This is a genomic window from Paenibacillus sp. LRG-1, assembly GCF_057220305.1.
The window spans coordinates 2,521,177-2,577,500 of the sequence record NZ_CM170126.1; the positions used below are offsets into that span (position 1 = coordinate 2,521,177).

The 56,324-nt window shown below is 46.2% G+C and carries 55 protein-coding genes and 1 pseudogene (1 of these 56 running past the window's edge); 43 read left to right on the forward strand and 13 right to left on the reverse strand.

The features are described 5' to 3' along the window. From ACUUJN_RS11515 to ACUUJN_RS11535, 5 genes are all read left to right on the forward strand, one after another. Window positions 1–1,160, forward strand: the 3' portion of a protein-coding gene (locus ACUUJN_RS11515) for an MFS transporter (RefSeq protein ID WP_028542356.1). It extends 223 nt beyond the left edge of the window; only the last 1,160 of its 1,383 coding nucleotides appear in the window; the start codon falls outside the window, past its left edge; its stop codon occupies window positions 1,158–1,160. An 80-nt stretch (window positions 1,161–1,240) separates the two neighbouring features. Beyond that, entirely contained in the window at window positions 1,241–1,810 is a 570-nt protein-coding gene (locus ACUUJN_RS11520; protein ID WP_053325330.1) for a hypothetical protein, read from the forward strand. Window positions 1,811–1,878: 68 nt separating this feature from the next. After that, the gene (gene rpmG, locus ACUUJN_RS11525; RefSeq protein WP_007430271.1) at window positions 1,879–2,028 is read left to right on the forward strand and encodes a 50S ribosomal protein L33; all 150 of its coding nucleotides are present in this window, start codon (window positions 1,879–1,881) and stop codon (window positions 2,026–2,028) included. Between the two features lie 95 nt (window positions 2,029–2,123). Beyond that, a complete protein-coding gene (locus tag ACUUJN_RS11530; RefSeq protein ID WP_484669651.1) occupies window positions 2,124–2,594 on the forward strand; it encodes a hypothetical protein in 471 nt (156 codons plus the stop codon). Window positions 2,595–2,611: 17 nt separating this feature from the next. Continuing rightward, a complete protein-coding gene (locus tag ACUUJN_RS11535) occupies window positions 2,612–2,857 on the forward strand; it encodes a type B 50S ribosomal protein L31 (RefSeq protein WP_013310118.1) in 246 nt (81 codons plus the stop codon). Window positions 2,858–2,968: 111 nt separating this feature from the next. On the opposite strand, the gene ACUUJN_RS11540 is transcribed toward ACUUJN_RS11535, so the two are convergent. From ACUUJN_RS11540 to ACUUJN_RS11550, 3 genes are read right to left on the reverse strand one after another with little or no spacing between them, the layout of a single operon-like run. After that, a complete protein-coding gene (locus ACUUJN_RS11540; RefSeq protein WP_069079660.1) occupies window positions 2,969–4,072 on the reverse strand; it encodes a CobW family GTP-binding protein in 1,104 nt (367 codons plus the stop codon). Between the two features lie 18 nt (window positions 4,073–4,090). Further along, window positions 4,091–5,068, reverse strand: a complete 978-nt coding sequence (locus ACUUJN_RS11545) for a TIGR03943 family putative permease subunit (RefSeq protein ID WP_071558808.1) — start codon at window positions 5,066–5,068, stop codon at window positions 4,091–4,093. 8 nt (window positions 5,069–5,076) lie between these two features. Beyond that, window positions 5,077–6,078, reverse strand: coding sequence for a permease (locus tag ACUUJN_RS11550; protein ID WP_068940793.1), 1,002 nt, complete (start codon window positions 6,076–6,078; stop codon window positions 5,077–5,079). A 234-nt stretch (window positions 6,079–6,312) separates the two neighbouring features. Here ACUUJN_RS11550 and ACUUJN_RS11555 point away from each other — a divergent pair, with 234 nt between their 5' ends. The 15 genes from ACUUJN_RS11555 (at window position 6,313) to ACUUJN_RS11625 (ending at window position 18,588) form a co-directional block, all read left to right on the forward strand. Further along, on the forward strand, window positions 6,313–7,392 hold the full coding sequence (locus ACUUJN_RS11555) for a CobW family GTP-binding protein (protein WP_053325334.1): 1,080 nt from the start codon (window positions 6,313–6,315) through the stop codon (window positions 7,390–7,392). After that, window positions 7,389–8,498, forward strand: coding sequence for a FecCD family ABC transporter permease (locus ACUUJN_RS11560; RefSeq protein ID WP_053325335.1), 1,110 nt, complete (start codon window positions 7,389–7,391; stop codon window positions 8,496–8,498). The genes ACUUJN_RS11555 and ACUUJN_RS11560 overlap by 4 nt, the downstream gene beginning before the upstream one ends. Beyond that, complete coding sequence (locus ACUUJN_RS11565; protein WP_069079663.1) at window positions 8,495–9,283, forward strand: ABC transporter ATP-binding protein; 789 nt, start codon at window positions 8,495–8,497, stop codon at window positions 9,281–9,283. Before ACUUJN_RS11560 ends, ACUUJN_RS11565 begins: the two co-directional genes overlap by 4 nt. 64 nt (window positions 9,284–9,347) lie before the next feature. Beyond that, complete coding sequence (locus tag ACUUJN_RS11570; protein ID WP_076160280.1) at window positions 9,348–10,370, forward strand: ABC transporter substrate-binding protein; 1,023 nt, start codon at window positions 9,348–9,350, stop codon at window positions 10,368–10,370. A 217-nt stretch (window positions 10,371–10,587) separates the two neighbouring features. Further along, complete coding sequence (locus tag ACUUJN_RS11575; RefSeq protein WP_025724201.1) at window positions 10,588–11,295, forward strand: metal ABC transporter ATP-binding protein; 708 nt, start codon at window positions 10,588–10,590, stop codon at window positions 11,293–11,295. Then, on the forward strand, window positions 11,241–12,089 hold the full coding sequence (locus ACUUJN_RS11580; RefSeq protein WP_028542348.1) for a metal ABC transporter permease: 849 nt from the start codon (window positions 11,241–11,243) through the stop codon (window positions 12,087–12,089). The genes ACUUJN_RS11575 and ACUUJN_RS11580 overlap by 55 nt, the downstream gene beginning before the upstream one ends. 52 nt (window positions 12,090–12,141) lie before the next feature. After that, window positions 12,142–13,128, forward strand: a complete 987-nt coding sequence (locus ACUUJN_RS11585) for a metal ABC transporter substrate-binding protein (protein ID WP_068940797.1) — start codon at window positions 12,142–12,144, stop codon at window positions 13,126–13,128. Between the two features lie 333 nt (window positions 13,129–13,461). Then, window positions 13,462–13,824 (forward strand): response regulator, encoded by a 363-nt coding sequence (locus tag ACUUJN_RS11590; RefSeq protein WP_023988407.1) that lies wholly within the window; start codon window positions 13,462–13,464, stop codon window positions 13,822–13,824. Window positions 13,825–13,909: 85 nt separating this feature from the next. Next, window positions 13,910–14,398: a hypothetical protein gene (locus ACUUJN_RS11595; RefSeq protein WP_023988408.1), complete on the forward strand. Its 489-nt coding sequence runs from the start codon at window positions 13,910–13,912 to the stop codon at window positions 14,396–14,398. A 66-nt stretch (window positions 14,399–14,464) separates the two neighbouring features. Next, window positions 14,465–14,848, forward strand: coding sequence for a VOC family protein (locus tag ACUUJN_RS11600; protein WP_023988409.1), 384 nt, complete (start codon window positions 14,465–14,467; stop codon window positions 14,846–14,848). 154 nt (window positions 14,849–15,002) lie between these two features. Next, on the forward strand, window positions 15,003–15,197 hold the full coding sequence (locus tag ACUUJN_RS11605; protein ID WP_028542346.1) for a hypothetical protein: 195 nt from the start codon (window positions 15,003–15,005) through the stop codon (window positions 15,195–15,197). Window positions 15,198–15,209: 12 nt separating this feature from the next. Continuing rightward, window positions 15,210–15,545 carry a YolD-like family protein gene (locus ACUUJN_RS11610; protein WP_028542345.1) on the forward strand — a complete coding sequence of 112 codons (336 nt, stop codon included), beginning with the start codon at window positions 15,210–15,212 and terminating at the stop codon, window positions 15,543–15,545. A gap of 121 nt (window positions 15,546–15,666) precedes the next feature. After that, the gene (locus tag ACUUJN_RS11615) at window positions 15,667–16,011 is read left to right on the forward strand and encodes a cupin domain-containing protein (RefSeq protein WP_028542344.1); all 345 of its coding nucleotides are present in this window, start codon (window positions 15,667–15,669) and stop codon (window positions 16,009–16,011) included. Window positions 16,012–16,080: 69 nt separating this feature from the next. Next, window positions 16,081–16,659 (forward strand): TetR/AcrR family transcriptional regulator, encoded by a 579-nt coding sequence (locus ACUUJN_RS11620; RefSeq protein ID WP_023988411.1) that lies wholly within the window; start codon window positions 16,081–16,083, stop codon window positions 16,657–16,659. A 60-nt stretch (window positions 16,660–16,719) separates the two neighbouring features. Further along, a complete protein-coding gene (locus ACUUJN_RS11625; RefSeq protein WP_264453841.1) occupies window positions 16,720–18,588 on the forward strand; it encodes an alpha/beta fold hydrolase in 1,869 nt (622 codons plus the stop codon). Window positions 18,589–18,637: 49 nt separating this feature from the next. Here ACUUJN_RS11625 and ACUUJN_RS11630 read toward each other — a convergent pair. The 4 genes and pseudogenes from ACUUJN_RS11630 to ACUUJN_RS11645 all read right to left on the reverse strand — a co-directional run bounded on the left by ACUUJN_RS11630 (window position 18,638) and on the right by ACUUJN_RS11645 (window position 22,790). Next, window positions 18,638–19,507 (reverse strand): annotated as a pseudogene (locus ACUUJN_RS11630) (aminoglycoside 6-adenylyltransferase). Window positions 19,508–20,405: 898 nt separating this feature from the next. Continuing rightward, window positions 20,406–21,239 (reverse strand): class I SAM-dependent methyltransferase, encoded by an 834-nt coding sequence (locus ACUUJN_RS11635; RefSeq protein ID WP_484669652.1) that lies wholly within the window; start codon window positions 21,237–21,239, stop codon window positions 20,406–20,408. Window positions 21,240–21,394: 155 nt separating this feature from the next. Further along, complete coding sequence (gene hslO / locus ACUUJN_RS11640; protein WP_076294841.1) at window positions 21,395–22,276, reverse strand: Hsp33 family molecular chaperone HslO; 882 nt, start codon at window positions 22,274–22,276, stop codon at window positions 21,395–21,397. Window positions 22,277–22,307: 31 nt separating this feature from the next. Next, entirely contained in the window at window positions 22,308–22,790 is a 483-nt protein-coding gene (locus ACUUJN_RS11645; RefSeq protein WP_028542341.1) for an Rrf2 family transcriptional regulator, read from the reverse strand. A 239-nt stretch (window positions 22,791–23,029) separates the two neighbouring features. Here ACUUJN_RS11645 and ACUUJN_RS11650 point away from each other — a divergent pair, with 239 nt between their 5' ends. The 8 genes from ACUUJN_RS11650 to ACUUJN_RS11685 all read left to right on the forward strand — a co-directional run bounded on the left by ACUUJN_RS11650 (window position 23,030) and on the right by ACUUJN_RS11685 (window position 33,524). Beyond that, window positions 23,030–24,043, forward strand: a complete 1,014-nt coding sequence (locus ACUUJN_RS11650; RefSeq protein ID WP_484669653.1) for an LLM class flavin-dependent oxidoreductase — start codon at window positions 23,030–23,032, stop codon at window positions 24,041–24,043. A 263-nt stretch (window positions 24,044–24,306) separates the two neighbouring features. Next, a complete protein-coding gene (locus ACUUJN_RS11655; protein ID WP_484669654.1) occupies window positions 24,307–26,376 on the forward strand; it encodes a bifunctional aldolase/short-chain dehydrogenase in 2,070 nt (689 codons plus the stop codon). 414 nt (window positions 26,377–26,790) lie between these two features. Continuing rightward, the gene (rhaI, locus tag ACUUJN_RS11660; protein WP_484669655.1) at window positions 26,791–28,011 is read left to right on the forward strand and encodes an L-rhamnose isomerase; all 1,221 of its coding nucleotides are present in this window, start codon (window positions 26,791–26,793) and stop codon (window positions 28,009–28,011) included. Next, window positions 28,008–29,483, forward strand: coding sequence for a rhamnulokinase (gene rhaB / locus ACUUJN_RS11665; RefSeq protein WP_484669656.1), 1,476 nt, complete (start codon window positions 28,008–28,010; stop codon window positions 29,481–29,483). The genes rhaI and rhaB overlap by 4 nt, the downstream gene beginning before the upstream one ends. Before the next feature lie 20 nt (window positions 29,484–29,503). Next, window positions 29,504–30,262 carry a DeoR/GlpR family DNA-binding transcription regulator gene (locus ACUUJN_RS11670; RefSeq protein ID WP_023988422.1) on the forward strand — a complete coding sequence of 253 codons (759 nt, stop codon included), beginning with the start codon at window positions 29,504–29,506 and terminating at the stop codon, window positions 30,260–30,262. Window positions 30,263–30,530: 268 nt separating this feature from the next. Continuing rightward, window positions 30,531–31,259, forward strand: a complete 729-nt coding sequence (locus ACUUJN_RS11675) for a (Fe-S)-binding protein (protein WP_484669657.1) — start codon at window positions 30,531–30,533, stop codon at window positions 31,257–31,259. Then, entirely contained in the window at window positions 31,256–32,776 is a 1,521-nt protein-coding gene (locus ACUUJN_RS11680; protein WP_484669658.1) for a LutB/LldF family L-lactate oxidation iron-sulfur protein, read from the forward strand. Before ACUUJN_RS11675 ends, ACUUJN_RS11680 begins: the two co-directional genes overlap by 4 nt. Continuing rightward, window positions 32,769–33,524, forward strand: a complete 756-nt coding sequence (locus tag ACUUJN_RS11685; protein ID WP_484669748.1) for a LutC/YkgG family protein — start codon at window positions 32,769–32,771, stop codon at window positions 33,522–33,524. The genes ACUUJN_RS11680 and ACUUJN_RS11685 overlap by 8 nt, the downstream gene beginning before the upstream one ends. A 12-nt stretch (window positions 33,525–33,536) precedes the next feature. Here the strand turns inward: ACUUJN_RS11685 and ACUUJN_RS11690 are convergent, their stop codons facing one another. After that, entirely contained in the window at window positions 33,537–34,514 is a 978-nt protein-coding gene (locus ACUUJN_RS11690; protein ID WP_028542335.1) for a LacI family DNA-binding transcriptional regulator, read from the reverse strand. Window positions 34,515–34,668: 154 nt separating this feature from the next. Here ACUUJN_RS11690 and ACUUJN_RS11695 point away from each other — a divergent pair, with 154 nt between their 5' ends. The 5 genes from ACUUJN_RS11695 (at window position 34,669) to ACUUJN_RS11715 (ending at window position 41,568) form a co-directional block, all read left to right on the forward strand. Continuing rightward, window positions 34,669–36,132 carry a glycoside hydrolase family 1 protein gene (locus tag ACUUJN_RS11695; RefSeq protein ID WP_068940817.1) on the forward strand — a complete coding sequence of 488 codons (1,464 nt, stop codon included), beginning with the start codon at window positions 34,669–34,671 and terminating at the stop codon, window positions 36,130–36,132. Between the two features lie 17 nt (window positions 36,133–36,149). Next, complete coding sequence (locus ACUUJN_RS11700) at window positions 36,150–37,004, forward strand: DMT family transporter (protein ID WP_484669659.1); 855 nt, start codon at window positions 36,150–36,152, stop codon at window positions 37,002–37,004. A 258-nt stretch (window positions 37,005–37,262) separates the two neighbouring features. Next, on the forward strand, window positions 37,263–38,105 hold the full coding sequence (gene licT, locus ACUUJN_RS11705; RefSeq protein ID WP_023988429.1) for a BglG family transcription antiterminator LicT: 843 nt from the start codon (window positions 37,263–37,265) through the stop codon (window positions 38,103–38,105). 117 nt (window positions 38,106–38,222) lie between these two features. Further along, a complete protein-coding gene (locus ACUUJN_RS11710) occupies window positions 38,223–40,112 on the forward strand; it encodes a beta-glucoside-specific PTS transporter subunit IIABC (protein WP_418027752.1) in 1,890 nt (629 codons plus the stop codon). Window positions 40,113–40,131: 19 nt separating this feature from the next. Further along, entirely contained in the window at window positions 40,132–41,568 is a 1,437-nt protein-coding gene (locus ACUUJN_RS11715; protein ID WP_076294834.1) for a glycoside hydrolase family 1 protein, read from the forward strand. A 65-nt stretch (window positions 41,569–41,633) separates the two neighbouring features. Here the strand turns inward: ACUUJN_RS11715 and ACUUJN_RS11720 are convergent, their stop codons facing one another. From ACUUJN_RS11720 to ACUUJN_RS11735, 4 genes are all read right to left on the reverse strand, one after another. Next, window positions 41,634–42,740, reverse strand: a complete 1,107-nt coding sequence (locus ACUUJN_RS11720; RefSeq protein WP_028542331.1) for a sensor histidine kinase — start codon at window positions 42,738–42,740, stop codon at window positions 41,634–41,636. Between the two features lie 15 nt (window positions 42,741–42,755). After that, window positions 42,756–43,457 (reverse strand): response regulator transcription factor, encoded by a 702-nt coding sequence (locus ACUUJN_RS11725; RefSeq protein WP_484669660.1) that lies wholly within the window; start codon window positions 43,455–43,457, stop codon window positions 42,756–42,758. A gap of 110 nt (window positions 43,458–43,567) precedes the next feature. Further along, a complete protein-coding gene (locus ACUUJN_RS11730) occupies window positions 43,568–44,758 on the reverse strand; it encodes an acyltransferase (protein WP_484669661.1) in 1,191 nt (396 codons plus the stop codon). A gap of 319 nt (window positions 44,759–45,077) precedes the next feature. After that, window positions 45,078–45,503 (reverse strand): CHRD domain-containing protein, encoded by a 426-nt coding sequence (locus ACUUJN_RS11735; RefSeq protein ID WP_023988435.1) that lies wholly within the window; start codon window positions 45,501–45,503, stop codon window positions 45,078–45,080. Between the two features lie 168 nt (window positions 45,504–45,671). Between ACUUJN_RS11735 and ACUUJN_RS11740 the strand changes: the two genes are divergently transcribed. From ACUUJN_RS11740 to ACUUJN_RS11750, 3 genes are all read left to right on the forward strand, one after another. Continuing rightward, window positions 45,672–46,094 carry a hypothetical protein gene (locus ACUUJN_RS11740; protein WP_023988436.1) on the forward strand — a complete coding sequence of 141 codons (423 nt, stop codon included), beginning with the start codon at window positions 45,672–45,674 and terminating at the stop codon, window positions 46,092–46,094. A 232-nt stretch (window positions 46,095–46,326) separates the two neighbouring features. Beyond that, window positions 46,327–47,487, forward strand: coding sequence for a rhamnogalacturonan acetylesterase (locus ACUUJN_RS11745; protein ID WP_209942030.1), 1,161 nt, complete (start codon window positions 46,327–46,329; stop codon window positions 47,485–47,487). A 115-nt stretch (window positions 47,488–47,602) separates the two neighbouring features. Next, entirely contained in the window at window positions 47,603–47,926 is a 324-nt protein-coding gene (locus tag ACUUJN_RS11750; protein ID WP_023988438.1) for an MGMT family protein, read from the forward strand. 156 nt (window positions 47,927–48,082) lie between these two features. Here ACUUJN_RS11750 and ACUUJN_RS11755 read toward each other — a convergent pair whose 3' ends face one another. After that, window positions 48,083–48,271: a hypothetical protein gene (locus tag ACUUJN_RS11755; RefSeq protein WP_013370989.1), complete on the reverse strand. Its 189-nt coding sequence runs from the start codon at window positions 48,269–48,271 to the stop codon at window positions 48,083–48,085. Window positions 48,272–48,590: 319 nt separating this feature from the next. Between ACUUJN_RS11755 and ACUUJN_RS11760 the strand changes: the two genes are divergently transcribed. The 7 genes from ACUUJN_RS11760 to glpX all read left to right on the forward strand — a co-directional run bounded on the left by ACUUJN_RS11760 (window position 48,591) and on the right by glpX (window position 55,957). Beyond that, the gene (locus ACUUJN_RS11760; protein WP_484669662.1) at window positions 48,591–49,754 is read left to right on the forward strand and encodes a TolC family protein; all 1,164 of its coding nucleotides are present in this window, start codon (window positions 48,591–48,593) and stop codon (window positions 49,752–49,754) included. Between the two features lie 13 nt (window positions 49,755–49,767). Next, on the forward strand, window positions 49,768–51,228 hold the full coding sequence (locus ACUUJN_RS11765) for an efflux RND transporter periplasmic adaptor subunit (protein WP_053325356.1): 1,461 nt from the start codon (window positions 49,768–49,770) through the stop codon (window positions 51,226–51,228). Window positions 51,229–51,234: 6 nt separating this feature from the next. Continuing rightward, entirely contained in the window at window positions 51,235–51,954 is a 720-nt protein-coding gene (locus ACUUJN_RS11770; RefSeq protein ID WP_023988440.1) for an ABC transporter ATP-binding protein, read from the forward strand. After that, complete coding sequence (locus tag ACUUJN_RS11775) at window positions 51,951–53,162, forward strand: ABC transporter permease (RefSeq protein WP_023988441.1); 1,212 nt, start codon at window positions 51,951–51,953, stop codon at window positions 53,160–53,162. Before ACUUJN_RS11770 ends, ACUUJN_RS11775 begins: the two co-directional genes overlap by 4 nt. 237 nt (window positions 53,163–53,399) lie before the next feature. Next, complete coding sequence (locus tag ACUUJN_RS11780) at window positions 53,400–54,014, forward strand: helix-turn-helix transcriptional regulator (protein ID WP_223822107.1); 615 nt, start codon at window positions 53,400–53,402, stop codon at window positions 54,012–54,014. 13 nt (window positions 54,015–54,027) lie between these two features. Beyond that, a complete protein-coding gene (locus ACUUJN_RS11785) occupies window positions 54,028–54,831 on the forward strand; it encodes a pyruvate, water dikinase regulatory protein (RefSeq protein WP_025723337.1) in 804 nt (267 codons plus the stop codon). A gap of 148 nt (window positions 54,832–54,979) precedes the next feature. Beyond that, window positions 54,980–55,957 (forward strand): class II fructose-bisphosphatase, encoded by a 978-nt coding sequence (glpX, locus tag ACUUJN_RS11790; protein WP_013310165.1) that lies wholly within the window; start codon window positions 54,980–54,982, stop codon window positions 55,955–55,957. Window positions 55,958–56,324 lie beyond the last annotated feature (367 nt).

A 56,324-nucleotide genomic window follows, 5' to 3' on the forward strand; every position in this document is an offset into this window, starting at 1 on the left:
GTCTTAAGGATTTGCTGACGTTTGGGATTATCTTTTTTGCACTGGGTTCGCTTATTGGACTGTTGGCCAATCAATTTTGGATGCTCATTGTAGCTCGTTTGCTTCAGGCTGCAGGGGCTGCAGTTATTCCGGCAACTGCTATGATCGTCCCAGTCCGTTATTTCTCGGCTGAAAAAAGAGGACGTGCTTTGGGCGTCACAGCAATCGGCTTGGCGTTAGGTACTGCACTGGCTCCGATTATTTCCGGTTTGATCACAGGCTTTGCAAGCTGGCGTTTTTTGTTCGTCATTTCCATGCTACCACTGATCGCATTGCCGTTTTTCCGCAAATATTTGGACGATCAGCGTGGAGAGGATCAGAAGTTCGATTTTCTTGGTGGATTATTGCTGGGTGGAACAGTAGCCTTCTTGTTACTTTCGATTTCGCAAACCAATATGATGTTTTTTCTGCTCGGTATGGTGTTATTTGCACTGTTTATATGGCGCATTAACACTGCGCATGATCCATTCATCCAGCCGAAGCTGTTCCGTAACAAGCAATATTCATACGGGCTCCTTATCGCTTTTTTAGGGACGGGGATTAGCTTTGGATTGCCGTACTTGGCACCGCAGTTTCTGAACAGTCTCAATCAGCTTACGCCGGCAATAATTGGACTGGTTATGTTTCCGGCTGCTATTGCTTCGGCTCTATTGGGTAAAAGAGGGGGGCGTTTGGCGGATAGTAAAGGAAATTCGTTTCTCGTCTATACAGCTGTATCGCTTTTGTTCATCTGTTTTATCAGCTTGTCTACGTTTGTGGGTGCATCTCCGTATCTGATTTTATTTTTGCTTATTTTCGGAAACGTAGGTCAGACCTTCATGCAAATTGCCATGTCCAACACGATTTCTCGTACCTTGTCGAAAGACCAGATTGGTGTTGGAATGGGGCTGCTATCTCTGCTGAATTTCATTGCCGGAGCGATCACGACAAGTATTTTGGGCAAAACGCTGGATAGTTCGTCGTCCTTTCATTTGAATCCTGTCGTATCTAATGTGCAGGTGTTCAATTTTAGCAATATTTTTACGGTGCTTGCACTGATTGCGCTTGTGACGATGGGACTTTATGCGTTGCAATTCCGAAGGGGTTCACGCCGTAATACGCCTGCTGTTGAACAAGGATAAACATTTGATGCAAACTCATGCCAAAACAAGGGTATAATATAGAAGGAAAAGTTCATCTATGGAAGGACGGAGTGTCCAGCATGACAAGAAACCTTCAATATGTGCCCTATGGTTATGAGCCTCCGATCGAGACGCATAAAGGGACCATGGTTTACTATGATACGTTCGAGCAGATTACAGCCAGAGAGCTGGAGCTTTTTGCCGAAACGGGGGCTGCATTATCTTTTACAAAGCTGGTGCTGTATCCGCTACATGAAGAAACCGTCAGAAGAATGTGGAAGCAGCCGGTACGTTCGTATTACAAGCGGGTGGACGAGCTGGGAGAGTGGCAGCGGGAGCAGGCTTTGAGTGCTGTTGTGATTGAGAGTTGGGAAGGTAAGCGTAAAAAGTATACGCCGATTGAAGCAGCCATCCGTTTTTTGGCGGAAAAGTATACGACCCCACTTTTTTTGTACATGAGTCCTGAAACTGCAAATTTGTGCGCTTCCTATGCATCGTTTGGAGAATGGATTAGAAATGTCAGATTGCTGCTTTCGAGCGAACCCCAGGAACTTCATCCGAAGCTTGCACAGTACCGTAATCGCTGGAACACGGTAGAAGAAGCGACAAACCGTGACTCTAAGGTTGACAAAGCGGAGCATGAATTATAGAATAGAACTAATCGTAAAAATTACTATTGTAATTGTATACCATGTATTCCAATTAAGGAGGAAGAGAAATGCGCGTAATTGTTACCTTGGCATGCACCGAATCCGGTGATCGCAACTATACAACAACCAAGAACAAAAGAAATCATCCGGAGCGTCTTGAAATGAAAAAATACTCTCCGCGTCTGAAAAAGTACACGATCCATCGTGAAACTAGATAATTTGAGGCTTGCTATATAGCAACCTGAATGATCCTGCATCCTGAACGGAGCCTGTAATTCTAATGAATATAGGGCTTCATGAAAGGAGCTGCGGCATGATCTCTCCAGTTAACGATGAAGAAATCGTGTTAAGTTTGCAAAAGCCTGCGTTATGGAACCGGCGAAAACTTGAATTAGTCCAGTGGACAGAGAGTCCAAAGTTAAAGCTTGCACCTAAGAAAACGGCTTTTTATCAAGGCTGTATGATAGATGCCGAGCTACATGGCACGCTTTGCCTTTTGAATCGAAAGCACGTGGCTACCGAGTTCTCCTGTGCTGGTGTCAGCATTTGGGACGAGCCGGAGGACCATTCACTATATGCTTATATAACGATGAAGGCTGACGAAAGATCCGGAGCGTTCGTGCAATGGGCGATGCGATATATGCGGCATCGTTTGCTTGTCGTTTACGAGCTTGAGCGCAACCGTTATAATCTGTCGTCTTTTTTTCTGGGACATAACCGTTCCTTTTGCCAACTGATGGAGTATTGCGCCAGTACGTTTGAGTTTGAAACTAAAACTATATGAAAGATTAGGTGAAACTAATGAAAAAAGATATTCATCCAACATTGAACAAAGTTATCTTTTTGGACCCTAGCTGTGGATTTACTTTCCTGAGTGCTTCCACTAAATATTCGCAAGAAACGATGGAATGGGAAGATGGCAACACATACCCAGTTATCCGTGTAGATACTAGCTCCGCTTCCCACCCGTTCTTCACTGGTAAACAAAGAAACGTGGATATCGGTGGCCGTGTGGATCGCTTTAACAAAAAATATAACCTTAAGTAAGAACAGTCGAGCGTTATGTTTATGGATTATGCTAATAATCCGTGAACATCGCTTTTTAAAAAACCTCCTGCAGATGCAGGAGGTTTTTTTGTCTTAATCTAGACCTGTCATTTATAGCGAAATGAAGCACTGTTCCCATTGGTCGGTAATGGATGCTTTGTCGAGCTGCTCCCCAATTAGCGTGACATATCCCTGACTCACGGGAAGTGCAGTAGGCTGCCACTCCAAGTGATTTCCTGAAAATTGCAAAAGCATTGTACCTTCCTGAGGAAGTACGCAATAACCTTTCGCTCGAAGCAGTGAGGAACCTAACCCGGTTAGAAAGTTTTCTAATCGTTGTTTTTCGAGTGGCTGAGGAGAATATTGATGCAGCGTTATGCTCTCCAGACGGGAGAACGAATGAGGCTGCTTAGGATCGTGGTTATGACTGTGTGTCGAAATAACTTTGAAAGCCGTACTTCTGGAGACACTACTGGTGCTTCCGATACTTTTGACGGGAATGGGGACGAACGGTGCATCTGCATCAGTGAGCTGGACCTGTGCAGGTGCTGGTTGAGGTGTCTGTGCAGGTTTCGCGGCAACGGATGCGGAGGCCAGAACAGGCTCTAGTAGTGGTTCAAGGTCAACCCGGCTATATTCAGTAGTTTGCAGCTTGGCCGTATCGTTGAGCTTGCGGATGCTCTTGACGACCTTCGTCACTTCACGGCTGCTTGCTGCATCCGTCTTGTTCACCACAATGAAGTCTGCGGTGCGCAGCTGTCCGTGCAGGGTGCGAACCAGTTCTTTATCAGCCGTAAAGCGGCTGTTGTATTCATGGAACAGCTCAGCATCCACAACACTGATGCTGTGAACCAGATAAAGCCGATCTGCCAGTAGAGGGGAGCGAAGCTCCTCCAGTACTTGTTCGGGGTTGGCTACCCCGGTGGTTTCCATGAAGATCAGATCTGGCTCCTGGCTGAGCAGGGTATGCAGAGCCCCTGCCAGCTCATTTCTTTTGCTGCAACAAATGCAGCCTTCTAGCAATCCTTCTACTGTTACGTCAGGCATTTCCTCTGAAATTATAGCGCTGTCTACATCATATTCGCCCATTTCGTTCATTAAAACAGCAGCACGAAGGGGGATTTGACGAGTATGGGCTAATAGGCGCAAAAGCAGTGTTGTTTTGCCGCTTCCAAGAAAACCACTGATTAAAATAACAGGAACTTTATTCATCATTTTTCCTCCTTGGTGGGTTTAGTGTGCTGTGTTCAAGCGATCAAAGGTAGCTACCGAGTCTGCTTGGGTATAGACATAAGGGGATTCTGGCTGCTCGACAGCGGTTATTTTTTCGGATCGAATTTCAAGTACGGGAGCGTTGCCCTTTTGTGTGGCATGCAGTGTTCCTTCAATGGTCACCCAGGTATCCTTGTCAAAGGACGGGGCCTTCTGGGATTGGACGATGATCCCGAATGGCATGGCATCGGCAGTACAGCACATGACGAGGAATCTTCCTACTGCAAATAGGCCTTTACCCGGCAGGTTGTCGTCTTTATAGACAAAGCCAGTCACCTGTACTTTTTTTCCTTCAAAAGCTTGTTTATATAACTCAATGGCTCCAATAGTTTCGGAAAAAATCTCAGGCTTGATCTGTATGATAGGTTGCTGATACAGGCGTTTCGCCAGCTCGGCGAATTCTACATTGTACTTGTCAGGCGGAACGAACAGCTTATCCAGCGTTTCCTGACTCCATTTTCCCTCTGGAGGGGACGAAGTTGGGACGGAAGATGCAGTTGATAAAAGGGAGGCGGTGGATGCTTTCGTGGTCTGTGTATCTGTTTTTCGTCGGATATCCGGGTTGGGATACGTGAAGGACATGCCTTTTTTGGCGGCCATATCACTACCAAGTGCCTGATTGGGCAGCAGAGAACCGAACAGGAGCGGGATGAGCAGCATTCCATATACGAGTGTTTTTTTGAACCAGCTTTGCGGCAACGGATGCTCACAATCACATACATCCTCACCGTCCCGCTCCCCGATGATTCCGTGCCATGCCATCGCCAATGCGATGAACAAGAGTGGTACAGGACAGAGTAGGAGCAGCTTTTGCATATGGGGAGCCAAGTAGTAATGAAGTGCATTCGTGCGGCTTAATGAGACGATGTACACAGCCAATCCGATCAGGAGCAAGGAGCGCATGCCGTATTGCCAGCGAATGCTAAAGGTTGAATTCACGTTTGTATTCACCTCCCTAATAACCATTCAGCAGCTATAGAACCCACTAGGACGAGTGAAACAATGAGCAAGCCCAGGATGGCGACAAATTTGGTGCGGAAGGTGCTTAGCAGCATGAGCGTGCCTTTGAAGTCTAGCATCGGACCGAGTACAAGAAAGGCTGCCAGCGGACCCAGTGTAAAGGTATGTGAAAAAGCAGTGGCTACAAAGGCATCGGAGGTGGAACACAGCGACAGTATGTAGGCAAAACCCATCATAAAGGCGTACGATCCAACCGTTCCATTGCTTAACGAAAGCAGTTCATCGCGTGGGATGAAGGTTTGAATGCAGGCTGTTAATAGTGCGCCGATAATGAGATATTTACTCATGTCCAAAAACTCGTCACCAGCATGTACAAAAAAGCCCCGCCATGTGCGACTATGCCGATGAGTCTGATTGTTCTGCTTTTGCTGGTTAAAAGAGAGCAACGACCGTTTGAGCGGATGCACTCGTACAAAGGCATACACGATCAGCCCGATGATCGCGGAGACGGCAAAAGCCAAACCCATTCGAACGGCAGTGACCTCGGGATGGGAAGGGAAAGCCATCATCGTCGCAGCCAGTACCACGGGATTGATAATGGGCCCGCTTAAAATAAAAGTGATACCCATATAGGCAGGCATTCCCTTGAGCATTAATTGCCGAACGACAGGGATCATGCCGCATTCACAGATGGGAAATAGCATACCTAGTAAGGAGGCCAGCAGGACACCCGGTACAGGATGCGCAGGCGCTATTTTGCGAATCCATGTCTCCGGTACAAGCCACTGCAAAAGGGATGAGACGAGCACACCGATAAGGAGAAACGGAACAGCTTCCAGAAAAATGCCCATAAATACCGTTTTTAACGGTTGCAGCTGCCCCATATCTAACAAACGAAGCCACTGGGGAGATAGCGTGACAAGCACAGGGATGAGAAAGGCAAACGGAATTATAAAAGGCAGCATCTTCAACAGCGTACTGTTTTTCATTCCACGTCTCCTTGAGAATAAGGGTTCTTATCTACATCCTATGTCTGTAGAGGGACAATCATGCCCGCTGGATTGTGCTTGTCTCACCTCCTATATTGACAATTCAAAGAGTGGTCATATATATTTATGTTTGTTATTAGTAATTATTACGATTAAATTTCGATAAATGATTGCAAGAAGGAAACTTTTACGGTACGATCCATATTAAATGTTGCAAAGACAAGGAGGGGTTATATGATACCGATTGTTGTTTTATCCGGTTTTTTGGGTAGCGGTAAAACCACTCTTCTTCAGCATGCGCTGGCTTACTACAAGGAGAAGGGCCTCAAGCCAGCCATTTTGATGAATGAGTTGGGTGATGTTAATCTGGACGGCAGTTTGGTGAATGGCCAAGCACCCATGAAGGAAATGCTCAGCGGTTGTATATGCTGTACCATTCGCGGGGATTTGGGCGTCGAGCTCATGAATCTTGCTGATGAATATAAGCCGGACGTGATTATTGTAGAATGTACCGGAGTGGCTAACCCGATGGAGATTGTAGATGCAGTGACAGACGCCTCCATCTATTCCTCTATGATTTTACAATCCGTTATCACGGTCATAGACGCGCATCAATTTCTGGACTTTGCCTCGGGGAACGAGAGAAGCAAGTCGCTTCGTTTGATGCAGGATCAGCTTCGGTGCGCTTCCAAACTGATTATTAACAAGACCGATTTATTGGCTGCGGGCGAGTTGCAGAAAGTACAGGCCCTCGTAAAAGAGTTAAATCCATATGCTCTGACTGTGAGCACGCAACGAAGTGACGTGGACGCGGGTATTTTTTTCTCCACTCAAGGAGAGGAGCGTATGGACGTTTTGCGGCATAAGGAATCCGCAGTTGATATTGAGAGTGAACATCCTCATTCGGAAAATCATCTGCACACGTATGATCATGATGACCATACAGACCATCAGTCTCATGATCACCTTGATCACGCCCATGACCACGAACATGGGGAGCATTATCATTCCTACGACCATGTAGTTGTTCACACGCATTTCTTTGGACAACCTGTGCCACGATCCGAGTTTGAACAGTTGTTCCGCAGTTTGCCAGCTGAAATTTACCGGGCCAAAGGAATTGTGCGGTTTCTGGAATCAGAGGGCCAGATGATGTTTCAATTTGCCTATCGGGAGCTGGAAATCATTCCGATCCGCCCGCAAAAGCCAGTGAACGATGTAGCGGTTGTCATGGGTGAGAATTTCTCTGCTTCCGAGATCGAGGGACAATTGAGAAAGCTGGAAGCGGCCGAAAAGCCATTGAGTAGTTCATGACTTCGAGAACGAGCAACCTTAATCCATCACAACATAATTCTCGCGCACACCTAGCGGGCAAGCCTACTTGGGGATTTACAACAATTCTGCTGCTGACTGCTGGGCTGTTGCTTTCGGTCACACTCGCGGTTATGCTGGGTCCTGTAGCTGTCGCACCGGGGACGATATGGCGAATTGCACTGTCCCATCTTCCCTGGCTGGACCAGTGGATACCCGTGACATGGACCAAGCCTGAGCAATATATCGTTTGGGAAATCCGCTTTCCACGCGTGCTGCTAGGTGTTGTCGTAGGAGCAGGACTTGCTGTTACAGGGGCGACTATACAGGCATTAATCCGTAATTCGTTAGCAGATCCCTATATTTTAGGAGTCTCGTCTGGGGCTTCGGTAACAGCCACGTTGGTGATTGTGTTCGGAGCTTTCGGATTTTTAGGACGACTTGCGCTGCCTTTATCTGCTTTTATAGGTTCGTTAACTGCAATGCTTATGGTGTTCGCGTTATCCCGTGTGGCTGGGAGCATATCGACGACCCGCTTATTGCTGGCAGGGGTGGCGGTGTCTATGATGCTGTCGGCAGTGACTAGCTTTATCGTTACGATGGCCCCGAATGAAAAAGGCATTCGTGACGCGATGTATTGGATGATGGGAAGTCTGGCAGGTGCTCAATGGGATACGCTTTTTATTCCAAGCCTCATTGTAGCCGTTGGAACGGCTGTGCTCCTGACCCGATACCGTTCGCTGAATGCTTTGCTAACGGGTGAAGAGACCGCAGTAACGCTCGGTGTGAACGTACAGGCGTTCCGCGTATTACTGGTTGTTATGGCGTCTCTTTTAACCGGGGCAGTCGTATCAGTTAGTGGCTCGATTGGCTTTGTCGGGCTTATGATTCCGCACATCGTTAGGCTGGTCGTAGGATCAGATCATCGGCGCGTGCTGCCTGTCAGTCTATTGGCGGGAGCTATTTTTGTTGTGTGGGCTGATGTGTGTGCCCGGCTCCTGCTGGCTCCCCAGGAGCTGCCGATTGGTATTGTGACGGCTGTGTGCGGAGGACCCTTTTTTGTGTGGCTGCTGCGTCGTAGTTCCTACTCGTTTGGAGGCGAAAAATGAATATAGAAGTCGAATGCGTGACCTTCAGTATTCACGACAAACGGCTGATCGACGGCATCTGTCTCCAGGTAAAAGCAGGGGAGCTGGTCGGATTGATCGGTCCAAATGGCAGCGGGAAATCGACGTTGCTCAAAAATATGTATCGTGTGCTAAAGCCTGACAGTGGTTTGGTTACGTTGGATGGCCAGGATATGCTGCGGATGAAGTATAAAGAGACGGCCCGACAAATGGCAGTGGTGAGTCAGGATGCGCCGCAAACGTTTGATTTTTCAGTACGGGACATCGTGCTGATGGGGCGCCATCCGCATAAGAAACTGCTGGAAGCAGATACTGTCGTCGATCATGAACTGGTCGAGCAGGCGCTGGAGCGGGTAGGCATGGATGCTCAGGCAGATCAGGGCTTTGCCACCTTGTCCGGCGGCGAAAAGCAACGGGTATTGATCGCCAGAGCTTTGGCCGGGCAGGCGAGATTTCTTGTTTTGGATGAGCCGACGAATCATCTGGATATCAGGTATCAGTTGCAAATTTTGGATTTGGTCAAAACACTTCGGATAACTACGCTAGCTGCACTACATGATTTGAATTTGGCGGCATTTTATTGTGATCGAATGTATGTATTAAAAGAAGGCAAAGTGGTAGCCTCTGGCATAACGGAGGATGTGCTTCAGCCAGACCTGCTGTGGAGTGTATTCGGTGTGGAGACAGAAATCTGCATTCATCCAAAAACCGGGAAGCCGAATATTACCTTTTTACCGGATTCTCTCAGGAGAGGAGGCTATCCATAACGTCAACAGAAAAGGTGATACGATGAGGTAAGATATACTACAAATAAAAGAGGAGACGGTACATATGAAAAAATATAGCAAGCCCGCGTTACCGCTGGTTATGCTCGCTTTGGCGATGATGCTGTTGTTATCAGCCTGCGCAGCAGGAAACACAGCTCAAACAAGCGATCCATTGGCAAACGGGCAGCAACCTGCCGCATTGCAATCGGCAACCAATAAGACGTTGGTAGAGCTTGAGAACATGGGCGTTAAAATGGTATTTCCCGAGGCGCCCAAACGCGCGGTTACATTGAACCAGCATGCAACTGAGGTTATGCTGGCCCTTGGACTGGAATCCTCTATGGTAGGAACTGCGTATTTGGATGATCAGATTTTGCCAAAATATAAGGCTCAATATGACAAAATCCCGGTACTGGCCGGACAATATCCGTCCAAAGAGGTGTTTATGGCCGCTGCACCGGATTTTGCCTATGCGGGCTGGAAGAGTGCCTTTAATGATAAAAATCTGGGTTCCCGTGAGGAGCTAGCCAAACAAGGGGTGCTGACCTATGTACAGGAGTCCTCAAATAAACCGGGTCCCACGTTAGAAGATGTGTATCAGGATATACTAAATATTGGGCGTATTTTCAGGGTTGAGGAGCGTGCAGAAAAGCTGGTAAATGACATTCGTGAACAAGTGCAGTCCATTCAGACTCAAATTGGTATTGTTGAACAGCCACCCAAGGTGTTTGTCTATGACAGCGGAGAAGACAAGCCCTTTACGGCTGCCAACAATTACCTAACGTCTTTGATTGAAAGTGTGAAGGCGAAAAATATTTTTGATGATATCGACAAAAGTTTTACCGAGGTAAGCTGGGAAGAGGTTGTGAACCGTAATCCTGACGTCATTGTCATTCTCGACTATGGAGATACTTCACTGGCGGATAAAGAGAAGCTGCTCCTGAGCAAGCCTGCGCTGGCTGGTGTGGAAGCGATCAAAAACAAACGGTTTATAGTACTGCCATTATCCGCAGCGGCTGAAGGCGTGCGCGCTCCGATCGCGTTGAAAACCTTGGCGGCAGGCTTATACCCGGACAAGGTGAAGTAAACAAACAAAAGAGTTTCCAAAACATTGACGAACCTTGCCTAAACTGTTAAACTTGCTAATGCGTAAAGGTTACGTTTATCAAACGCTTATTTTTTTATTACCAAATCGTAATAATTACGGTAGATGGTTTAATGATCATAAACGACCTGGAGAATCTGCGCAAATGATGATCGCTCAGATGGCTCCAGGCTTTTTAAAGGAAAAGGAGATTTGCGTCATGTTATTGGCCTCATTGGAACAGGTCACATTTGGCTACGGAGACGTTCCTAACTTGGTGGATGCCAATGTTGAAATTTTTTCGGGAGAATTTGTAGCTATTACCGGACCGAATGGTGCTTCCAAATCAACCATGCTCAAACTGTTGCTCGGCTTGCTTCAGCCTTGGAAGGGCAAGGTGTTCATGTCTAACCGTACAGGTGAAGGCAAAAAGCTCGTTGTCGGATTTGTATCCCAACAAATTGCTGCTTTCAATGGCGGATTTCCAAGTACGATTTTGGAATTTGTCCGTTCAGGAAGATATACTCATGGCTCTTGGTTACGCCGTATGCGGTCTGAGGATCATGATCTGACTGAGCAGGCGCTGCGTCAAGTAGGCATGTGGGATTTGCGTCACCGTAAAATCGGAGAATTGTCGGGTGGACAGAAGCAGCGTATTTGTGTGGCAAGAGCACTCGCTCAGGAATCGGATTTGCTCATTTTGGATGAGCCTACGACCGGAATGGATCAGGAAAGCCGCCATCATTTCTACGATCTGATGAATCAGCAGGTTAAGGAATATGGAAGAACTGTGGTCATGGTGACCCATGGACTATCGGAAGTGCAACATTATCTGGATCGAATTATTGAGCTTGAGAGGAAGGAAGATGGCGGATGGAAATGCTGCACTACGACTTCATGCAGCGGGCATTTTGTGCCGGTGGGGTAATTGCACTGCTGGCCTCGGTGCTTGGAGTATACCTGATGCTACGGCGTCAGGCTCTCATGGCGGACATGCTATCGCATGTATCGCTGGCAGGGGTGGCAGCGGGTGCCTATTTAGGCATTAACCCAACGATAACTGGATTTATTGTTGCCGTAATCGGCGCGATTATCGTTGAATACGTCCGCAGGTCTTATAAAACATATAGTGAGATATCTGTGGCTATTATTATGGTAGGTGGCCTCTCGACGGCCGTTATTTTAATGAATCTGAATCAGAGCATCAACAAAGGGTTTTCCGCTTATTTGTTCGGTTCGGTAGTAGCGGTCAATCAGACAGAGCTGATGTTGATGATTGTAGTGGCTGTGATCGGAGGTATTTTCTTTTTTGTATTCCGGCGTCCATTGTATCAGATTACCTTTGATGAAGAAACGGCGAAGACTAATGGTCTTCCTGTCAAGTCCATCTCATTTGCATTTAGTATTTTAACAGGGATGATTGTAGCTGCTGCAATGCCGATTGTCGGTGTGCTGCTTGTCTCCTCACTCATCGTGCTCCCTGCGGCGCTGGCGATTCGAATCGCACCGAGCTTCGCGGCAGCCATCTGGATATCTATGATCACTGCATTGATCGGCGTATTTATGGGTTTAACGGCGTCGTATGAACTTAGTACACCCCCAGGGGGGACAATTGCCATGGTGCTGTTATTATTCCTGATCGTAGGAGCTGGTATTCAAAAGCTGGTCCGTAAGCTGGGCAAGCAGCAGGCTTCCCGACGGAAGAATGCGACAGGCCAGTGAGTGTAATTACAGTGAGAGTGACTAAAAACTAACGCATAAAGGAGTAATGAATATGAATACATGGTTCAAAAAAACATTTGTATTGTCTGCGGGACTAGCACTTATTTTGTCTGGCTGCGGAGCCAAATCTGATAATACAGCTACAAATGCTTCCCAAACCGAGCCGAATGCGGCACAAACAGCAGACAAGCTGAATGTGGTCACCACTTTTTATCCAATGTATGAATTTACCAAGCAAGTTGCTGGAGACCATGCTAACGTAACCGCGTTGATTCCTGCCGGTGCTGAGCCGCATGACTGGGAACCGAGCGCCAAAGATATGGCACAGGTTAAGGATGCTGACGTATTTGTTTATAACGGTATCGTCGAAGGTTGGGCAGAACAGGCTTTGAGCAGCGCGTCCAACGATAAGCGTGTTGTAGTTGAAGCGAGCAAAGGATTGAACCTGATGGAAGGCACGGCTGAGGAAGAAGGAGAAGAAGCACACGCAGAGGAAGGCCATGATCATGATCATGTGCTGGACCCTCATGTATGGCTTAATCCAGTCTTGGCCCAAAAAGAAGTGGAGTCCATTGAAGCAGGGCTTGTGGCAGCCGATCCGGCAAACAAAGCTGATTATGAGAAAAACGCTGATGCTTATATCGCCAAGCTGAAGGAGCTGGATAACGAGTTCAAAACAGGTCTGAAAGATGTAAAACGTAAAGACTTTATTACGCAGCATGCTGCTTTTGGTTATTTGGCTAAGCAATATGGTCTGACCCAAGTACCCATTGCCGGATTATCTCCGGAACAAGAGCCTACACCAGACAAGCTGGCGGGTATTATCAAATTTGCTAAAGAAAATAATGTTAAAACGATTTTCTTTGAAACTCTTGTTGATCCGAAGGTCGCTGAGACCGTAGCTACTGAAATCGGTTCAAAAACCGATGTACTGAATCCGCTCGAAGGATTGACGGATGAAGACAAACAGAAGAACCTGGATTACCTTGGTGTGATGAAAAACAATCTGGAGGCTTTGAAAAAAGCTCTGAATGAATAAGGAATTCTTAAACGAATAAGTTTAAAAACTGACGTCGGAATGATACCGGCGTCAGTTTTTTTATAACTATCTAAGAAGATTGTACTTTCTGGGCTAGTGCTCTAGATACAGTAGATATATAGTCCTTTGTAATTTGCTTTTCAGAAATGATTTACGTCATTGTGAAACGTTTTTTTGAAAACTAATTCTGTAGTAGCTAGTTTCAAATTTCTTTTATAATTCATTGGTAGCGTTTTTATTTTTACAGATTCTTTCTATTAATATTACTAGTTTATTCACCGATATTGAAGTTTGGGCGTGCATATCATTTGACAACGGATTGGAGAGGTTAATTTGGCAACAGTTATAGTAGTGGATGACTCTTTATTTATGCGTTCTGTGCTTAAGGATATTCTTTTGGATTTAGGTCACGCTGTTATTGCGGAAGCAGAAAATGGGTATGATGCTGTTTTGAAATACGCACACTTTCGTCCCGATTTAATCACCATGGATATTAATATGCCTAAGATGGACGGACTTGAGGCTGTTAAAAAGATTGTAGAGCTTGATCCCCAAGCCAACATTTTGATGTGTTCTGCTTTGGGGCAGCAGGAAGCGATTATAAAAGCATTTCAGGCAGGTGCAAAAGACTTTATTGTTAAACCATTTGAGATGGAAAGGGTCGTGAATGCAGTCACAAAAATGCTGGGGAGTTAAGGAATCAAGATTTTTAATACATAAATATTGAACATGTTAAAGCGAGAATTCCATGCTTATTTTCACGAATATGGAGATGAATAGGATGAGCAATCGAGTGTTGTCTCAAAAAGTATTTATAGACGAACTGATCGCTACGATCAAGAATGGAGGGCTTGTCCCTGTAAATTATGAACACCTCGTCAGCGAACAAAGGGAAAGAATGGATGCTCTTAACAATGAACTTACCCTTCGTATTGAGGGATTAGAGACCGATTTGATCTCTGCTTCGACACATTCCATTCCTTTTGCCAATGGCGAAATTATGTTTCTTGCTCGCTATATTGTACTCATTGGGGATCATACCGAGGGATACTTTGTGTTCTATCGAGCAGAAGACTGTGAAAGTCCAGAGGAATATCAGTTTTTAACAAGCTCTTATCAACTTCCACATTTATTACTTGAATTATCTCTTTCTTTAAAAGAACATGGTACTAATGAGCCGCTTGATATTCTGACTTATTGGAATGGCCCTGTCTATCCGCTGAAAGATTTGAATAAAGAAGATATTAAGCTATCCACCTATGAATTTTAAAGTGAGGAGATGGGATTAGGGCCATCGAGGTTTGGTAATTACTTATACAAAGGAGTTGAAAAATCAATGATTAGTAAAGTCGGTCAAATTATGTTGTATGTAAATAACCAGGATGAGGCACTGGATTTTTGGACAAAAAAAGTAGGATTTAAAGTAATTTCTGAAGAAAATAATGGTCAAGGAATGAGATGGATTGAAATTGCTCCTGCAAAGGGTGCAGAAACAAGCATTATTCTCCACAATAAGGAATTCGTTGCTAAAATGTCACCTGAATTAAATCTCGGTACACCTTCTTTAATGTTTTTTTCGGAAAATCTTGATCAATTATATGACGACTTATCAAATAAAAATGTCAAAGTTGGAGAAATTGTAACTATGCCTTTCGGAAGAGTGTTTAACTTTGCAGATAATGAAGAAAATTACTTTGCTGTAAGGGAACGAACTAAATAATAAATTTTTGTAGAAGTTAAATTTTTAAGTTCAGATTACATTGTTACGAAATCCCTTGAGAGAGTCAAATCCCTCAGGGGATTTTTTTACATTGATAATCAAACGCATGTTCGCATATAATACAAACAAACGTTCTGATAAGGAGTGAAGGATCATGTTGGAAAAATACGTGGGGCAGATCGTGGAAATCGTGTATTTGGATCGGAAGGGCAAACTGTCTCATCGGCGTATCGAGGTGCATCGTGTGCAGAATGGCTTGATACGAGCCATCTGTTTACAGACAGGCCAGCCACGTGTTTTTCGATTAGATCATGTATTGGCATGGCATCCGGTAACCAGAACAGCATAGGAGGGGCTTACGATGGGGAAAAAGCTTGAAGGAAATGGCATATGGGAAAGCTCACGCATGATTTTGCCTGAGCATCGGGAGGCATATTTAAGACTGATGAAGGAGCAAGGAAGGCGCGGCAAGCCAGCACTGGACGATCAGGAAATGCAGCAGATTGAACAGGCCATTATCGTATCCTATAACGAACGTAAGCCTATTACGCTAAAAGTGTTCAATCCATTTGATGATGAGGAGCTGCGTGGACTGGTCACAGTAATTAACACAAGTCGGCGAGAAGTGAAGCTATCCCGTGGGGAAGAGGATTTTAGCTGGATTAAGTTGGAGGAAATTATCGAGGCGCATATATAAAAACAGTCTGACTAAGTCGGAGTGTTTTTTACATTTGTCCCGCCGTTTTTTAAAATTAAGATTGTAGCTCTATGAATCCATATTTAAAATAAAACTGTAATTGCAAAAGGAGGAGTTCAATATGAAAATAAGTAAAAATAATGCTGAACATTATATATGGGGAGATCAATGTGATGGTTGGCGCTTGGTGAAAAATAATGATTTGAGCATTATTCATGAGCGGATGCCCGGAAATACACATGAGGTCAGACATTATCATCATCATGCGCGCCAATTTTTCTTTATTTTATCAGGTACAGCGGTACTTGAAGTGGATGGTGAACGAATCCAATTAGGATCTCAGGAAGGGTGTGAGGTTCCTCCTATGGTGCCTCATCAAATGTTTAATGAAACGAATCAGGATGTTGAATTTTTGGTTATTTCTCAGCCTGCGAGCAGAGGTGACCGGGTTCTGGCCGAAAAATAATATTTTGGAGCAGACATGTTCCAGCGAAGGTTGACAAGTCTTTTTTAGTACCGTATAGTGCTAAATATGATGAAAAAAAATAAAATCACGAATCGGGATGTTGTTCTGCGCATCGCCACCTCATTGTTTCTTACCCAAGGATATCATGCAACAAGTATGGATGAAATTGTGGCTGTGAGCAATGTGTCCAAAACCAACATTTACTATTATTTTAAAAGTAAAGAAGAGCTACTTTCAGCCATTCTGGATCAACTGATTCAAACGTATAATGAGATGATTTATGAAGTTGTTTCGCGTAAGGATCAGTCTGTTCAGGAACGTTTTGAAATCCTTCTTCAATTGCTGACAGAGCAAGAGACAGATTGTTTGGGAGGCTGTCCCTTTATTACTCTTTATACGCAAATGCCTCAAGATAGCGCCTTGTTTCGGAATAAAATAAGCCAGTTCTTCCAAAGCCAAATCACTACCGTAGAAATATTGCTGAACGAGGGAAGGGAAAGATTAGAGATTCAGGCTGAACTTCCTGCGAGGTCGACGGCCCAATTCATCGTCTCGGCCATTGAAGGTGCGCTCTTTCTGCAGCATGCAAGCCAGGACCCGAGCATACTCGAAAATTTAAAATTTACTTTAGCACTTCTGCTAAAGTGATTTTTTTAATCTTCATTAGTACTACGAAGTACTAAAAATTAAAAAAGGCAGGTTTCGTATATGGCACATATCTTTATCACGGGCGGTACAGGGTTTATCGGCATGCATACGTTACGACAACTTTCAAAGGCGGAACACACTATTACCGTCCTGGTTCGTTCGCAGCAGAAGTGGGAACAAATATGCAGGCAAATGGATTTGGAGACAGCATGGCATATCGGGAAATTAACACCGGTTATTGGCAATTTGAGTATACCTGCTCTAGGATTAAATCCTGTTGACAGGCAACTCGTGGAGACAGCAGATGTGATAATTCACGCAGGAGGCCCGATGGATATTCTGCTGGGAGAGGAGGATGCGAGAGCAGCTTTTCTACAAGCGGCAGAAGAAATGATAACGTTGGCTACACATATTCATGCGAGCAAAGGGTTACGACATTTTATTCATTTGGTTGGGTATAAAAGCCCTTTTAATGATCATAACTGGATTACTCCTGAGCCCGTCATCGCTCATTTGGAACAGGCGCCTCCATATGAAAGGATGAAATTTTTGGCTGATTTGCGTATTCGTCAAGGAGCACACAAGGAAGGATTTCCGCTTTCGGTTGTCCATTTGAGCGTTGTCATGGGTGACTCAGAGTCTGGGGATACGCCCCAAACTGGTGGGCTAGGCATTCTCGTAGGTTCTACAGCGCGCAAGCTTATGGGACTTGTCCCCGGCGGAAAATCTCATTGGCTTCCCTTGGTCCATGTAGATCATGCAGCCGAATTGATCAGTGTTCTTACGAAGGAATCACATCCTGCTAGTGAAACATACTACTTGATGGATGACAGGCAGCAGAGTCCAACGATGATAGAGCTGGGAACGAATATGGCGAAGGAGCTTCGTGTCTGTAAACCGCTCGGTTCGATCTCGCCAGCTTGGCTAACCAGTATATTGGGTACTCCTCTGGGCCAAAAGTTAGGTATTCCGAAGGAATCACTCGATTTTATCGTGGATGTGGACTACCCACTGGATGCAGCACGAGAGATTCAACGTAAATACGGGTTGTCACAGGCAACGAACAAAAGCATGTTCCCATTTGTCATTACTGATCTTGATTTCAGGATTGCTCATTCCACCATAGATACAGATGGATATGTCCGCAACAGACGTGGGCCATTAGCTACCCTGGAGCGAAGGGTGAAGAATGGAAATCCAACGATCGTATTAGTTCACGGTACTTTCAGCGGGGCAGATTGTTTGATACCGCTGGCAAATCAATTTCCGGAATCCTCTGTTTGCTTGGTGGATCTTCCCGGTTTTGGCCGTTCCCCATACCATCATAAGGAGGATGTACTAGAAGGCCACATTGAATCGTTAGTGCAGGCTATTCAGGCTTTGGAAACGCCAATCTGCCTTGTAGGTCATTCGTTCGGCGGACTACTAGCTGCTAAGGCATGGGAACGCGTACCTGAGCGTATCAGTAGCTTACACCTATTGCAGCCTGTATTGCATACTGCTCCGCGCAGATATCGGAGCGCACGAATTACGGAGAGTATGCTAGGCAGACTCAGCGAGTCAGGCTTACGCAAGCAATTGCTTGCGCAGACTTGTTTTGAAAGTATCGACGATATCCCGTCAGCATACATCACATATGTTCTTGAAGAAATGCGTTCCCCACGCGTAAGAAAGACGACTGCGCAAGCCCTAGCCATGCTAACCAAGTCCGATAGCTTCCGGTCGGTCCCTGAGATACCCGAAAGAATGGATAAAGAGGAGGTTTCGATTCTATGGGGTGTGAAGGATCAGATCTATAAGTTGCCCGAGCCATTTCATGCCCTGCATACGCTGAATATTCCGGCAGCCCATCATTTTCCGATCTCGCAACCGGAACGAACAGCGCAATATCTAAAGCAGCACATACGACAGAATAACGTTAGTGTATAAAAATAAAACCAGCCTAGCACATATAAATCAAGTGCCGACTGGTTTTTTATCAATAAATGTCCTTAGCATCTGCTGGGAGAGCTTTTACGTGATGGAGATAGTTCGTAACACGTTGATCGTCCAGAGTCGGATATTCGTAACCATAATGGTTCGCTACTTCCAAGGCAACTTCTCTAAATAAATTTCCCATGATAAAAAGAGACTGCCACATATGTTCATAATCTGCATCCGCAAACGTTTGGATGTAGGCTGTCCATTGTTCAGGCTCAAGGTGGTTCTCGAAATATTTTCCCTGCTTACCCGGATCTGCCGCGAAGTCTGTTCGTATACCAATATGCCATTCCAACATCAAGTGGAGCGCATCTCTAACAGGCCGATCCAGCATAAATTTAGCATAGGGCAGCTCTTGTCGCCATAATCCTTTAGCCACATAAGTACTGACCCACCAGAACTCGTTGCAGGAATCCGCATAGGCTTAGGCGGTTGGGGGTATCGTCTTATAATCTTGAAGACTTGGCGGTGGGAAAGGCTGCACAAGCCCGTCTTTATCCAGCAGCAGTACACTTAAGCTGTCTCGGGTCCAATTGGCGATGTTTTCTGTAGGATAGAGAGTAAGATCTATGCGATTGCCGTCCGTAAATAACATGAGAAAAGCAAAACGATCACGGGGCATCGGAGTAGGTTCCATATGCTCATCGGGCGTCTGCATAATGATCAATTCACCAAAATGGTTGATCCAGCGACGTTCCTGAATAAAGCTGTCCATGGAGGATACGAGAAAGACGATATCATAATCCTGAAAAATGTCCCGTGGAGCATGTGGATTGGCGCGTGAACCATTCAGAATCACGGCACGTACCCGTTCGTCCTCTTGAGCAAGATGGAGAATGGTATGAAGCATTTCATGTTCACTTCTCATAATAGTTGTCTCCACAAGCGGTATCTAAAGGAGAAAAACGTGGACAAGGGAGCAATAGAAATAATGGCCACTAGCTCAAGGATCATCAAGGAAAACAACCTCCTGTAAGTTCTTTTATCTGGGAAAAGTCTCCTATCCTTACAATAGCCTATACACAGAAGCCATTCAATTGTGCTGCCGAGGCCTTCTTCATTACCAGAAGTACACTTGACCGAATTGTATGTTTTATCCATAATGAAGCGAGGCATCAAGTACAGACCATCTTAGAGCCTAATCCTCTAATACGTTTAAAGGAGTGATGATGTTTGAATACGAACAAACAAATCAAAAAGCTTATGAGAGGTTTATGTATTTAAATGAATAAGAAAGAATCTCTCATAGGCTTATGGGAGGCAAATCGGACAGATGTGTGCTCATCACATGATTAAAGGAATAGAACTCGCGGAATCTTATTTTTATAAGGCATTCGGTCTTTTTATTACAATGAAGCATCACATATCGATTCAAGGTGTTATTAGCGGCACCATACCGGGTAGAATTTTTTTATCTAATAATGGGGATACCGCTGTATTGAGCAACCCCCAAGGCATTTTTCTGGGAGGAAGTCCGGACAATAAAGCCTTTTTAAAAGAAATCAACATGTTGCTTCAAGAAATCCTATTACCTCAACTGGCATCCAAAGGAGAATTAGACTACGTGCTATATTACCCGACAGATGAGAAGTGGGAAGCTGCTCTTGAAACCGTGATGAAGGATTTACGGCCTATGAAGAGTGGACGAATGACGTTTACTCAGCATTTGGACGGTATAGCTAACCCGCTTGGAGAGGATATCGTAGCAATAGATCGTGAACTATTAAAGCAGCGGCATCTGACCGTAATTGTAGAGGTGCTGAGTTTTAAGACTTGGTACCTACCGCAAGCATATGCGGGCTCATACCGATTACGGATTCCTGCTCTTCGACCTGCCGTGATATATCTAGCAAACGGCTGCGATGGGAAGGAAGCACCCACTTTTCCTCAAATCCGGGTGCAATCCAGACGGGTCCTTCCACGCCCAGTACACGAGGCTTCGGCAATCCAGCCGCCTGCCAGTCTGCGCGCAAGGCATCCGGTGTGTGGAAGTAGGAGCGTGTGAGAAAAGAGGGATAAGCAGCAGGGCGCACATGCTGACCATCTGTTAGCTCCTGTCTGACCATATCCATGAACGCATCTTCCTCCACAATGGTATTGCACTCACCGTACACCGATAGCCCCCACAGTAGCGAGCCAAACCTGAAAATAGCTGAAGTAATCAGCGTTCCACCTTTTTTTAAGACACGCGCTGCTTCTTGCAGTGCTTTTACTCGTTCCTTCTGTTCCGTTAAATGATATAAAGGTCCCATCAATAGCACGATGTCCGCGCTTTCATCTTTACGATCAAGATTTCTGGCATCCGCGGTTTCCAGCTTGCTGATGATGGGTTTATTCAGTTGCTGCTGACGAGCGAATTCAATGGCTTGGGAAGATAGATCAAATAGATGAACTTCGTATCCCAGCTCCGCCAGCCACGAAGAGTAGACCCCTACACCGCCGCCGATATCGTAAATAACATGAGTAGACTCCCTGAGATAACGTGAAATGATTTCTTTTGATCTTTCCAGTTCTATTTTTCCTATGCCTCGCTCTAACCTGCCTATTTCTGCACCGCCATCATAATAAGCCAGAATTTCATGCGTATCTTTTTCAAGCATAGCGCACCTCATCTCAAGTGATTGGAATAATATAACATTATCACTTACATCATGAACAAGTCTACCGTATTTAGGATTAAGAAACCATCGGAAGCATTGGGAAAGAAAAAAGCTGTTCCCCAGTAGCTAAACCTACTTTTTGGGAACAGCCATATTTAAATGATGTTTGTTTCCAGCATGCCCTTGAGATCTTCTTTGGTAAGATGGTAGTGTGCGTTACAAAAGTGGCAATGAGCTTCAGCCTCTCCATCGGTATGGATCATATCTTCTATTTCCTTATTCCCTAAGCTGATAATGGCATTGGTAACGCGCTCTTCTGAGCAGGGACAATGAAATTGTACAGGCATGGTTTCCAGTATGTTTATGTTGCTTTCTCCTAAAATCTGACCCAGAATCTGCTCTGGTGTAAGACCTTCCATGACCATTGCGGAGATGCTTGGAATGCTCTCAATACGTCTCTCGATAAAACTGATAACCTCTTCTGGTGTATCTGGCATCAGCTGAATAATAAAACCTCCAGCCGCCTGTATAGAGTTATCCGGGTTAACAATAACTCCCGCTCCCACAGAAGAAGGAATTTGTTCGGATTGGACGAGATAAGATGTGAAGTCCTCGCCCAGTTCACCCGATATGAGAGGGACCTGTCCAACAAACGGGTGTTTTAAGCCGATATCTTTGGATACAATTAGCGCTCCATCTGTTCCTACAGCTCTGGCGACATCCAATTTCCCTATCTGATTAAGCTCAAAATGGGTTTGTGGATTTTTTACATAACCTCTAACTTCACCTTTGGAGTTGGTATCGACAAGAATGGTGCCGATAGGTCCGCCACCGTTGATTCTGATCGTCAGTTTATCCTCATCTTTAAGCATGGCTCCCAGCATGACGCCGACCGTCATAGAACGTCCCAATGCAGCCGATGCTGTGGGCCAGGTATAATGACGCCGTTGGGCTTCACTTACCGTTTCCGTTGTTCTCACGGCATAAGCCCGTACCTGATTGTTGTAGGCAAGAGCTTTTACTAAATAATCGTTCATGTTCATATTCCTTTCTGTTAATTAGAGTTCTTTACAAGACCATTTTTTCCTGAATCCAGTTCTCCAAAGAAGTAATTTTGTCATCATATCCTTCTTTAAAAAAGTCAGCGGATAGTGACGCGATGGTTTCTCTTTTCAGAACGGCCTTCCAGGAGGCTTCCGCTTCTTCCATCAAATTTGCCAGTAAACAACACTCATCGTCTTTCTTTAATTCAAGCATTTCGTTGTATATACCACTGGAAGAATAAAGGGTTTGTTGTCCCTCAATCGCTAGATAAATATCAAATACCCGTATATCCTCAGGTTTTTTCTTTAATTTGAACCCGCCCTTGACACCAGGTACAGAAGTAATCAAATCGGAACTAACCAATTTTCGTAACAGTTTATGAAAATAAGTAGGTGAAGCACCTAACTGCTGGCTGATGGCCTCCCCAGGTAAAACGGCTTTGTCCGGCAGCATCGTGAGTAGAAGAAGAGCGTAGACAGATTGTTCGACACCTGTTTTCATATGCACTAGCAATCACCTCAATATTTATAACCAGGCTAATGTGGATAAACATTATCCACATATATTGCATAATAGATGAGCTTATTATAAAAGTAAACTGTTTTTTGATAAAAACTAAAAATTTAAATCATTTGCAATTCATAACGGAACACATTATCATAATTGACGTATCAATTGATGGGTCAAAGAATTAAGACGTTGAGGGAAATATGTAAAATAATATTTTGACAGGGGGTTTATATATCATGACTACGCGTAACGTTGCACTATCTATATTAGATCTTGCACCTGTCATTGAAGGCGGCACTCCTGCCGATTCCTTCCGCGACACGGTGGATCTTGCCCAGCATGCTGAACAATGGGGGTACCATCGGTACTGGCTAACGGAGCATCATAACATGCAGGCGGTCGCCAGTGCGGCTACGTCCGTGATCATCGGGCATGTAGCTGCACATACAGACAAGATTCGGGTCGGTTCAGGCGGTATTATGCTGGCTAACCATGCTCCACTCATGATTGCAGAGCAGTTTGGAACCCTAGAGTCGCTCTATCCGGGACGAATTGATCTAGGACTTGGCCGGGCTCCAGGCACGGATCAACCCGCGATGAGGGCACTGCGGCGAGGGCTTCACAGTACTGGGGAAGATTTCCCCGAGCAATTGAATGAGCTGCGTTCTTACCTGAATCCAGCGCTAAACGGAGCCGTTCCGGGAGTAAGAGCGATTCCTGGAGAGGGGCTGGACATTCCCATCTGGTTACTGGGATCAAGCGGATTCAGCGCACAGCTGGCAGGTCAGCTTGGGTTGCCGTTCGCGTTCGCCAGCCACTTTGCCCCGGCTCATTTGTTACAGGCTTTAGAGTTGTATCATCGCAATTTTCGGCCATCCAAAGCACTGGATAAGCCATATGTGATGGTCGGTGTTAATGTGCTTGTTGCAGATTCTGATGAGGAAGCAAAATGGCTCTTTACTTCACAAGAACAGCAGTTTCTAAATGTGCTGCGCGGGCACAGCGGAGGACTGAAGCCACCAGTGGATGACATGGAAAAGCTTTGGAGTGAGCACGAGAAGGAGATGGTTCGTGGTAATATGCTGGGGTATTCAGCCATCGGCAGTCCTGACACCGTCAAGCAAAAGATGGATTTGATAATCGACCAGACGAGAGCCAATGAGCTGATTACAACCTCTCAGGTATATGACCATCAAGCGCGCCTGCGCTCGTACGAGCTGCTAGCCAAAATGATGCGTATAGTTGGGTAATTAGATGAGTTAAACAAATGAGGCTGTGCCAGAAAGGTTCTTATAACCGATTCTGACATGGCCTTTATTTTCTGCGTGGAAATAATCGTTTTACAATGAATATATCCGTTTTATAGATGGGTAAAAATTAAAATTTATTTTTGATTATTTTTGTATTACTTATTTTCAAATTAAAACAAAAGTGTTATAGTCTCCATAAACAAAGAATAACCACTGTAATAAAGCCTTTCAAAACTAAAACTAAACTTGGAGGTCTTTTTCCTATGGTACAAAGTCTGTGGATTTCTTCACAAGCATCTGAGCAGAAAAGCACGCTGGAACAGCTCGTATACCGTTCTAACCTGATTGGCACAGATAGGAGTGTGTGCAACTGGGGAGGCGGCAACACTTCGGCCAAAACGATGATACAAGATTTTCGTGGGCGTGAAGTAGAAGTGATGTACGTTAAGGGCAGCGGTTCCGATCTCGCAACAATGAAAGCGTATAACTTCACAGGGCTTCGTATGGAGGATATTCGTCCTTTATTTGAAAGGGAAGATATGTCTGACGAGGATATGGTCGCATATTTGGCGAACTGTATGATAGATGCCAAGCATCCACGGGCTTCAATTGAGACGCTATTGCATGCTTTTCTGCCTTTTAGACATGTGGATCATACACACCCGGACGCGATTATTAGCTTGTGCTGTGCGCACAACGGCAAGGAAATCGCTAAGGAAATTTTCGGTGACCGTTTTGTATGGGTGCCTTATATCCGTCCTGGCTTTAAGCTATCGAAAATGATTGCCCAAGGTGTACTCGATCATCCACAAGCTGAATTGGTATTGATGGAAAAGCATGGTCTGGTTACGTGGGGAGAGACATCCGAAGCGGCTTATGCGAAAACAATCGAAATCATTCAAGAAGCAGAAAGCTATATTAGAGCTCGTCAAGAGGAAAAGCAGGCATTTGGAGGCACAAAATATAAAGCGCTTACTTATAAAGAACGCCGTAGCATTGCATCCCAGGTCATGCCATCCGTCCGTGGTGCAGTCAGTGATGAGAAAAAGATGATCCTCACCTTTGATGACGCGGAGGATGTGTTGGAGTTTGTGAACGGCCGGGATTCTGCTGCTTTATCCCAGGTCGGGGCTGCGTGCCCGGATCATCTGGTCCATACCAAGATGAAGCCACTCTATGTAGATTGGACACCGGATGTGGAGGATGTAGAGGGCTTGAAAGTTAAGCTTGCCGAGGGTATAGCAGCCTATAAGGAGCAGTATCAAGCTTATTTCGAGCGCAATCGACATGAGGGAGATGTTATGTTTGAGGCTGCGCCACGTGTAATTTTGATTCCGGGTATTGGTATGATCAACACAGGAAAAAGCTGGAGCAACGCGCAGGTAAGCGGCGCCTTGTATCATCGGGCTATTGCTGTCATGCGAGGAGCAACGGCGTTAGGAGAGTTTGTTTCACTCAGCGAGAACGAGTCATATAACGTGGAATATTGGCCGCTGGAGCTTTATAAGCTGTCACTCGCGCCAGCAGAAGCTGAATTTTCCCGTAAAATTGCGTTCATTACAGGCGGTGCAGGCGGAATTGGCAGTGCAACCGCACGTCGTTTGGTGGATGAAGGCGCACATGTCGTACTGGCAGATCTGAATCTGGAAGGCGCGCAAAAGGTAGCCGCAGAGATAAATAGTAGCTACGGAGAAAATCGTGCCATCGCCGTAAAAATGGATGTGACGCTGGAGGAGCAAATTCAGGCTGCCTATGCAGAAACGGCATTGACCTATGGCGGTGTAGATACCATCGTCAACAATGCAGGCCTTGCTACATCCAGTCCGTTCGATGAAACATCGTTAAAGGAATGGAATTTAAATGTGAATGTGCTGGGAACGGGTTATTTTCTGGTTGCACGAGAAGCGTTCAAGCTCATGAAGGAGCAGACACTTGGCGGCAGCATGGTGTTCGTCGGCTCCAAAAACTCGGTCTACGCAGGAAAAAATGTAACAGCCTACAGCTCGGTCAAGGCGCTGGAAGCGCATTTAGCCCGTTGTATTGCCGCAGAAGGCGGTGAATATGGTATCCGTGTGAACACCATTTTGCCGGATGCCATTCTGCAAGGCTCGGCAATCTGGAACTCCAATTGGCGCAACGAGCGCGCTGCCGCCTACGGGATTGAGCCCGACCAGCTGGAGGAACATTACCGCAAACGGACGACGCTGCTGGTCAACATTTACCCGCAGGATATCGCCGAGGGCATTGCCTTTTTCGCCTCATCCAAGGCAGAGAAAACGACAGGTTGTATGCTGACCATCGACGGTGGCGTTCCCGCAGCATTTACACGCTAGCCGAATTAAAATGAACCTATGTAAGCGATAGACTCATTTCAACGGCTCAACACTTAGGATTATAATGAACTAATTTAATGTACTAATCTATTTCACTAAACCAAGCCACATGACGATAGTTTCGAAGGGCTTATTAATTAGTTGAAAACACGTAAATAAGTTATATAACGTATTTACGTGTTTTTATCCTTTATATACACACTAACACTTTAAAAATAGAAGTGACTTTATGGGTGGTCAGCAGCAGAGCGGGCGGAATTGTTCTGAAGAAACGATGTGTTCGCCTTTGCAACGGGATTTTAACCTTATCATGTGTTATAAAATGAAAAATCCCGTTGCAACAGCGATCGGAAGAACAATCCGCACGCGAAGCGGCCTCCCGTAACTCACTTCATTTTCCAAGGAGGAACCACGATGAGTGACAAAGCGTACGCCTTATTCGAGGAGCAACAGCAACAACGGGGCATTGACCTGGAGCAAGTAAAGGCAAAGCTGAAAGCGCTTAGCATAGAAACACCATCCTGGGGATATGGTGACTCAGGTACACGATTTAAAGTCTTTCAGAAAACAGGCGTGCCGCGTGACCCGTTCGAAAAGTTGGAGGATGCCGCGCAAGTTCATGCCGTGACAGGCCTATGTCCATCCGTTGCGATCCACATTCCGTGGGATACAGTAGACAATTACGGCAAGCTTCGCAGTCATGCCGAAAGCTTGGGACTACAGATTGGGGCCGTGAATCCCAATCTGTTTCAAGACGAGGACTACATGCTCGGCAGTGTCACCAATGTAGACCCGGCCATCCGCCGCAAGGCCATCAACCATTTGCTGGAATGCGTGGATATTGCGAAGGAAACGGGCTCTAACGATTTTAGCTTATGGTTCGCAGATGGAACGAATTATCCCGGTCAGGGAGACATTCGCAAACGGAAAAATTGGATGCTGGAAGCGCTCAGTGAAATGTATAAGGCGCTTACTCCTGACATGCGCATGTTGATTGAATACAAGGCGTTCGAGCCAGCCTTTTACCATACGGATATTGCCGATTGGGGCATGGCGTACAATTTCGCAACCAAGCTGGGGCCGCAGGCACAGGTGCTGGTGGATACAGGGCATCATCTGCCGGGAGCCAACGTGGAGCATATTGTCGCGTTTCTAATTGATGAGAAGCGATTAGGTGGTTTTCATTTTAATAGCTACAAATATGCGGATGATGATCTGATCGTGGGCTCCGCGAATCCGTATGAACTGTTCTTGATTTTTTATCAGATTTTGAATGCGGCTCAGGATGCGGATGCGGATATTCGCCATACCGTCGATAAAATTGCTTATTTGATCGACCAATCGCACAATATTGAACCCAAAATTCCGGCGATGATTCGCTCGGTGCTGAATGTGCAGACTCAATATGCGAAGGCACTTCTGATCAATCATGCAGAGGTGGAGGAAGCGGCGAGTCGCCAGGATGTGCTGGGTGCGGAGGATGCCGTGCGCCAAGCGTTTGAGTTCGATGTGGCACCATTGCTCAGAGCGATCCGTGAAGAGCAAGGGTTACCGGCAGACCCGATGAAAGCCTATTTAGCGTCTGAGTATGGCACGCAGATTTTGCAAAGAGGCCAGGGTGGTGCAAGCTGGTGAGCATCCTCGCTTATGATTTGGGGGCAAGCAGCGGCAGGGTTCTACTCGGAGAATTGACAGATTCACGTATAGTGGTGGAGGAAATTCATCGCTTTTCGAATGATCCGGTCAAGGTTGGGGAGCGTCTGCACTGGGATCTGTTGCGTCTGTATCACGAGGTTCAGCAAGGATTGCTCAAAGCCAAGCATATGGGAGTGAATCCGTCCAGTCTTGCGATTGACTCCTGGGCGGTCGATTTTGGATTGATTGGGAAAACCGGAGAATTGCTGGGGAACCCTTATCATTATCGGGATTGGCACACCCACGGGGTGATGGAAGAAGTACAGGGACGGCTGGGAAAAGACTTCATTTTTCAGCGTACAGGCATTCAGTTTTTGACGTTTAATACGATTTATCAGCTGGCTGCTATGCGAAATGCGAGTTCACCGTTGCTGGAGCAGGCAAAGCATTTCTTGATGATTCCAGATCTGCTGCGGTATTTTCTGACAGGTGAAATGTACAATGAGTTTTCGAATGCGACCAGCACGCAATTATATAATCCGTTGCAGCAAAAATGGGATGATGAGCTTTTGTCTGGAATCAATATTCCCCGTTCCTGGTTTGGTGAGGTACTGGAGCCAGGAAATGTTGCAGGAACTATCCGCTCGTCGGTCATGACCGATCTGGGTATTGGGGCGATTCCTGTAATTGCAGTAGCAGAGCACGATACGGGATCTGCTGTGGCTGCCGTGCCTGCGCTGGAGCACTCGTTTGCGTACTTGAGCTGCGGAACATGGTCCCTGATGGGAACGGAAACGGCACAGCCTGTAATCAATGACGATACGCTTCGTTTTAATTTTACGAACGAAGGTGGGGTCGGTCGAACTTACAGGCTGCTTAAAAACATTATGGGCTTGTGGATTTTACAGGAGGCGCGCAGAGAATGGGAGCGGCAGGGATACTCCTATTCCTTCCCCGAACTGGTTCATATGGCAGAACAGGCTCCAGCATTCACTTCTTTGATTGACCCGGACGATGAACTGTTTCTGCACGCCGGGGATATGAAAACACGTATTCGCCAATATTGCCGCAACACCGGGCAGCCATTGCCTGAGACGCCGGGAGAAATCACGCGCTGTGTTTTGGAGAGTCTGGCGTTAAAGTACCGTTACATTTTGGAGCTTACGGAGCAGGTGTCAGGACAACGGTTTAATGGTTTGCATATGGTCGGAGGAGGGATTCAAAATCGCTTGCTGTGCCAATGGACGGCCAATTCGATTCAAAAACCAGTGTGGGCGGGACCTGCAGAAGCGAGCGCAATCGGCAATCTTGCGGTACAATGGATGACACAGGGAAAGTTCGCCGATATATGGGAAGCACGCCGGATCATCGCGGATTCTATTTCCGTGGAGGAATATGAACCTGCCGAGTCAGAAGCGTGGGAGGATGCCTACGGGCAATTCCGGCGGGTGGCGGGACTTTTTGTACATTAAAGATGTGGAGTGAGATTGCCATGCTGGTCGCAGAAAGATATGAGATGATTGTGCAGCTCGTTAATGAAAAAGGAAGCATACGGGTGTCCGAATTGAGTGAGTTGTGCAAAGTAACGGAGGAAACGATCCGCCGTGATCTGGACCGCCTGGAGCAGGCGGGACGACTGCGCCGTTCGCATGGAGGAGCGGTCAGTGTCAAAAACGAGCAGCCTGAAACGCCCTATGCGGTACGGGAAATTATGAACGCAGAGGAAAAGCGTAGGATTGCCGAGGAAGCGGTCAAGCAGATTCAGCCGAATGATCGTATTTTGCTGGATGCCAGCACAACCGCCTGGTATATGGCGTCAAGTTTACCGGATATTCCTTTGACAATATTAACAAATTCAATTCGGGTAGCTACAGAGCTGGCGGGTAAGGAAAAAATCGAGGTTATTTCGACAGGGGGGCAGTTGCTTCAACGCTCGCTGTCATTTGTAGGCCCGCTCGCAGAGCGTTCACTAGAAACCTATTATGTGGATAAATTGTTTTTCTCCAGCCAGGGGGTTCATCTGGATCGCGGTATTAGTGAATCGAATGAACTGCAAGCACGTTTGAAGCAGAAAATGGTCAGCATTGCAGACCGTGTGATTTTACTGGCGGATGCGAGCAAATTTGGGCAACAGGCGTTTACGCATGTCGTGAACCTGTCGCAGGTATCCGAGATTATTACGGATTCGCGGTTGTCGGACCCGATTCGCAGTCAACTTGCGGAGCTGGCTATTCCAGTTACGGTTGTGTGAAGCGGGGAGTTTCCAAGGTGAAGGCTGCTTTGCGTTTCATTTGGTCTTACGATCGCTATTGCAGTGGGATTCTTTGATGATGTAAAAAAGTTATAAGTGAGAATCCCACTGCAAGCTTCTAAAGTATCACTTCCCCCGGATTTTTAGCATTGAGTAAAGAATCTGGGGGCAACAGCGATGGGAAGCACCATCTGACTGCGCAGCGGCACTATAGGTAACCTTTCAGTTATAAAGTAATAGCTATTCCATGGACGGAAGGGTGTTCCGTATGAAGGTATCTTTATTTATTACCTGCCTGAGTGATGCGATTTATCCCAAGGTGGGGGAAGCGATGGCACGCTTGCTTGTCAGATATGGTGTTCAGCTGGATTTTCCGAAGATACAGACATGCTGCGGACAGCCATCCTATAACAGCGGCTATTGGGATGAAACGAGGGTTGCGGCTAAAACGATTTTGAAAGCGTTTAACGACAGCGATTTTGTCGTATCTCCTTCCGGCTCGTGCACATATATGATTCATCATTACCCGGAGTTGTTTAAGGATGAGCCCGAATGGCTCGATTCGGCACGGAGGCTGGAGCAAAAGACGTATGAGTTTACGCAATTTATGGTGCAGGTGCTTGGCGTGACCGATGTGGGCGCGTCTTTTCCGCATACGGTAACCTACCATCCGTCTTGCCATGGCACACGTTTGCTCGGCGTGAAGGAGGAACCGATGAAGCTGCTTGGCAGTGTAAAGGGGCTGCAATTAGTACCACTTCCCCTTGCTGAGGACTGCTGTGGCTTTGGCGGGACTTTCGCGGTGAAAATGCCGGATATTTCGGGAGCGATGGTGACTGAAAAAGTGAACCACATCAGGGAGACCGAAGCCGAGGTATTGGTCGGACTAGATATGGCCTGCTTGATGAACATTGCTGGAAATCTTCGGTATCGGGAGGAGCCAGTTCGGGTGATGCATCTGGCTGAGCTGCTGTACGAAGGGGTGAAGCACGCATGACCGCCGTACACTCACATTCCATGAACCAAAAGGTCAAAAAACGCGCAGAGCTGGCCCTAAATGATGATTTTCTGCGGAATGCAGTTCGTTTCACTACGGAGCGGCTGCGCAACGGCAAGCGGGTGGCTTCAGAGCAGCACGGAAATTGGGAGGAATGGCGTGAACGGGGCCGTCAAATTCGTCTGCATACCATTGCCCATCTGGACTATTACTTAAATCTATTTGTAGAAAATGCCCGTGCCAACGGGGTGCATATTCATTTTGCCGATACAGCAGCCGATGCCGTACGCATTACACTGGATATTGCTGCGCATAGCCAAGCCCGCTCCGTCGTCAAATCCAAGTCGATGGTGTCGGAGGAGCTGCATTTGAATCAGGCGCTGGAGGGTGCGGGTATCGAGACGATTGAAAGTGACCTCGGTGAATATATTATTCAACTGGCAGGAGAGCCCCCGTCTCATATCGTCATTCCGGCGATTCACAAAAACCGCTATCAGATTGCTGAGCTGTTATCCAAAGAAGCAGGGGAGAAATTGTCCGCGGATACGACGATTTTGGCGGGCTTTGTCCGCAAAAAGCTGCGTGAGAAGTTTCTAGAAGCGGATATTGGCATGACCGGGTGTAATTTTGCCATCGCCGAGACAGGCTCCATGGTCCTGTTTGAAAATGAAGGCAACGCACGAATGGTATCCACTTTGCCCAAAACGCAAATTACGCTGATGGGCATGGAACGGATTATTCCATCCTGGACGGATTTGGAGGTGATGGCTACATTACTGCCACGATCCGCTACTGGACAGAAGCTGACCATGTACATGTCTGGTATTTCAGGCCCTCGGCGCAGCCAAGATGCCGATGGGCCTGACGAAATGCACATCATCATCGTAGATAACGGACGTTCACTACAGCTAGGCAATCCCGAGTTTCAAGAGTTGCTGAATTGCATTCGCTGTGGGGCTTGCCTGAATGCCTGTCCGGTGTACCGACACATTGGCGGGCACGCGTACGGCGGGACATATAGTGGCCCTATCGGTGCAGTGCTTACGCCTGCCCTTCATGGCAACATCGAAGAGTGGAACGATATTGCGAGTGCGTCCAGTCTGTGTGGTGCGTGTTATGAAGCCTGTCCGGTCAAAATACCGCTGCATGATATGCTGGTATATTTGCGTAGACGTAAGGTAGAGGCCGGACAAGGAGATAAGCTGGAAACGGCAGGAATGAAAGGTTTTGCGACCGTGGTTTCCAGCTCGAAGCGATTCACAGCGGCGATTCGGCTAGGGCAGATTGCTCAGAAAGCGGTCGTTCGTAAGGGCGAAATTACCCTAAAGCTGGGCCCCCTAAAGGGATGGAATACGTACCGTGTGGCTCCCTCTTTGGCGAAAAAATCCTTCCGTCAGCAATGGAACACGCTGGAGCATAAGCTGGAGCAGGAACGCAACGTGATGCAGCCGGATGTTCTCAGTCGAATGGAGAAGATTTTGGCAGATAGAAGTAAAGGAGGGACGCAGCATGAGTGAACAGAGTAATCCTTCTGCGCAAGCAAAAGCGGTCCATGAAGCGTGGCTTCATCAAATGGAAGCAGAATCCCGTGCCAAGCAGGTACGCTTTATGGACGACATCGCGACGCGGCTCAAGCGTCCACGACAAACGGAGCCGCCAGTTCAGCCGTTTCGCGGGGCACCTGCATTTTGGCACGAATTCGAATGGAGCGCGGAGCAGCGCATCGAGGAGTTCACCGCCAACTTTACAAGTGTTGGCGGGCATGTCGTGCGTCTGTCGGATTTGGAGCAGACCGCAGACTGGATCGCGCACAAAGCGCGAGAGCTGGGAGCGGCCTATATCGTCCGGCAGAATGAGCCGGACCTGGATGCGCTCCAGCTGGAATTGGCGCTACCGGAAGTCCGTTTATCGGTGTGGAACACCGATCCAGTCGAGGATTGGAAGGCCCGCGCCGCTGAGGCGGATATTGGCATCGTCATCGCCGACGAAGCGGCTGCTTACACCGGTTCGGTAGCGGTGTTATCCTCGCCGGAGAAAGGCCGTGCAGTCAGCCTTTTGCCAACTGCACTGATCATTCTTCTGCCAGTAGAGCGCTTGCGAACACGACTGGGCGAAATTCTAAACCGCTTTGACAAAGCCGGGCGTGAGCAACTGCCCGCAGGCATTCATTTTATTACTGGACCGAGCCGCTCGTCGGATATTGAAAATGATCTGACGATCGGTGTACACGGACCGGGTATCGTCTATACACTGTTGATTGGTTAGTTTGTAGATGGATTAGCAGGTAGACTGGCGGACCTTCAATTCAAAAGCAAGGGAGGCTGGCTCCAAAGGCTGCCCGTTCAATTGCTGATATAATGTACGGAACATTTCCTGTCCGATTCCCTGCAACGGGTTCGTAATATTGGTCAGTCCCATGGCGTCGGCTACCTGACTTTCGTCAGCTTCAAAGCCGACCACTGCCAAATCTCCTGGAACCTTCCACCCTTTACTACGAGCAGCTGAGATAATACCGCATGCCACCAAATCATTGGTTGTCATGATGGCATGGGGACGTTCCTTTAAAGACTCCAGCTTGGCGAACGCTCGCATTCCGTCCTGCACCGTATGGATACCACTGAGCAACCATTCCTCATTCACTGGCAGCTTCCTTGCCGCGAGCAGGTCATAATAGGCCTGGAGTCTTCTTTGGCTGTTTACGCTGTTTTTTCTGCCTACGGTGCAGGCGATTTTTTCAAATCCCAGCTCGGCCAAATGCTCTAATCCAATCCGAAATCCTTCATAATGGTCGAGATAAATGGATGAAATCTCTTTATTTTTTAATGGCTCGCAGGTCACAATCGGCCCATACTTGGTGTAATGCCTCACAGCAGACCAATCCAGCATACGCCGTAAAATGACGATCCCGTCCACTTTTTTCTGCCTCAAAAGCTCTAACGCCGCGCTTTCCAAATCCTGATTTTCCTCCGTCTGGTAGATCAAAACCTGATAATCTTGCTCTTTACCCGCATTGGATACTCCCTTGATGATTTGCATGTAATAATTATTAATCGTTGGGGTCATGATCCCAATAACCTTGGTACGGCCTACTTTCAACTGCACCGCATTAATATTCGGAATATAATCCAGTTCCCGAATGACTTCCATCACCCTGGTCCGCGTTGCTTCACTGACATATGGATGATGATTAAGCACACGAGACACGGTACTTGTCGATACCCCCGCAATTTCAGCAATTCTTTTTATATTATGCATGACATTCAACTCCAAAAATTTAGTTCTTGACCTGGAATGCATCCCAGATTGTAGCATGAAAGCATAAAGCGTATGCAGCAATCCGGGATGCATTTGAAGGACATGGGTTCCGCATACTTCTTCACAAATTATAACCTACTTGGAGGAATGCAACATGGAACAGGCAAAAGGTTTTCCCAAGAACTTTCTATGGGGCGGGGCAGCCGCTGCCATGCAGATTGAAGGGGCTTACAACGTAGATGGAAGAGGGCTCTCGATTTCTGATGTATTTACCTTTGATCCAGCACTCGACAAAAAGCATTGGCTGGATCAGTGGCATATGATGACCCATGCGCAGGTCAAGGAAGCTTTGGACCCAAACAGCACCAAAAATTATCCAAAACGTCGGGGAAATGATTTCTATCACCGTTATGAAGAAGATATTAATCTGCTGGCCGAGATGGGTTTTAGATGCTTTCGCACTTCCATTTCCTGGACACGTATTTTCCCGAATGGCGACGAGACAGAACCCAATGAGAAAGGGCTGCAATTCTATGACAAGGTTTTTGATGCCCTGCTGGCCAAAGGAATTGAACCTGTCATCTCGCTGACCCATTACGATATGCCTTTGTATCTTGTCACCGAATATGGTGGCTGGAAAAACCGGAAACTGATTGAATTTTTCGTCCGTTTTGCCGAGACTGTATTTACCCGTTACAAGGATAAAGTAAAGTACTGGATTACGTTTAACGAAATGAACTGTGTCAAACATCATCCGTTTGTCAGCGCGGGGATCATTGAAGAGAATCACCCGAATCTGGAGCAGGACAAGTATCAATCTGCCCATCATCAGTTTATAGCCAGCGCGCTGGCAGTCAAAGCCTGTCATGAGATTATACCGAACTCCCAGATTGGGTGTATGATCAGCTATCTGTTGCTTTATCCGAATACTTGCAATCCGGATGATGTGCTTGAATGCCAAAAGGAAGAACGAGTGTCCTTCTTTTTCAGTGATGTACAAGCTAGAGGGTATTATCCGTCCTATACCGCACGTATGTTCAAAGAAAAGGGTGTTGTTCTGCATAAAGAACCTGGCGACGATGAAATCTTGCGAGATAACCTCGTGGACTTCGTGTCCCTGAGCTACTATATGTCCAACAATGCCAGTGCCACTGCCGATCAGCATGCCAAAGCAAGCGGAAATCTGATTGGTGGCGTGAAGAATCCTTACCTCGAGCAGTCCGAGTGGGGATGGCAGATTGATCCTAAAGGATTACGTTATGCGCTCAATAACCTGTATGACCGCTATCAAAAGCCACTGTTCATCTCAGAAAACGGCGTGGGTGCGACAGATCAAATGAATCCTGACGGCACCATTAACGATGATTACCGTATCGACTATCTGAAAAAACATATCGAGCAAATGAGGGAAGCCATTGAGGATGGAGTGGACCTGTTCGGCTACACCGCCTGGGGTCCCATCGACATGATCAGTGCTTCGACCTCACAGGCATCCAAGAGATACGGCTTCGTCTACGTTGACCAGGATGATCTGGGCAACGGAACACTGAACCGCTACAAGAAAAAAAGCTTTGACTGGTATAAAAAAGTGATTGAATCGGGCGGAGAAGTGCTCTAAACGGAGGCGTATGATGCATGAAAGGCTTGAGCCTGCTCTTATGCCTGATCTGGGGCTTTAATTTTGTCATCATGAAATTGGGCAATGGAGCCTTTGAACCTGTTCAATTTGCGGCTCTTCGGTTTCTCACAGGGACGCTACTTCTGTTCGGAATTCTGATGTGGAAACGGGTTCCGAACCCTGACAGGCACACGATAAAATGGTATATACTCTGCGGGATTCTCCAGACTACCTATTTTAATATTGCGATTCAGATATCCCTGAACTACATTAATGCGGGCTTAACCTCCGTGCTTACGTACAGCATGCCGCTGTTTTTATCCATTATGGCTCATTTTATGATTCCAGGTGAGCGGCTGAACACACGCAAAACGATTGGAATTGCTACAGGGGTCTTGGGGCTATTATTTGCTATGGACATTCATTTGGGCGGCAATTTGTGGGCCATGCTGCTTGGGGTGAGTTCAGCGATTGCTTGGGCACTTTCGAACCTGATTATCAAGCTCAAGCTCCAGCATTGCGATAAAACCCAGTTTACGACCTGGCAGATGGCGTTCGGTGCGCTCGGATTGTTATTGTACTCCCTGTTGTTTGAGCGATGGGAGCCGAACTTTAGCGCTGCGTCGATCTTTTATATCTCATTTTCCGGCATTGTGGCGTCTGCTCTTGCATTCCTGCTGTGGACTCATATTCTCACTAGAATGGAAGCAAGTAAAGCTTCTGTTACGCTGTTGCTGGTTCCTATCATCGGTGTTGTGTCCGGCTGGATCTTTCTTCACGAGGCGCTCAAAGCGGCTACCTTGCTTGGCATTTTCTTAGTACTGGCGGGCATCTGGGTTGTGAATCGTTCAGGGACTCCGAAGCCGCAGTAAGCGGATGGAAGGCTTTTTTTAATAAAGGGTTGACAGAAAAAAAGAAACTCTATTATAATGAAGCCAAGAAAACGATTACAAAAATGAATCTCATAATTTTCAGGGTGTTACTATTTTAGGCATAACCTGAATGGAGTTCCGGTAAATGGGCGATAACGTCTATGAAGCGGTATTCTGTTCAGGTTTTTTAGTGTATGCACATTTTTTAACAGAGTCTTTTAAAAAATGGCCTTCCAGTAAATAAAAGCAGGTGGTCGCATGATTTTGAAGAAAGCGCTTAACAACAATGTCGTTTTAGCAGAGGAAGAGGACGCCCAAGAGGTCATTGCGACAGGAAATGGAATCGCATTCAACCTGAAACCGGGGGATACCATCGATGAGCGAAAAATCACGAAGCTGTTTGTAGTCAAAACTCAGGATTTATCCGCGAAGCTGGCGGATTTGCTGAAAGATGTGAAGATGGAATGTATTGAAATCGCGGATGAAATCGTGGAGTATGCCAGACCGAGATTGGCTGGAGACATTAGTGACTATATTTACCTAGCCCTGATCGACCACATTTCATTCGCCATCCAACGGCATGAACGGGGAACACCGATTGAAAACCGATTTCTTTGGGAGATCAAGCGGTTTTATCGCGAAGAATTCGCGATCGGAAAACACGCGCTGGAGATGATTCGTAACAGGATCAACATCACGTTCGATGAGAATGAAGCTGGGTTTATTGCCCTGCATTTCGTCAACGCCCGCCTGGATAACCAGAAGCTTGATCTGACGCTAAAAACGTCAAAAGTCATCAAGGATATTATGGATATTGTAAAATACCACTTCAATGTCGAGATTGATGAAGATTCATGGAATTACAACCGTTTTGTAACCCATCTTAAATTTTTTGCCCAGCGGCTTTTTGCCCACGAATCGGCAGACCCGCAGTACATGAATTTGTTCGAAGACCTGAAAATCAAATTTCCAGAAGAGCACAGATGTGTACAAAAAATAGGGGTGTATGTGAATAAGCAGTTTGAGCAGAAATTAACCAATGATGAAATGATGTATCTTATGATTCACATTTCCAGATTGGTCAACAGAACTGAAAACTAACAGGGTGTTACCATTCGTGGGCATTACCTGAGTGATTTCGATACTAAATTGCATTTTGGTATCGGGGATTACTCAGGTTTTTTTTATATCAACCAGAGAACATTGGAGGCAGGCATTATGAGCAAACATGATGAATTAGCGAAATTCATTGTAACTAATGTAGGCGGAGAAGAAAATATACGTGATCTGTACCATTGTATGACCCGTCTGAGATTTACACTTAAGGATAAGCAAAAAGCCAATAAACAGGCTTTGGAAAATTCCGACAGTGTCATTTCCGTGATAGAAAGCGGAGGGCAGTACCAGGTGGTGATCGGCAATCATGTTAACGAGGTTTATGATACGATTGCGAAGAACTATAACCTTCAGGTAAAAAGCGGCAACGAAAAGAAAGAGGATAATGCAAAGGAAGGTAATTTCATCAGTCGTGCTTTTACCGTCATGAGCTCTATCTTCCAGCCGATTGTACCTGCTTTGGCTGGTGCAGGGATGCTGAAAGCTATCCTGGTTATTCTTACACAGTTAGAGTGGTTGGACAGTGCCTCCAGTACCTATGCTATCCTTGCTGCCGCAGGCAATGGCGTATTTTTCTTCCTGCCACTGATGTTGGCGTTTTCAGCTTCGAGAACATTCAAGACCCAGCCTATCGTATCTGCTGCCATTATGGCCGCTCTGCTGGAGCCTAACTTCACCAAGTTGATGGAAAACACGGGGGATATTGCTTCCTTTATCCACATTCCCGTTGTCCTGATGAGTTATACGACATCCATTATTCCAGCAATTTTAGCCATTTGGCTGTATTCATATCTGGAACGGTTTCTGAAGCGGGTGGTTCCGAAAAGCATTGAATTGTTTATGGTCCCGCTTGTTTCCTTATTAATTATGGTTCCGCTTACCGCCATTGTGATCGGTCCACTGGGAGTGTACACCGGTAAAGGTATTGCGGATGGTATTGAATTTTTGAGTACGCAAAGCGGTCTCTTGACTGGAGCCATTCTGGGAGGCGGCTGGACCTTCCTGGTGATGTTTGGTTTACACTGGGGGATTGCACCTGCGATGATCAACAATCTTTCCCTCAAAGGGTTTGATACGATTCGACCTATGATGGCTTCTGCGACCTTCGCCCAATCCGGTGTCGCTCTTGGGGTCTTTCTGAAAGCCAAGGACAAAAAGCTGAAAGCTTACGCACTGTCATCTATTTTCCCTTCACTGTTCGCTGGTATTACAGAACCTATCGTTTACGGATTGTCCGTGAAGCTGAAAAGACCAATGATTGCCGCCGTCATCGGGGGAATGATCGGAGGGGCCATTGCCGGACATTTCCAAACGACCGTGCTTGCTTATGTGTTCCCGGCAATAACAACGATTCCGGCATTCTTTACGAATACAATTGCTTTTTATTTGATTAGTATCATCATTTCATTTGTGGTTACTACCGTATTGACTTATATTCTGGGCTTTAATGAAGGAAACGGGGCAACGGATGCGGAGACAGGAAAGACGGAAGCAGAAAAATCCGAGCCTGCCTTACAAACTGAACCTGGACATACCGAAGTCACCGAGAATGTCTATGCGCCTATCCATGGCCAAATTGTTCCGCTTCATGAGGTTCCTGATCCTGCGTTCTCTACAGAAGCGATGGGTCAAGGAATAGCCATTCTACCGAGTGAAGGAAAGGTATATTCACCGGTTTCCGGGGTTGTCTCGCTCGTATTTCGAACCGGCCATGCGATAGCCATCACCTCAGATAACCATCTGGATCTGTTAATTCATGTGGGACTAGATACGGTTAAGCTGAAAGGCAGCTATTTCACGAAGCATGTAGAACAAGGGCAACGGATTGAACGAGGCGATTTGCTGCTTGAATTTGATATTCCGAAAATCCAGGCAGCCGGTTATGACCTGACCACTCCGATTATTGTTACCAACAGCACTGCTTACCAAAAGGTTACCCAGACACAGCAAAAATCCGTTGATTTGCAAAGTGTTTTACTCACCGTACATTAAATAAAGGAGGAAATGAGTTATGACAGCACAGATAGCCAAAAGTTTTCCTGATAATTTTCTATGGGGTGGTGCTATAGCAGCGAATCAGGCTGAAGGGGCATGGAACGAGGATGGTAAAGGGCCAGCAATCAGCGATGCATTTCGGGGAGGAATAGTAGGCGGGACGTTTGATGATACGATTGATGAAAACAAGTACTACGCCAGCCATGAAGCGATTGATTTTTACCATCGTTATAAAGAAGATATCGCCCTGTTCGCCGAAATGGGCATGAAATGCTTTCGGACTTCCATTGCATGGTCCCGAATCTTTCCGAATGGGGATGATGCCGAACCAAATGAAAAAGGGCTGCAATTTTACGATGATCTGTTTGATGAGCTACTGAAGTATGGAATTGAGCCGGTCATCACCATTTCTCACTTTGAGCTACCTCTGAATCTGATTCGCAAATACGAAGGCTGGAAAAGCCGCGAGCTGATTGGATTCTACGTAAAGTATGCGGAAGTTGTCTTCAAACGTTATAAAAACAAAGTGAAATATTGGATGAACTTCAACGAAATCAACCATTTTCATACCATTCCTTTGGCGGCAGGAGGCATTGTTGTTCAAGACGATGAGCACAAACTGCCGACCATTTATCAGGCTAGTCACCATGTTTTCGTTGCCAGCGCATTGGCTACTAAATTGTGTCATGAAATTATCCCGGGCGCGATGATGGGCGCTATGTTATCCCTGAGCCCGATCTATCCGAATACCTGCAATCCGGACGATGTGTTTGAAGCCTATGAGCTGAGAAGAAGATCCTTATTTTATTCCGATGTGATCCTTAGGGGCTATTATCCAAGCTATGCCAAACGGATTTGGAAAGAGCATAACATCATGGTTCAAATGGAGCCCGGAGATGAACAATTACTGCGGGAGCATACAGCGGATTATTTAGGATTTAGCTATTATCGAAGTACGACACATAAAGCAGGTATGCCCATCTTGGGCAACACAGGGGGAATTATGGGACTCGACAATCCCTATTTGGAAAAAACGCCATGGGGATGGCCAATTGACCCGAAGGGCTTCCGCTATGTGTGTAATGAGATGTACGACCGATATCAGAAGCCTCTGTTTGTTGTAGAGAACGGCTACGGCAGTCATGATGAAATTTTGGAAGACGGTTCAATTCATGATCCCGAGCGGGTAGACTATCTGAACAAGCATCTGATCCAGCTGCATGAAGCTATTGAGGATGGTTGCGAAGTGCTTGGCTATACCTGGTGGGGTCCAATCGACATTGTCAGTGCGGGAACGGGAGAAATGAAAAAAAGGTACGGCTTTATCTATGTAGACAAAAACAACGATGGTACGGGTACGCTGGAAAGAAGAAAAAAGAACAGCTTCTACTGGTACCAAAAGATTATTGAATCCAATGGGGAAGTATTGTTTGAACAAAATAAAGGAATATAATCCTGTATTCCATAAAAGTCAGAAACGAACCAGCCAGAGATACGATCTTTGGCTGGTTCGTTTGTTTATGTGTAGGAGTAGAGGGGAAAACGGGTTTCAAAATCTGTTTGTCTGCGATTGCTCCTAACCGAAATGCGGCCATCATGCAGCTCGGTAATACTTTTGGTAATCGCAAGGCCCAGTCCGGTGCCTCCGGTTTCCTTGGAACGTGATTTGTCCACCCGGTAAAACCGCTCAAACAAGTGCGGGACATCTTCCGCAGGAATTGGGGTGCCGTAGTTAGTGCAGATTACCACCGCCTCGTCGTCTTCGCGTCCTATGGTGATATCGAGGCGTTTGCCGTCTTTTCCGTATCGAATAGCGTTGGAAAACAAATTTTCATACAGGCGTACCAGCTCGTCGGTATCGGCTAGAATCCGAACAGGCTCGACGATTCGGACACGGTAGGACATGTCCGCCTGTTCCAGCGAGGGTACAAATTCCTCAGCAAGCTGGGTAAGCAATTTGCCGAGATCTACAGGCTCCAGCTCCAGTGGCAGACTGCCACCGCTCACACGCGTGTATTCAAACAGCTCATCGATCAGCTTTTTAAGCGTCAATGACTTTTCATAAGCAATGTTCACATAATAGCGCAGCTCAATTTCATCCCGATAGCGGTCGGTTTCAATATATTCCAAAAAACCGATCACGGATGTTAGCGGGGTACGAAGATCATGAGATACGCCGGTGATCAGGTCGTTTTTGGCTTTGGCGGAAGCCCGTTCTTCTTCCAGTGAGAGACGGAGCTTGTCCGCCATGGTGTTCATATTTTTCGCCAAGGTACCCAGCTCGTCCGCTGAAGAAACAGGGATCGTATAGGACAGATCTCCATCAGCAAACTCCTGCATACCCGTCGTAATTTCGCGAAGATAGCCAATCGTATTTTTGGTAAAAAGGAAAAAGAAATAAATATATAAAGGCAGCCCTCCAATCAGCATGATGAGTGGGGACCCAATATGATTCACGGTCCAGCGAATTAGACGAGTGCCAAAAAATGAACGGGAAGGGTTCAGCCATAGTAGCAAAGATGCTCCATAATAAAACACCATCAAAATCAGTCCGGTTAAAGTGAAGGCGGCAAGGCTAAGGGCTGCCAGCTTCCATCCCAATGTGTCATATCGTTTTGCCTTCAAGACGTGAATCCTCCATTAATCGAATTTTTCCATTTTGTAGCCGATTCCCCACACCGTTTTCAGGTATTTAGGTTTTCTCGGATCAGCCTCAATTTTCTCGCGAATTTTACGCACATGAACCATCAGCGTGTTGTTGGATTCCAGATATTGCTCCTTCCACACTTTTTCATAGATCTGCTCCATGCTCAGCACTTGACCACGATTACGTGCCAACAGCTCGACAATGGCAAATTCACGCGGGGTCAGCTTAATGGATTCTCCGGCGAGAGTGACCTCATGCGTAGCAGAATTAATGGAGAGTTCATCCAGTATCATTTCATGCTCCAATGCAGGGGAGGAGTGGGTGTATTTCCGTACTCTGCGCAGCTGGGATTTGATGCGTGCCACCAGCTCCAACGGGCTGAACGGCTTAGTGACATAATCATCGGCCCCAACGCTGAGTCCTGTGATTTTGTCCATATCTTGTCCCTTCGCAGACAACATAATAATCGGAAAATGCTCGGTTTCTCTGATCTTCATGCAAGCTTCAACCCCGTCCATATTGGGCATCATCACATCAAGCACCATCACATCTATCGATTCCCGACTGACTTGCTCCAGCGCTTCCAATCCGTCTCGTGCCATAAGCAGTCGATATCCTTCATTTTCCAAATGAATTTGCATCAGCTTAATAATTTCAGGTTCATCGTCTACTAATAAAATGGTTCCGTTATGCATGGTTGTGCACCCTTTCTGTTCTTTCCAGCAGTATATAATATGGGCGTATTATATACCTTTTTAAAGATGGAGGCTATGGACACTCATCTCAGTTCGCTTGCTTGGGGTCGTCAGCCTTTGGATAGTGCTGTTTCAGTTGAAGTAATACGGTTTTCTTGCTTGAATTGTCTTTTTTCTATTTCTGGTAGTTGACCGAACAAGATCCAAGCAAATGGCAGGAAACGGGAGATGATCGACACGACGAGCCAAGAGCAAAGAAGTGCAAAGAAAAAACCTCCGGCATACCACACATGAATAAGCTGCGGAGAACCGATATGTGGTGAAAACTGCCGATACAGGAGCAGGAAGAACGGATGAATCAGATACACACCAAAGGACAGTGTGCCCAGACGTTCCAGTTTGCGAGTCACAAAGGAATGTTGTCGTCTAAACATTAAAAAGGAAATCTGTAGTATTACCAGCGTGCTAGACAGGCTGTACATATTATACATAAGTTCAAAAACTAGCGAATTGTACGAGATTCCGTACATTCTATTTTCGTACCACATATAGACATGCATGGTGGCTGAAATCAGCCATAAAGCCCAAATTGCGATCCATGTCAGCACTCCGGCAACACTTCGTTCCCCCTTACGCATCAGAAACCACGTTTTCAGCTGTGGGTAGTAGTAACCGAGAGCAGCACCCAGCATGTAGCAGGCTATATAAGACAGTGCCCAACTGCCCTTATTTTGAACCTGAAATAGAAATTTATTTCCAATAACAAATGACCACTGTACCAACAGCCCAAGGACAATAGACCATTGTGGAAGTTGCCGACAACGTTGGAACAGCCACAGTACGAATGGAAATGCAAGATAGAATTGCATCATAATAAAAATATAATATAAATGAGTATAAGCTTTGCCTGTGGCCAGTTTCAGAGCAAAGTTCTTCGCAAGTGTGGCTATATTCCATGGTTCGGAGCTGCCAGCCGTAAGGGACAGGAAGAAAAAAAACAGAGAGAACATGACATAAGGTAAGAGGATGTACAGCAATCTCTGCTTATAAAAGCGGCTTAAGAGCTGTCGTCCCATCGGACGATCCTTGTAGTTGTAGAACAGCACCATGCTGCTAAGCGCGATAAATACGGGGGTTCCATACTTCATCAACACATTGAGCGCATTGTATACAACATAAAGACTGGAATTTGTAAGCTGAACCGTTGCATAAGAAGTGGCATGTACCATCAAGACGGCTAAAATCGCCATGGCTCTGACCAACTGCAATTCGGGAATTTTTTCTTTGGTCTTAGGCTTCATAAGCTTCATTTCCTTTCAGGAGTGAACTGTATCTTGTTGAACTCTTTCTATTAAAAGATAAAGTTCTTAACAACCCTGAAGGGAAGGGCTTAAGAAACGCTTATGAACTTCTTAACTTTTGTTAAGAATTGAGGATTTTGCAAAAATCCCATAAGCGACTTCCAATGAACAAGATATAGATTGAAATGGTTTAGTCCGTCTATATATGCACTTCGGAGCGACTGGAATCGAATTTTGCAAAATCCTGAATTAAGAAAAGAACTTCCATAGCCTCAAAATGAGTGACATGGAAGTTCTTTTTTATACTCATGATCATTCGTTATTTGCAGCGTTTGATAGGTGCGCGTCTAATTTGTCCACGAATGGCACCGTTCGGATGACGGATGGTGTGGACATTGACGTAGGCATTGCCCTCTCTAATTTGGCACACCAAATCATAAATGGTTCTGCCTCTGAGCGGACCGGTAAGATCACATGCACGGAGCACGCCGCTAACGACGCCTCTTCTAACGGTTATCCCAAACTTCGAAGGACCAAACAGTGTAGCAACAACAGGGCCATTTTCACCTCTTCGTCCCAGATGAATATGCGCTTCGGTTACCCGTGAGATATTGCGTACAGTCAGTTCAAAGCTTAATTGTTGGCTCGTTGGACGGTAACGAAATTCGGCTGTTCCTGTCGCATTTGTTCTGACAGGAGGCACTTCATTAGCCCCCCTTAAGGTGGCTCTAAACTTATTAGACATGACATCCCTCCTTTCCCAGTGTTGGTTTAGTGTATTCACAGGGCCAGGAAAAGGGCTGCACAATAGCCTATTCATCAGAAGTTGTGTGTTTTACAAGATATTCAGTCCAAGCACAAAACAAACTTTTTCATAGTCTATGAGTATCTGGTAGAGAGAGGAGGGGAAACCATGGGAACATTTATTGATGGGAGAACATCCCAAAACGCTTCGACAGCTAACTCTATTGCCATTCCGATCACTCTTTTAAATACGCCTCAATTGTTTGGGCAGATCGGATTAAACACACTGGGAGCTACAGGTACGCCACGGGTTCTGCTTAAAGGAACCATATCGCTTCAACTTCCGCTTGCTTTAGTCGGAATAACGATCACTATTGTAAGAGGTACCCTGGTAACTGACCCTGTTGTTTATTCGGCTACGTCTACTTTCAGTTTGAGTTTATTAGCTCCACAGGTTATTGCGTTCTCAGCCGATGACTTTAACCCGCCGATTACACCACAATTGGTTTATACAGCTTTTGTTTCTTCTAACCTGCTGGGTACAGTACGAGTAGGTCCAGAGAGCTTTGACGGAATTTTGGTTGCGGATTAATGTAGTAATTTTGATATGACGAAATATTGCTTCATAAAGCTTCGCAGTTGTAACTGCGAGGCTTTTTTGTGTACAAGTACAAGTTTCAGCTTAACGAATAAACTACTTTTCTTTTGCATAAGAATTACATAGGCATAACCCTGCAACAATTGGTAGAATTTTATGTATGCGCTTACAAAAAATAAAATATCCTTTGCTTCGTACAATTAAAAATCTGGAGGAGGAATGAAGAATGAAGTGGAAAAAAGGATTGACTGGTATGCTTTTAGTAGCTTTTTTATGTGGTGCACCTGGTGGGGGCATAGCTACGCCGGCACATGCATCCGCTGGCGAGTACAAGTTTGATTTTGGCGGAGGTACGGTCGAAACGGGTTATACCGGTGTGAGTGCTTCGCTGTCCTATGACTCAGCACGTGGGTATGGCTTTCGTACCCCTGAGAATATGCGTAATGTCAGCGCTTCGGGGACTGGAGTGGCAAGTGATGCGGTACGGTTCCTGGCTACAGGTACGAAAAGCGAGAATACTTTTGACGTTGATCTTCCTCCTGGTTTGTATGAGGTGTCGGTTACTTTAGGAGATACCTCTCGTTCGAGTATTGCGGCTGAAGGGGTGTATCAGGTCATTAATATGACAGGGAATGGGGCCAAGGATCGTTTTCAAATTCCAGTGACAGATGGACAGCTAAATCTGCTGGTTACTGAAGGCAAAGAGGGCGCGGTCTTCACACTCAGTGCATTGGAAATCAGGCAATTATCTAGCAATCCGGTTACGAATCGAACGATTTATATCGGTGGAGATTCTACGGTTTGTAACTATTATCCGCTAGATAGCAGCGTACAGGCGGGATGGGGTCAACTGCTGCCAGAGTTTGTGAACACGAATACTTTTCAAATTCGCAATATGGCGTCAGGAGGCCAAATTGCTAGAGGCTTCCACCAGGACGGTCAGTTGGAGGCCATCGTCCAATATATTAAGCCGGGGGATTATTTTATTCTCCAATTGGGCATCAATGACACCAATCCAAAGCATAACGAAAGCGAAGCCGAGTTTAAGGACTGGATGAAGGATATGATTCGGCAGGTTAAGGCTAAAGGGGCGACGGTAATCCTGTCAACTCCGCAAGGACGAGCCACTGACTTTAATGCTAACAATGTACACAACGCAGAAAATAGATGGTATAGAAGCGCTATTTTGGCACTGGCTCAAGAGGAACAAACGCCTTTAGTCGACCTGAATGTTCTTAGCTCAGCTTATTTCACTTCTATTGGTAAAGACGCTACACTGGCCTTGTATATGAACGGTGATACACTCCATCCAAACTATGAAGGTGCAAGGGAACTGGCCCGCTTGGTAGCACAGGATTTAAAAAGGCAGGGTCTGAGCGGATTCTAAATTTAAACGATGGGTTTTCCCCTGCTTCTTACATTCGTAGGAGCAGGGGTTTTTAGCCTCTGTTCAGGGTGCTATAATTATTGAAAAAGCAATAGTAATACGGAGGAATTAGAACATGCAGCCTTTCACTGCCCGTGTGCTTCAAATTATACTGTTGATCCCTGAGGGAAAAGTAATGACTTACGGTCAAATTGCGGCAGAGGCCGGAAGCCCAAGAGGTGCCAGACAGGTGGTGCGAATTTTGCATACATTGAGCCAAAAACACCGACTTCCTTGGCATAGAGTGGTCAACCGTTTGGGGGAGATTGCTTTGCAGGAGGATGAGTCCGCATCCCTGCAGCGTCTGTATTTGGAGGAGGAAGGCATACGTTTTAATGAAAGCGGGCGTATTCCACTCGATCAATATCTCTATGATCCGCAGGCGGAGATGGAAGAATAGGAACGGAACAAGCTATGCGGTTTTATATTAGATTTGATGATCACAAAAATCCGGGACAAATCAATTATCGATTTGTCCCGGATTTTTTTCATCTAGCATACGAAGCAGATAACTAGAGGTAATCTGTTATTTATAGCATAAGATTCACTTGTCATTTTATCCGATGAGATGCTGCTGATCCCGTTGGGCAAGGTGAAAAGAAATGCTGTTCATCAGCGGTATATCGTTATTTTTCCGGGCTTCCCGGATCAGTTGTTTCTTTTTTTGTTCTGATTCACGTAAAAAGCGGGTCATCCACAAATCAGACGGTTCGTTAGTGGTTGTCATGCGAGATTCTTTTATCATCTATTAACCCTCCCAGTGAGCGGCTGTTATTCTTTCTCTAGTATATGTTCCAAACCTTAATAGATGCTGTTGGTTTCCTTAAAATTAGCTGAAAATTAGGTAAAGTTCAGGTAAAAATAGGTTGAATCAATATCTCATTGGACGAAAAGTAGTATAAAGCGAGTAATCAGGAAGTAAAGGTTACAAAAATGTATTGTTTTGACACCTTGTACCAACATAAACCTGAAAGTACAATTAGAATGCAAAGAGTTCGTGGAAGTTTATGTCGAAAAAAATGGAAAAGATTCGGGGAATGAACCGAAAGGGGAGAGATTCATCTATGAAGCAAAAAGCGGCTGTCGTGCTGCTTGTATTGTCCTTATCATCAGGATTGGCCTCCACTGTACAGTCTGAGAGTTTATCAGGAAATGTAGCATCAAGTACGTCGGTTAGTCCATCTACTGCGGCTACATCGAAGACATCATCCGTAACGGGTCAGGCTTTACCTACATTAACACTCAAGCAGGCCGTGGAATGGGCACAGACGAACAGTTACAATACGCGTACCGCCGAACGGGACGTAGAGCGTCGCAGAATGGAACTGAAAAATGCAGAAAAGGATCTGGGAAATGCATTTGTTGATTTTATAGACGGTGAATATGTTGATGATAATACCTCTTGGAGAAGTTATAACTCTTCGACGCTATCTTATCTAGCCAGCAAAAAGCAGGCGCAGTTCGCCAAAGACCAGATTTATTTTAATGTGATGAAAAGCTATCAAAGTGTGTTCGTGGCAGAGAATCAAGTGAAAAATGATCTAGAAGCGCTTGAAATTGCCCAAGCGGAGGAAAAGATTGCACTTGCCAAATTTGCGCGCGGCAAGCTGTCTGAGTATGCGAAAAACGAGAGTACACAGGCCAGAAGCCAGGCTCAGCAAACAGTAGAACAGGGGAAAATTGCGTTGCAAAAATCAAGGGATGCTCTGAACTTCCTCATGGGACAACCTAACGGAACAGCCTATGAAATGGTTGATCGACCCGTATACAAGGAACCAAAGAAACTGGATATCGAATTACATATACAACAGCTGACAGACATGAATCCGAACTTATGGAAGCTGGAGGATAGCATCAAAACTTCGGAACTTAATGTGAGATACTTCGATTTTAACAACGGTGCGGGTGCTTACGATCTAGCTAAAATGGATGTCGATACGGCTAAAGAGGAGCTTGACAAAGGTCAAAAGGTTTTTGCCGAATCACTCCGTAATTTGTATGCCACGGTTAAGGAAAACCAAAAAAAATATGTACAACTGGAAGAAAGCTTGCGTACGGCAAAAGAGGCCTTGGAGTTATCGCGCAAAAAGTGGGACAGAGGTCTAATTATCGAGATGGAATTGAAAAATAATCAGTTGAAAGTGAACCAGATTGAACGGCAAATGGAAGAGCTGGCGATCGAGTTGGATCAAAATGAGTATACGTTGAACAAGCCATGGAGCACATAGGGAGGAAAAGGCGTTGGCAGAAACGGTTTTAAATGATGCTTTAATCAAGTTACGGAAAAAACGGAGAAAAAAGTGGATATGGACTGCAATTGTTCTACTGGTTGTAGGTGGAGGCGGAACAGCAGTATATCTGAGTCTGCCCAAGGAGCAGGCGGCACCTTTGGTTCAGGATGAGACGCTTAAAGTAGAGCGCGGCGATGTGAGTGAGAAGCTGGACACGTCCGGTACCGTGCAAGCGTCCAAGGAAGTGAAGTTAAACTTCACGAGTGCAGGTGATAACAAGCTGGCAGTGGTAAATGTGAAAGCCGGGGACAAGGTGAAAAAAGGACAGGTGCTGGCTCTTCTGGACAGTTCAGAAATTAAAATGCAAATTCAGACTGCGTCTGATACTTTGGAAATATCCAAATCCAAGCTGGCTGAATTGGAGAAAGGTCCGAAGGCAGAGGACATTGAAATTCAGAAAACAAATGTACTTCGGGCCAAAATGGCTATCGATACAGCGCAAGAATCATTTGAGCTGGAAGAAGCCGAAAGTCAGAAGAAAACTTCCCAAAAGCAGTTGGAACAGGCGCGAAAGGCATATGAAGACCAAAAGTTTTTACATGATGCCGGTGCGGTGTCCAACAGTGAATTGGAGCAGGCAGAGCAAGCACTGGATAAAGCACAGACGGACTATGATGGTCTGGATCTGCAGTTCCGCAAAATCATGTCGCAAAAACGTCGCACCATTTCAGAAGCTGAAATCGGATATCGTACGGCAATGGCAGAGCTTCGCAAAATTCAGGTTCCGGCTGATGCATCCAATATTCAAGCCTCACGGATAGAGGTTCGAAGACAGGCGACGGAACTGGAGCAGAAGAAAAATGAATTGAACAAGCTTCAGGTCACAGCACCTTGGGACGGGGTAATCTTGAAGGTGAACGGGGATGTAGGGACCAGTCCGACGGCTCCATTCATTGTCATGAATAACTCGGATTCCAACGATCTTAAGGTGGTTGTGAAGGTAAGTCAGACCGACATTGTCAAAGTAAAGAAGGGTCTTTCAGCCGTGTTGACTACCAATGCATATCCGGGTGAATCATTTCCAGGGAAGGTGCAATTCGTCTCACCGGAAGCCTCTACGGATGAAGGGATGACGACGTATCTGATGGAATTGTCTGTTCATGACCCGAAAGGCAAGCTCAAAACGGGCATGATTATGAATGTGGCCGTTATTTTGGGAGTACACAAAAATGTGCTGTTCGTACCTGCTACTGCGCTGAGATCGGAAGGGGGACAGGATGGTGTGTATGTTTCCGCTAATAACGCTGCGAATCCAGGGGCGCGCACATTCAAGCCCGTAGAACTCGGATTTTACACGCCAGATCGAGTCGAGCTCAAGTCAGGTGTAAAGGAGGGTGACACGCTTATTGTGCCTGCTCCTGAACCTCCGCCGGACCCTTCTGCTATGGGCGGCATGCAGGGAGGCTTTTAAACGGGTATGAGATACGTCATTCAGATTGAGGATTTGAAAAAAGTGTATCAGGTCGGAGATCAGGAAATTCATGCCCTGCGTGAGGTACAACTTGATATTGCTGACGGTGATTTTGTTGCGATCATGGGACCGTCTGGATCAGGCAAGTCCACGATGATGAATGTCATCGGCTGTCTGGATTTACCTACATCGGGACAATTTTATTTGGATGGCTATTCGATATTAGATGCCCGCGAGGATGAACTGGCTATTATACGTAATCAGAAAATCGGATTTGTATTTCAAAAATTCCATTTGCTCCCGCGAGCAACGGCTTTGGAGAATGTGGAACTGCCTATGATCTATGCGGGTATTCCTGCCAAGGAGCGTCGTTTGCGGGCAATGGAGGCTCTTACTAGCGTAGGTCTAGGCGATCGGATGAACAATAGGCCAAACGAATTGTCAGGCGGTCAGCAGCAGCGGGTGTCTATTGCGCGCGCACTTGTGAACAATCCGGTCATTCTCTTGGCGGATGAACCGACAGGCGCATTGGACTCCAAAACAAGTGTTGAAATAATGGGGATTTTTCAGCGTCTGAATGATCAGGGGAAAACGGTTGTATTGGTTACTCATGATCAGGAGGTTGCGGAATACGCCAAGCGTCTGATTCATTTTCGGGATGGGCGGATTGAAGAGGATCAGCCTGTTGGGAAACGAAGAATGGCGGCAGAGGAAGTGAAGGCATGAAGTTTAAGGAAATTATCCGTGTATCGCTCAACAGTTTGCGAACCAATATGCTGCGATCTTTGCTGACCATGGTGGGCATTATTATCGGAGTGGCCGCTGTGATTATGATTGTAGCCATCGGTAAAGGATCAACGGCTACGATTACATCTCAGATCAACAGTATGGGAAATAATCTGCTGATGATCTATCCTTATGCTCCATATGATGGCTCCAGCTCCATGTCGTTCAGTCAGACGAAAGGAATATCTCTGGAAGATATTGATGCGCTAGAGGAGCAAAAAGCAGTAGCAGAGGTAGCGCCAAGTGCCATGACCAATGCAGATATTACGTGGAGTCGCAATAAGGTCAGCGCGCAAATTGAGGGGACTTCGCTGGCATTCGTTCATGTGAGAAAGCTGTCACTAGCTCAAGGCAGGTCGTTTACCCACTATGAAGTGGATAAACAAATGAATGTGGCCGTGCTTGGGAGTGATGCGGCCCGTAATATTTTTGGTCCGGATGCCTCAAGAGCGGTCGGTGAGACGATCATGATTAAACAGCTTCCTTTTAAGGTGGTTGGTGTGCTGGCAAATTCCAATTCCAATATGAGTAACAGTGGTCAGCAGGTATATGTACCGATTACAACGGGGATGGAACGGCTAGGCAATATGAGTATTCAGCAGGTGAACGCCTCTGCAACAACAGAGGAGAAGATTAATCAGGCAAGTGCTGAAATTCGGCAGGTGCTACGTGCCAGACATGAGCTAAAGCCATCAGAGGGCGATGACTTTCAGATCATGACCCAGACGGAAATCTTAAAAACAGTGTCCGGGGTTGATCGGATTATGAATATGCTGCTGGCCGGTGTAGCTGCAATTGCGCTTGGCGTTGGAGGTGTCGGCATTATGAATATTATGCTGGTGTCCGTCACGGAACGTACGAGGGAGATCGGGATTCGTAAAGCGATTGGTGCGCAACGCAGTGATATTATGCTGCAGTTTGTGGCTGAGGCTGTTTTTCTCAGTCTGATGGGTGGACTGGTTGGCGTAATGGTGGGTCTCGGAGGTGCAAAGCTGCTCGAGAAATTCGTCCAAATGCCGATTGTGTATTCGATAGAGCCCGTGCTGTACTCTTTTCTGTGCTGTATGGGGGTTGGAGTGTTGTTCGGAGTATATCCGGCGCGAAAGGCGTCGAAGCTGCGTCCAATTGATGCTTTAAGATACGAATAAGGGAGCGGGTACTTCGCCTTACTCGAAAGAGCAGGGTGCAAAGTACCCGTTTTTTGTGTTAAATAAGTGTTTTAAATGATAAAAAGACATGAATAACCGCCTTAATTTTATATATGTGATGTTTTATATGCTTTTTAAGGTTGATTTATTGTTATATATGACGTATTATATTCAATATTAGATCGCAAGAAAAAAGGAGGGACGTTCATCATCGACCTTACGGCAAGACAAGTAGAAATTTTAAACATCGTACAAAAGCATGCCCCGATTACCGGGGATCAGATTGCGGAAATGCTTAATCTCAGCAAGGCGACCATTCGGACCGACCTATCCAAATTGGGCATTCTGAATTACATAGATGCAAAGCCCAAGGTCGGATATTTTGTTGGAAAGCGGGGCACGCCGAACCGGGAGGAAAAATTCCGGCTGTTGCAAATGAAGGTCGGCGATCTTCATGGGGTTCCAGTCATCGTACGAGAAACAACCACGATTCAGGAAGCTGTCGTAGCTCTCTTTTTGGAAAATGTGAGCAATTTGATCGTCACCGATGAAGACGGAGATTTGGCAGGGGTAGCTTCCCGCAAGGATTTGCTTAAGGTAACGTTAGGGAATCCCAATGCAGCAACCATTCCTGTCAGCCTTGTGATGACCCGACAGGCGAATGTTGTCACCGTTTCCCCAGAGGATACGGTATTAGAGGCAGCGCGCAAAATTATTGCCCGTCAAATCGACAGCCTGCCTGTTGTCGTCCCTTCCGACTCCGACAAGCCAGGGGAGCACTGGAAAGTCGTGGGACGCATTACAAAAACGAATATTATTAAAATGTTGCTCGATATGGTAGCAGAGGATTAATGGGAGGAATCGAATGGTTCAGGTGAGCAGTCATTTTATAGCGATCTGTTCAGACTCGATTGGCGAGACGGCAGAAGCTGTCGTACAGGCGACCATGCGCCAATTTGAGTTACCGGACACAGAGATCAAAAGATTTATGAACGTGAGGGATGAAGACGAACTGAGCCGGGTGATGGAGGAAGTTGCCGAGCGTAAAGGCTTCGTAGCTTATACGCTGGTACAGCCAGAATTGAGAGAAGCGATGAAAGAGGAGGCTGTCCGGCTGAATGTGCGGGCTGTCGACATTATGGGACCGATGATGCAGGCGTTTGCTGATACGTTCCATAACGATCCCAAAGAGAAGCCTGGTCTGCTGCACCGACTGGACGATAACTATTTTCGCCGTGTAGAGGCCTTGGATTTTGCGGTTCAATATGATGATGGCAAAGATGTGAGCGCCATTCTCAAAGCGGATATTGTATTGCTTGGAGTATCCCGTATTTCCAAAACCCCTTTATCCATGTTTCTCGCGCATAAAGGTTATAAAACGGTCAACATACCGATTGTACCGGAGCTGACACCGCCTGTTCAGTTGAAGGATGTTCAGCGTGGTCGAGTGTTCGGATTAACGATCGAGCCAGAGTTACTGTTGAAAATACGCAGTGAGCGACTAAAGGTTATGGGGCTTCCTAATAATGTGCAGTATGCTACAGCGATGAGGGTAGAAGAGGAAATAGCGTATGCGCAGTCTTTGTTTAAAGAGCTGAATTGTCCGGTTATTGATGTTACAGATAAGGCGATTGAAGAGACGGCAGGTTTAATTATCAGAATGTTATAGAGCCTAGTAGCTGCTCATATAACTAAAAATTAAAATCGTAGGATACAGGAGTTTAATAGATAAATAGAAAGATTGCAGCAAAGTTGCCCTAAATAGTTCATTTGCTTAAGGGTAACAATTAATTTTTAGGAGAGGTGGAGGGATAGGTATGGAGAGTCAAATGGCATTGGAATTCGTTCGGGTAACAGAGGCAGCGGCACTGCAATCAGCACAATGGACAGGGCGTGGAGATAAGAATAGCGCAGACGAGGCGGCTACGGTAGCCATCCGCACTCATTTTAATGCGGTATCCATGGACGGCACGGTCGTCATTGGCGAAGGCGAAATGGATGAGGCTCCCATGCTGTATATCGGGGAAAGAGTAGGCAATCGCAGAGGACCGGCTATGGACATCGCTGTCGATCCACTAGAGGGAACCGAAACGGTAGCAAATGGTTTGAATAACGCTCTGTCGGTCATTGCTGCTGCACCTCGTGGTAGTCTACTCCACGCTCCGGATATGTACATGCAAAAAATGGCCGTTGGCCCGGCATTGGCTGGAAAGCTATCACTTGAGGACCCAATTCCAACTACATTGTCAAAAGCTGCACGAGTACTCGGTAAATCCTTGTCTGATCTTACCGTGTCTATTCTTGATCGTACACGGCACGCCGGGATCATCAAGCTTCTGCGGGAAAGCGGCGTTCGAATCAAACTGCTTGGCCATGGGGATGTGATGGGTGCGATTGAAACATGCCTGGATAGCGGTGTAGATTTGCATATCGGTTCTGGTGGCGCTCCTGAGGGTGTATTGGCCGCTGCAGCACTGAAATGTATGGGCGGAGAAATCCAGGGTCGCCTGCTGCCTCATGGTGAAGAAGAGATTGAGCGTTGCAAGCGTATGGGCATTACTGATCCCGGTGCGTTGCTCTCCATGGATGATATGGTCGGACGCCAAGGCGTGATGTTTGTGGCTACAGGTGTGACACCTGGAGAGTGGTTGCAGGGGGTTCGTTCTCTTCCTGGTCACAGAGCGGAAACTCATTCAGTCGTAATGCACTCAGAAACAAAAACGATTCGCTTCGTGCGGAGTATTCATCATACAGCGGATTCTTCCGGTACGCTTGCGGTAGCGGCATCCTCTTGAACATTGAAGTCATGGCTTCCTAAATCTGTTCCCACAGTAGGCGAAAGGTTCTTCTTCACCTTGCATCGTCCAGAGGTGAATTCAAAGCAGAAGTTTCGTATGCTGTAAACACAATACGGAGATTAAGTTTATCGTTTAACAAACAAGGAACGATAGTTCAAAAAAACAGCGGTATCTAGGACTCATCCAAGGATACCGCTGTTTTTCATATTTCGGGGTCATTCTAACTGTCATGGAACAGATGAAGTTATCAACTCCATGGAATACGCATCGAGTATAACCTCACTTTCATTGAGTGACGTAAGCATAATTATTTTTGCCGTTTTTTGGTCCGTATTAGAAATGTGGTTTTCATTTACGTGCTTTT

Coding starts and splice junctions, on each gene's coding strand:
- ACUUJN_RS11620 (WP_023988411.1), top strand. CDS start 16,081: ATGAAAAAAAATAAAATCACGAATCGGGATGTTGTTCTGCGCATCGCC.
- ACUUJN_RS11725 (WP_484669660.1), bottom strand. CDS start 43,457: ATGCATAACGGAACCATTTTATTAGTAGACGATGAACCTGAAATTATT.
- ACUUJN_RS11520 (WP_053325330.1), top strand. CDS start 1,241: ATGACAAGAAACCTTCAATATGTGCCCTATGGTTATGAGCCTCCGATC.
- ACUUJN_RS11740 (WP_023988436.1), top strand. CDS start 45,672: ATGGGAACATTTATTGATGGGAGAACATCCCAAAACGCTTCGACAGCT.
- ACUUJN_RS11570 (WP_076160280.1), top strand. CDS start 9,348: ATGAAAAAATATAGCAAGCCCGCGTTACCGCTGGTTATGCTCGCTTTG.
- ACUUJN_RS11745 (WP_209942030.1), top strand. CDS start 46,327: ATGAAGTGGAAAAAAGGATTGACTGGTATGCTTTTAGTAGCTTTTTTA.
- ACUUJN_RS11650 (WP_484669653.1), top strand. CDS start 23,030: ATGACTACGCGTAACGTTGCACTATCTATATTAGATCTTGCACCTGTC.
- glpX (WP_013310165.1), top strand. CDS start 54,980: ATGGAGAGTCAAATGGCATTGGAATTCGTTCGGGTAACAGAGGCAGCG.
- rpmG (WP_007430271.1), top strand. CDS start 1,879: ATGCGCGTAATTGTTACCTTGGCATGCACCGAATCCGGTGATCGCAAC.
- ACUUJN_RS11690 (WP_028542335.1), bottom strand. CDS start 34,514: ATGCATAATATAAAAAGAATTGCTGAAATTGCGGGGGTATCGACAAGT.
- ACUUJN_RS11605 (WP_028542346.1), top strand. CDS start 15,003: ATGTTGGAAAAATACGTGGGGCAGATCGTGGAAATCGTGTATTTGGAT.
- ACUUJN_RS11755 (WP_013370989.1), bottom strand. CDS start 48,271: ATGATAAAAGAATCTCGCATGACAACCACTAACGAACCGTCTGATTTG.
- ACUUJN_RS11670 (WP_023988422.1), top strand. CDS start 29,504: ATGCTGGTCGCAGAAAGATATGAGATGATTGTGCAGCTCGTTAATGAA.
- rhaI (WP_484669655.1), top strand. CDS start 26,791: ATGAGTGACAAAGCGTACGCCTTATTCGAGGAGCAACAGCAACAACGG.
- ACUUJN_RS11540 (WP_069079660.1), bottom strand. CDS start 4,072: ATGATGAATAAAGTTCCTGTTATTTTAATCAGTGGTTTTCTTGGAAGC.
- ACUUJN_RS11700 (WP_484669659.1), top strand. CDS start 36,150: ATGAAAGGCTTGAGCCTGCTCTTATGCCTGATCTGGGGCTTTAATTTT.
- ACUUJN_RS11775 (WP_023988441.1), top strand. CDS start 51,951: ATGAAGTTTAAGGAAATTATCCGTGTATCGCTCAACAGTTTGCGAACC.
- ACUUJN_RS11750 (WP_023988438.1), top strand. CDS start 47,603: ATGCAGCCTTTCACTGCCCGTGTGCTTCAAATTATACTGTTGATCCCT.
- ACUUJN_RS11635 (WP_484669652.1), bottom strand. CDS start 21,239: ATGCTTGAAAAAGATACGCATGAAATTCTGGCTTATTATGATGGCGGT.
- ACUUJN_RS11735 (WP_023988435.1), bottom strand. CDS start 45,503: ATGTCTAATAAGTTTAGAGCCACCTTAAGGGGGGCTAATGAAGTGCCT.
- licT (WP_023988429.1), top strand. CDS start 37,263: ATGATTTTGAAGAAAGCGCTTAACAACAATGTCGTTTTAGCAGAGGAA.
- ACUUJN_RS11530 (WP_484669651.1), top strand. CDS start 2,124: ATGATCTCTCCAGTTAACGATGAAGAAATCGTGTTAAGTTTGCAAAAG.
- ACUUJN_RS11575 (WP_025724201.1), top strand. CDS start 10,588: ATGTTATTGGCCTCATTGGAACAGGTCACATTTGGCTACGGAGACGTT.
- hslO (WP_076294841.1), bottom strand. CDS start 22,276: ATGAACGATTATTTAGTAAAAGCTCTTGCCTACAACAATCAGGTACGG.
- ACUUJN_RS11675 (WP_484669657.1), top strand. CDS start 30,531: ATGAAGGTATCTTTATTTATTACCTGCCTGAGTGATGCGATTTATCCC.
- ACUUJN_RS11550 (WP_068940793.1), bottom strand. CDS start 6,078: ATGAAAAACAGTACGCTGTTGAAGATGCTGCCTTTTATAATTCCGTTT.
- ACUUJN_RS11710 (WP_418027752.1), top strand. CDS start 38,223: ATGAGCAAACATGATGAATTAGCGAAATTCATTGTAACTAATGTAGGC.
- ACUUJN_RS11565 (WP_069079663.1), top strand. CDS start 8,495: ATGAATATAGAAGTCGAATGCGTGACCTTCAGTATTCACGACAAACGG.
- ACUUJN_RS11585 (WP_068940797.1), top strand. CDS start 12,142: ATGAATACATGGTTCAAAAAAACATTTGTATTGTCTGCGGGACTAGCA.
- ACUUJN_RS11580 (WP_028542348.1), top strand. CDS start 11,241: ATGGAAATGCTGCACTACGACTTCATGCAGCGGGCATTTTGTGCCGGT.
- ACUUJN_RS11685 (WP_484669748.1), top strand. CDS start 32,769: ATGAGTGAACAGAGTAATCCTTCTGCGCAAGCAAAAGCGGTCCATGAA.
- ACUUJN_RS11785 (WP_025723337.1), top strand. CDS start 54,028: ATGGTTCAGGTGAGCAGTCATTTTATAGCGATCTGTTCAGACTCGATT.
- ACUUJN_RS11655 (WP_484669654.1), top strand. CDS start 24,307: ATGGTACAAAGTCTGTGGATTTCTTCACAAGCATCTGAGCAGAAAAGC.
- ACUUJN_RS11680 (WP_484669658.1), top strand. CDS start 31,256: ATGACCGCCGTACACTCACATTCCATGAACCAAAAGGTCAAAAAACGC.
- ACUUJN_RS11715 (WP_076294834.1), top strand. CDS start 40,132: ATGACAGCACAGATAGCCAAAAGTTTTCCTGATAATTTTCTATGGGGT.
- ACUUJN_RS11555 (WP_053325334.1), top strand. CDS start 6,313: ATGATACCGATTGTTGTTTTATCCGGTTTTTTGGGTAGCGGTAAAACC.
- ACUUJN_RS11595 (WP_023988408.1), top strand. CDS start 13,910: ATGAGCAATCGAGTGTTGTCTCAAAAAGTATTTATAGACGAACTGATC.
- ACUUJN_RS11730 (WP_484669661.1), bottom strand. CDS start 44,758: ATGAAGCCTAAGACCAAAGAAAAAATTCCCGAATTGCAGTTGGTCAGA.
- ACUUJN_RS11610 (WP_028542345.1), top strand. CDS start 15,210: ATGGGGAAAAAGCTTGAAGGAAATGGCATATGGGAAAGCTCACGCATG.
- ACUUJN_RS11600 (WP_023988409.1), top strand. CDS start 14,465: ATGATTAGTAAAGTCGGTCAAATTATGTTGTATGTAAATAACCAGGAT.
- ACUUJN_RS11535 (WP_013310118.1), top strand. CDS start 2,612: ATGAAAAAAGATATTCATCCAACATTGAACAAAGTTATCTTTTTGGAC.
- ACUUJN_RS11625 (WP_264453841.1), top strand. CDS start 16,720: ATGGCACATATCTTTATCACGGGCGGTACAGGGTTTATCGGCATGCAT.
- ACUUJN_RS11760 (WP_484669662.1), top strand. CDS start 48,591: ATGAAGCAAAAAGCGGCTGTCGTGCTGCTTGTATTGTCCTTATCATCA.
- ACUUJN_RS11695 (WP_068940817.1), top strand. CDS start 34,669: ATGGAACAGGCAAAAGGTTTTCCCAAGAACTTTCTATGGGGCGGGGCA.
- ACUUJN_RS11770 (WP_023988440.1), top strand. CDS start 51,235: ATGAGATACGTCATTCAGATTGAGGATTTGAAAAAAGTGTATCAGGTC.
- ACUUJN_RS11560 (WP_053325335.1), top strand. CDS start 7,389: ATGACTTCGAGAACGAGCAACCTTAATCCATCACAACATAATTCTCGC.
- ACUUJN_RS11615 (WP_028542344.1), top strand. CDS start 15,667: ATGAAAATAAGTAAAAATAATGCTGAACATTATATATGGGGAGATCAA.